This is a genomic window from Paraburkholderia aspalathi (assembly GCF_905220735.1).
Lineage (GTDB): Bacteria > Pseudomonadota > Gammaproteobacteria > Burkholderiales > Burkholderiaceae > Paraburkholderia > Paraburkholderia aspalathi.
Genome location: NZ_CAJNBA010000002.1, coordinates 1,671,952 through 1,728,800 on the forward strand (window position 1 = coordinate 1,671,952; position 56,849 = coordinate 1,728,800).

At 62.1% G+C, this 56,849-nt stretch carries 50 protein-coding genes and 1 riboswitch (1 of these 51 running past the window's edge); of the genes, 27 read left to right on the forward strand and 23 right to left on the reverse strand.

Annotated elements, in window-relative coordinates; translation table 11 throughout:
• Positions 1–233 precede the first annotated feature (233 nt).
• Positions 234–1,436 carry an ammonium transporter gene (locus tag KHO30_RS18225; protein ID WP_200618564.1) on the forward strand — a complete coding sequence of 401 codons (1,203 nt, stop codon included), beginning with the start codon at positions 234–236 and terminating at the stop codon, positions 1,434–1,436.
• Between the two features lie 43 nt (positions 1,437–1,479).
• On the opposite strand, the gene KHO30_RS18230 is transcribed toward KHO30_RS18225, so the two are convergent.
• The gene (locus KHO30_RS18230) at positions 1,480–1,827 is read right to left on the reverse strand and encodes a DUF190 domain-containing protein (RefSeq protein ID WP_093632426.1); all 348 of its coding nucleotides are present in this window, start codon (positions 1,825–1,827) and stop codon (positions 1,480–1,482) included.
• Positions 1,828–1,979: 152 nt separating this feature from the next.
• Positions 1,980–2,056: riboswitch (Fluoride riboswitch) on the forward strand.
• A gap of 80 nt (positions 2,057–2,136) precedes the next feature.
• Between KHO30_RS18230 and crcB the strand changes: the two genes are divergently transcribed.
• Positions 2,137–2,517 carry a fluoride efflux transporter CrcB gene (gene crcB, locus KHO30_RS18235; protein ID WP_093632425.1) on the forward strand — a complete coding sequence of 127 codons (381 nt, stop codon included), beginning with the start codon at positions 2,137–2,139 and terminating at the stop codon, positions 2,515–2,517.
• A gap of 63 nt (positions 2,518–2,580) precedes the next feature.
• On the opposite strand, the gene KHO30_RS18240 is transcribed toward crcB, so the two are convergent.
• On the reverse strand, positions 2,581–3,000 hold the full coding sequence (locus KHO30_RS18240; protein ID WP_054040078.1) for a DUF1801 domain-containing protein: 420 nt from the start codon (positions 2,998–3,000) through the stop codon (positions 2,581–2,583).
• A 262-nt stretch (positions 3,001–3,262) separates the two neighbouring features.
• On the opposite strand from KHO30_RS18240, the gene KHO30_RS18245 reads away from it, so the two are divergent.
• Positions 3,263–4,411 carry an acyltransferase family protein gene (locus tag KHO30_RS18245; protein ID WP_093632423.1) on the forward strand — a complete coding sequence of 383 codons (1,149 nt, stop codon included), beginning with the start codon at positions 3,263–3,265 and terminating at the stop codon, positions 4,409–4,411.
• A gap of 94 nt (positions 4,412–4,505) precedes the next feature.
• On the opposite strand, the gene KHO30_RS18250 is transcribed toward KHO30_RS18245, so the two are convergent.
• From KHO30_RS18250 to KHO30_RS18275, 6 genes are all read right to left on the reverse strand, one after another.
• A complete protein-coding gene (locus KHO30_RS18250) occupies positions 4,506–5,096 on the reverse strand; it encodes a c-type cytochrome (protein ID WP_211701737.1) in 591 nt (196 codons plus the stop codon).
• Positions 5,089–6,357 (reverse strand): sulfite dehydrogenase, encoded by a 1,269-nt coding sequence (soxC, locus tag KHO30_RS18255; RefSeq protein WP_211701738.1) that lies wholly within the window; start codon positions 6,355–6,357, stop codon positions 5,089–5,091. Before soxC ends, KHO30_RS18250 begins: the two co-directional genes overlap by 8 nt.
• A 116-nt stretch (positions 6,358–6,473) precedes the next feature.
• The gene (locus KHO30_RS18260; protein ID WP_211701739.1) at positions 6,474–7,511 is read right to left on the reverse strand and encodes an ABC transporter substrate-binding protein; all 1,038 of its coding nucleotides are present in this window, start codon (positions 7,509–7,511) and stop codon (positions 6,474–6,476) included.
• A gap of 41 nt (positions 7,512–7,552) precedes the next feature.
• Positions 7,553–8,383, reverse strand: a complete 831-nt coding sequence (locus KHO30_RS18265; protein WP_211701740.1) for an ABC transporter ATP-binding protein — start codon at positions 8,381–8,383, stop codon at positions 7,553–7,555.
• Positions 8,377–9,423, reverse strand: a complete 1,047-nt coding sequence (locus KHO30_RS18270; protein ID WP_200654035.1) for an ABC transporter permease — start codon at positions 9,421–9,423, stop codon at positions 8,377–8,379. Before KHO30_RS18270 ends, KHO30_RS18265 begins: the two co-directional genes overlap by 7 nt.
• Positions 9,424–9,483: 60 nt before the next feature.
• Positions 9,484–10,932: a SidA/IucD/PvdA family monooxygenase gene (locus KHO30_RS18275; protein ID WP_211701741.1), complete on the reverse strand. Its 1,449-nt coding sequence runs from the start codon at positions 10,930–10,932 to the stop codon at positions 9,484–9,486.
• A 333-nt stretch (positions 10,933–11,265) separates the two neighbouring features.
• Here KHO30_RS18275 and KHO30_RS18280 point away from each other — a divergent pair, with 333 nt between their 5' ends.
• From KHO30_RS18280 to dapA, 5 genes are all read left to right on the forward strand, one after another.
• The gene (locus KHO30_RS18280; protein WP_200618573.1) at positions 11,266–12,693 is read left to right on the forward strand and encodes an FAD-binding oxidoreductase; all 1,428 of its coding nucleotides are present in this window, start codon (positions 11,266–11,268) and stop codon (positions 12,691–12,693) included.
• Positions 12,694–12,789: 96 nt separating this feature from the next.
• Positions 12,790–13,887 carry an ABC transporter substrate-binding protein gene (locus KHO30_RS18285; protein ID WP_093632415.1) on the forward strand — a complete coding sequence of 366 codons (1,098 nt, stop codon included), beginning with the start codon at positions 12,790–12,792 and terminating at the stop codon, positions 13,885–13,887.
• Between the two features lie 42 nt (positions 13,888–13,929).
• Positions 13,930–15,033 carry an ABC transporter ATP-binding protein gene (locus KHO30_RS18290; protein ID WP_211701742.1) on the forward strand — a complete coding sequence of 368 codons (1,104 nt, stop codon included), beginning with the start codon at positions 13,930–13,932 and terminating at the stop codon, positions 15,031–15,033.
• 147 nt (positions 15,034–15,180) lie between these two features.
• Positions 15,181–16,872: an ABC transporter permease subunit gene (locus KHO30_RS18295; protein WP_244864090.1), complete on the forward strand. Its 1,692-nt coding sequence runs from the start codon at positions 15,181–15,183 to the stop codon at positions 16,870–16,872.
• Between the two features lie 26 nt (positions 16,873–16,898).
• Positions 16,899–17,804 carry a 4-hydroxy-tetrahydrodipicolinate synthase gene (gene dapA, locus KHO30_RS18300; protein ID WP_200618575.1) on the forward strand — a complete coding sequence of 302 codons (906 nt, stop codon included), beginning with the start codon at positions 16,899–16,901 and terminating at the stop codon, positions 17,802–17,804.
• A gap of 38 nt (positions 17,805–17,842) precedes the next feature.
• Here dapA and KHO30_RS18305 read toward each other — a convergent pair whose 3' ends face one another.
• Positions 17,843–18,676: an IclR family transcriptional regulator gene (locus KHO30_RS18305; RefSeq protein WP_093632411.1), complete on the reverse strand. Its 834-nt coding sequence runs from the start codon at positions 18,674–18,676 to the stop codon at positions 17,843–17,845.
• A gap of 112 nt (positions 18,677–18,788) precedes the next feature.
• Here KHO30_RS18305 and KHO30_RS18310 point away from each other — a divergent pair, with 112 nt between their 5' ends.
• Complete coding sequence (locus KHO30_RS18310; RefSeq protein ID WP_200654041.1) at positions 18,789–19,928, forward strand: alpha-hydroxy acid oxidase; 1,140 nt, start codon at positions 18,789–18,791, stop codon at positions 19,926–19,928.
• Between the two features lie 11 nt (positions 19,929–19,939).
• Here KHO30_RS18310 and KHO30_RS18315 read toward each other — a convergent pair whose 3' ends face one another.
• Positions 19,940–21,439 carry an MFS transporter gene (locus KHO30_RS18315; protein WP_211701744.1) on the reverse strand — a complete coding sequence of 500 codons (1,500 nt, stop codon included), beginning with the start codon at positions 21,437–21,439 and terminating at the stop codon, positions 19,940–19,942.
• Positions 21,440–21,716: 277 nt separating this feature from the next.
• Between KHO30_RS18315 and KHO30_RS18320 the strand changes: the two genes are divergently transcribed.
• From KHO30_RS18320 to KHO30_RS18345, 6 genes are all read left to right on the forward strand, one after another.
• Entirely contained in the window at positions 21,717–22,784 is a 1,068-nt protein-coding gene (locus tag KHO30_RS18320; protein ID WP_211701745.1) for an ABC transporter substrate-binding protein, read from the forward strand.
• Positions 22,785–22,800: 16 nt separating this feature from the next.
• Positions 22,801–23,655: an ABC transporter permease gene (locus tag KHO30_RS18325; RefSeq protein ID WP_211701746.1), complete on the forward strand. Its 855-nt coding sequence runs from the start codon at positions 22,801–22,803 to the stop codon at positions 23,653–23,655.
• A 48-nt stretch (positions 23,656–23,703) separates the two neighbouring features.
• Positions 23,704–24,588 (forward strand): ABC transporter permease, encoded by an 885-nt coding sequence (locus KHO30_RS18330; RefSeq protein WP_211701747.1) that lies wholly within the window; start codon positions 23,704–23,706, stop codon positions 24,586–24,588.
• Between the two features lie 82 nt (positions 24,589–24,670).
• On the forward strand, positions 24,671–25,549 hold the full coding sequence (locus tag KHO30_RS18335; RefSeq protein ID WP_211701748.1) for an ABC transporter ATP-binding protein: 879 nt from the start codon (positions 24,671–24,673) through the stop codon (positions 25,547–25,549).
• A 45-nt stretch (positions 25,550–25,594) separates the two neighbouring features.
• A complete protein-coding gene (locus KHO30_RS18340) occupies positions 25,595–26,971 on the forward strand; it encodes an LLM class flavin-dependent oxidoreductase (protein ID WP_211701749.1) in 1,377 nt (458 codons plus the stop codon).
• A gap of 32 nt (positions 26,972–27,003) precedes the next feature.
• A complete protein-coding gene (locus KHO30_RS18345) occupies positions 27,004–27,951 on the forward strand; it encodes a TauD/TfdA dioxygenase family protein (protein ID WP_211701750.1) in 948 nt (315 codons plus the stop codon).
• A 147-nt stretch (positions 27,952–28,098) separates the two neighbouring features.
• Here KHO30_RS18345 and KHO30_RS18350 read toward each other — a convergent pair whose 3' ends face one another.
• Together KHO30_RS18350 and KHO30_RS18355 are read right to left on the reverse strand one after the other, a co-directional pair.
• A complete protein-coding gene (locus KHO30_RS18350) occupies positions 28,099–28,443 on the reverse strand; it encodes a DUF3088 domain-containing protein (RefSeq protein ID WP_211701751.1) in 345 nt (114 codons plus the stop codon).
• 54 nt (positions 28,444–28,497) lie between these two features.
• Positions 28,498–29,715 (reverse strand): acyl-CoA dehydrogenase family protein, encoded by a 1,218-nt coding sequence (locus tag KHO30_RS18355; protein WP_211701752.1) that lies wholly within the window; start codon positions 29,713–29,715, stop codon positions 28,498–28,500.
• Between the two features lie 290 nt (positions 29,716–30,005).
• Between KHO30_RS18355 and KHO30_RS18360 the strand changes: the two genes are divergently transcribed.
• The 6 genes from KHO30_RS18360 to KHO30_RS18385 all read left to right on the forward strand — a co-directional run bounded on the left by KHO30_RS18360 (position 30,006) and on the right by KHO30_RS18385 (position 35,584).
• Positions 30,006–30,296: a co-chaperone GroES gene (locus KHO30_RS18360; protein WP_007177123.1), complete on the forward strand. Its 291-nt coding sequence runs from the start codon at positions 30,006–30,008 to the stop codon at positions 30,294–30,296.
• An 18-nt stretch (positions 30,297–30,314) separates the two neighbouring features.
• The gene (gene groL / locus KHO30_RS18365) at positions 30,315–31,955 is read left to right on the forward strand and encodes a chaperonin GroEL (RefSeq protein WP_093632401.1); all 1,641 of its coding nucleotides are present in this window, start codon (positions 30,315–30,317) and stop codon (positions 31,953–31,955) included.
• Positions 31,956–32,343: 388 nt separating this feature from the next.
• A complete protein-coding gene (locus KHO30_RS18370; protein ID WP_211701753.1) occupies positions 32,344–33,189 on the forward strand; it encodes a transporter substrate-binding domain-containing protein in 846 nt (281 codons plus the stop codon).
• Complete coding sequence (locus KHO30_RS18375; protein ID WP_093632399.1) at positions 33,186–33,947, forward strand: amino acid ABC transporter permease; 762 nt, start codon at positions 33,186–33,188, stop codon at positions 33,945–33,947. Before KHO30_RS18370 ends, KHO30_RS18375 begins: the two co-directional genes overlap by 4 nt.
• A complete protein-coding gene (locus KHO30_RS18380; protein ID WP_211701754.1) occupies positions 33,937–34,743 on the forward strand; it encodes an amino acid ABC transporter permease in 807 nt (268 codons plus the stop codon). Before KHO30_RS18375 ends, KHO30_RS18380 begins: the two co-directional genes overlap by 11 nt.
• Positions 34,730–35,584 (forward strand): amino acid ABC transporter ATP-binding protein, encoded by an 855-nt coding sequence (locus KHO30_RS18385; RefSeq protein WP_211701755.1) that lies wholly within the window; start codon positions 34,730–34,732, stop codon positions 35,582–35,584. Before KHO30_RS18380 ends, KHO30_RS18385 begins: the two co-directional genes overlap by 14 nt.
• A gap of 119 nt (positions 35,585–35,703) precedes the next feature.
• On the opposite strand, the gene KHO30_RS18390 is transcribed toward KHO30_RS18385, so the two are convergent.
• The 9 genes from KHO30_RS18390 to KHO30_RS18430 form a co-directional block, all read right to left on the reverse strand.
• Positions 35,704–37,032 carry an LLM class flavin-dependent oxidoreductase gene (locus KHO30_RS18390; protein WP_093632393.1) on the reverse strand — a complete coding sequence of 443 codons (1,329 nt, stop codon included), beginning with the start codon at positions 37,030–37,032 and terminating at the stop codon, positions 35,704–35,706.
• On the reverse strand, positions 37,029–38,402 hold the full coding sequence (locus KHO30_RS18395; RefSeq protein WP_211701756.1) for an MmgE/PrpD family protein: 1,374 nt from the start codon (positions 38,400–38,402) through the stop codon (positions 37,029–37,031). Before KHO30_RS18395 ends, KHO30_RS18390 begins: the two co-directional genes overlap by 4 nt.
• Positions 38,403–38,653: 251 nt before the next feature.
• Entirely contained in the window at positions 38,654–39,493 is an 840-nt protein-coding gene (locus KHO30_RS18400; protein ID WP_211701757.1) for a CmcJ/NvfI family oxidoreductase, read from the reverse strand.
• A gap of 135 nt (positions 39,494–39,628) precedes the next feature.
• Positions 39,629–40,987 carry an LLM class flavin-dependent oxidoreductase gene (locus KHO30_RS18405; protein WP_211701758.1) on the reverse strand — a complete coding sequence of 453 codons (1,359 nt, stop codon included), beginning with the start codon at positions 40,985–40,987 and terminating at the stop codon, positions 39,629–39,631.
• Between the two features lie 41 nt (positions 40,988–41,028).
• On the reverse strand, positions 41,029–42,099 hold the full coding sequence (locus tag KHO30_RS18410; protein ID WP_200565663.1) for a substrate-binding domain-containing protein: 1,071 nt from the start codon (positions 42,097–42,099) through the stop codon (positions 41,029–41,031).
• A 47-nt stretch (positions 42,100–42,146) separates the two neighbouring features.
• Positions 42,147–43,529 (reverse strand): LLM class flavin-dependent oxidoreductase, encoded by a 1,383-nt coding sequence (locus tag KHO30_RS18415; RefSeq protein WP_211701759.1) that lies wholly within the window; start codon positions 43,527–43,529, stop codon positions 42,147–42,149.
• A 31-nt stretch (positions 43,530–43,560) separates the two neighbouring features.
• Positions 43,561–44,799, reverse strand: coding sequence for an SfnB family sulfur acquisition oxidoreductase (locus tag KHO30_RS18420; protein WP_211701760.1), 1,239 nt, complete (start codon positions 44,797–44,799; stop codon positions 43,561–43,563).
• Between the two features lie 122 nt (positions 44,800–44,921).
• Positions 44,922–45,977 (reverse strand): ABC transporter permease, encoded by a 1,056-nt coding sequence (locus KHO30_RS18425; RefSeq protein ID WP_211701761.1) that lies wholly within the window; start codon positions 45,975–45,977, stop codon positions 44,922–44,924.
• The gene (locus tag KHO30_RS18430) at positions 45,974–47,488 is read right to left on the reverse strand and encodes a sugar ABC transporter ATP-binding protein (RefSeq protein ID WP_244864072.1); all 1,515 of its coding nucleotides are present in this window, start codon (positions 47,486–47,488) and stop codon (positions 45,974–45,976) included. The genes KHO30_RS18425 and KHO30_RS18430 overlap by 4 nt, the downstream gene beginning before the upstream one ends.
• Positions 47,489–47,854: 366 nt before the next feature.
• Between KHO30_RS18430 and KHO30_RS18435 the strand changes: the two genes are divergently transcribed.
• Positions 47,855–49,210: an LLM class flavin-dependent oxidoreductase gene (locus tag KHO30_RS18435; protein WP_211701763.1), complete on the forward strand. Its 1,356-nt coding sequence runs from the start codon at positions 47,855–47,857 to the stop codon at positions 49,208–49,210.
• Positions 49,211–49,320: 110 nt separating this feature from the next.
• On the opposite strand, the gene KHO30_RS18440 is transcribed toward KHO30_RS18435, so the two are convergent.
• Positions 49,321–50,649, reverse strand: a complete 1,329-nt coding sequence (locus KHO30_RS18440) for an LLM class flavin-dependent oxidoreductase (RefSeq protein ID WP_211701764.1) — start codon at positions 50,647–50,649, stop codon at positions 49,321–49,323.
• 241 nt (positions 50,650–50,890) lie between these two features.
• Between KHO30_RS18440 and KHO30_RS18445 the strand changes: the two genes are divergently transcribed.
• The 5 genes from KHO30_RS18445 to KHO30_RS18465 are packed head-to-tail and all read left to right on the forward strand — an operon-like array spanning position 50,891 to position 54,965.
• Complete coding sequence (locus tag KHO30_RS18445; RefSeq protein WP_211701765.1) at positions 50,891–51,670, forward strand: GntR family transcriptional regulator; 780 nt, start codon at positions 50,891–50,893, stop codon at positions 51,668–51,670.
• Positions 51,667–53,400 (forward strand): fumarate reductase/succinate dehydrogenase flavoprotein subunit, encoded by a 1,734-nt coding sequence (locus KHO30_RS18450; RefSeq protein WP_211701766.1) that lies wholly within the window; start codon positions 51,667–51,669, stop codon positions 53,398–53,400. Before KHO30_RS18445 ends, KHO30_RS18450 begins: the two co-directional genes overlap by 4 nt.
• Positions 53,401–53,409: 9 nt before the next feature.
• Positions 53,410–53,655, forward strand: a complete 246-nt coding sequence (locus KHO30_RS18455; protein ID WP_054040025.1) for a 4Fe-4S dicluster domain-containing protein — start codon at positions 53,410–53,412, stop codon at positions 53,653–53,655.
• Between the two features lie 24 nt (positions 53,656–53,679).
• Positions 53,680–54,687, forward strand: a complete 1,008-nt coding sequence (locus tag KHO30_RS18460) for a HEAT repeat domain-containing protein (protein ID WP_211701767.1) — start codon at positions 53,680–53,682, stop codon at positions 54,685–54,687.
• Complete coding sequence (locus tag KHO30_RS18465; RefSeq protein ID WP_211701768.1) at positions 54,687–54,965, forward strand: DUF971 domain-containing protein; 279 nt, start codon at positions 54,687–54,689, stop codon at positions 54,963–54,965. The genes KHO30_RS18460 and KHO30_RS18465 overlap by 1 nt, the downstream gene beginning before the upstream one ends.
• 49 nt (positions 54,966–55,014) lie before the next feature.
• Here the strand turns inward: KHO30_RS18465 and KHO30_RS18470 are convergent, their stop codons facing one another.
• Positions 55,015–56,849 carry the 3' portion of a family 2A encapsulin nanocompartment cargo protein cysteine desulfurase gene (locus tag KHO30_RS18470; protein WP_211701769.1) on the reverse strand. Its footprint extends 211 nt past the window's final position, so 1,835 of the gene's 2,046 nt are visible here — the last part of the coding sequence; its start codon lies off the right edge, out of view — the gene reads right to left on this strand; it ends in the stop codon at positions 55,015–55,017.

The following is a 56,849-nucleotide window of genomic DNA, read 5'->3' on the forward strand; positions in this document are numbered from 1 at the left end:
AATCGAATGTCGTGCCCTGATTTGGATCACGACCACCGATACGAAGCCATAACGCACATATATGGTGCTTTTGTCATTGTCCGAGGTGCAAAAGATGGTGCATCACCAGATCGGGTATGGAAGTCATGAACCCCACCCCGGTGCGGTTTTGCACCTTATCGACGCTTTCGGCACAAATTTGGCCCACTTCTTGCATTCCATGCCCGCTTTTTTGTCATAAGCGGGACACATCGATGGAAAGTCTGAAAGCCGGCACCGATACCCTCTTCCTTTTGCTGGGTGCCGCGATGGTGCTGGCCATGCATGCGGGGTTCGCGTTTCTCGAACTCGGCACGGTCCGCAAAAAGAATCAGGTCAATGCGCTCGTCAAAATTCTGGTGGACTTCTCGGTCTCGACGATCGCGTATTTCTTCATCGGCTACACGATCGCCTACGGCGTGCAGTTCTTCGGCAGCGCCGAGTCGCTGGCCGCGCACAACGGCTATGCGTTGGTGCGCTTCTTCTTCCTGCTGACCTTCGCGGCGGCGATTCCCGCGATCGTGTCGGGCGGTATCGCTGAGCGCTCGAAATTCAATCCGCAACTGTTCGCCACCTTCGTGCTGGTCGGCTTCGTCTATCCGTTCTTCGAAGGGATCGCGTGGAACGGTCGCTTCGGTATTCAGGGTTGGCTCACCCAGGTGTTCGGCGTGCCGTTTCACGACTTCGCCGGTTCGGTAGTGGTGCATGCGTTTGGCGGCTGGGTCGCGTTGCCGGCCGTGCTGCTGCTCGGCGCGCGTCATGGCCGCTATCACCGCGATGGCGGCATCGCCGCGCATCCGCCGTCGAATATTCCGTTCCTCGCGCTGGGCGCATGGGTGCTCGCGGTCGGCTGGTTCGGCTTTAACGTGATGAGCGCGCAGACCGTCGACAAGATCAGCGGCCTCGTGGCAGTCAATTCGCTGATGGCGATGGTCGGCGGCACGCTGAGCGCGTGGCTCGCGGGCCGCAACGACCCCGGCTTCACGTACAACGGCCCGCTCGCCGGGCTGGTCGCGGTGTGCGCCGGCTCCGACGTGATGCATCCGCTCGGCGCGCTGGTGACGGGCGGCATTGCGGGCGTGCTGTTCGTGTACATGTTCACCTGCGTCCAAAACCGCTGGCGTATCGACGACGTGCTCGGCGTGTGGCCATTGCACGGTCTGTGCGGCGCGTGGGGCGGCCTCGCCGCCGGCATCTTCGGCTTGCATGCGCTCGGGGGACTGGGCGGCGTATCGTTCGGCGCGCAACTGATCGGCACGTTGGGCGGCATCGTGGTGGCGACGCTCGGCAGCACGCTCGTGTATGGGGCGATTCGCCTGACGGTGGGCTTGCGGCTCGACCAGGAAGACGAATACAACGGCGCGGACCTGTCGATCCACAAGATTTCGGCGACGCCGGAGCGCGAAAGCGTCGGCTGACGGCTTAACCGCTAGTTAGTCGCTCATTGACCGCAAACCAGGCTTAGCGGCGCGCCGGATGTTTCGCGTCCCCGTGTTCACCGATCAGGCCGAATTCGATCGGGCAACGCGTGTAGAACACCGGGAGGCAGCCCGCTCGCACCGCTTCGAGCAAGGCTTCCGCCTCCCCTTCGGTGACCGCGAAGATCACCAGTTGCGGTTGATCCGCCAGTTCGAAGAAGCGCGCTGCATGCCGCGCGCCAGCGTGGCCGACGCCTTCGGCCGCCGCCACGACGGTCGCGCCATGAATGCCGATGAGCTTCGCGATCGACAGCAGACATTCCACGACCGATTGATGGCCGTGGCGCCGGTTCTTCTCCGTATAGAACGTGAGCTGGTAGCCCTTCGTCATGTCGGCCTCCCGCGCGGTTGCGGCGTTGCAGTGGACCACGGCAGACGCTCGCAGGCCCTCTATTGATTCTAGATCACGCCCCACGCGATGCAGACCGGACACGCGCGCCGCGACGGCGCTCACCTGTCCCCAATGCCCTGCCAATGCTAGACTGGCGCGCTGGAGATGGCATTCTCCCGATGGCGTTCTCCCTCAACCGCCCTCGATGGCTGATGATGCCTGCTTCGCCCGGACGACTGCGGACGCGGCATCACGCCTTCCGCTCAAGCCCGGTTTGTCGACCTTTCGGCTTCGCCAGAGTACTTCTTCATGTATTTGTCCATTCTCGCGGTCGGCATCGGCGGCGCGCTCGGCTCGCTGTTCCGCTGGTTTCTCGGTATCCGTCTGAACGGCCTGTTCACGGGCATGCCGCTCGGCACCTTCGCCGCTAATGTGATTGCCGGCTACGTTATCGGCGTCGCGGTTGCGTGGTTCGCAAGGGTGCCGCAGATCGCGCCGGAATGGCGGCTCTTCGTCATCACAGGCTTGATGGGCGGCCTGTCGACGTTCTCGACGTTCTCAGCGGAAGTCGTGCAGCGCTTGCAGGACGGCCGGCTCGGCTGGGCGGCAGGCGAAATCGTCATTCACGTAGCGGCTTCGCTCATCATGACGATTCTCGGCATCGCGACCGTTTCGTTGCTGTCGCGCTGAGAACCGTAGATATTCCAATCAGCCTGATCGGCCTAAGCGCTTCCCCAAGATAACGCTATTGCTTCACGCCTCTTTAGCTTTATGTGCTTTCGCTCGAGTACTCGCCGGCGCATTTTTCTTCAATTTGGTCTGGTTGTACTCAATAGCGGCGCGCACGAGTTTCTTTAAAGCGGGCCCATTGACCTTATCGCCCTCGAGAAAATCGATCGCGCGTCTCGCGTTACCGTCGAGGCCCGCGTTGAAAAGCTTGTCGGGATCGGCGAGATTCGCCCCGTGGGCAAAGGTCAGCTTCACCTTCCCTTTATGAGCATTGGCGACCGCGATCATTCCGTCGCGGGACCACACCGGGCTTCCCATCCACTTCCATTCCTCGATGATCTCCGGGTCGGCTTCAAGGATGGTTTTGCGGATGCTGGCGAATGTTTTGCCACGCCAGTCCGTGATGCCTGCGATCAGCTGGTCAATGTTTTCCGATGGAGTCATTGGATCCTTGTGCCTCGAATTATTGTTCGGTTTCGACAGAGCCTAGCTTTGAATTGTGCCCGCATCAATCCATTCGGGCTAAAACCTATGTCAATGCCGCAAGGTATTGCTGTAAACCCGCACCTGACGCTGACAAAAACAACCGCCCAACATTGCATTTTACTGAGGCCTGGTGGGACATTTATTTCCCCATTTTTTTCGATTTTTGTTGATCACGACAGACGTAAGATCGCCGCAGCCTGAATAGAAGAAGGGGCAATAAATGGCGATCACCTTGAATCTCTCAGCGTCTGCGAATCTGAACAAGTCGCTAAAGATTGATGCGATTCGATTCCTCGCGGCTGTCTGGGTGCTGATGTATCACTTCAAGCCACCCGCGTTTAAAGAACTTCTGCCTCATCAACTCGCCTTCCTCGGCGGCGCACTATGGTCCGGCTCGACAGCGCTGTTCGCGGGCCCTGCCGCCGTCATCGTCTTCTTTGTCATTTCCGGCTATTGCATCCATAACGCATATCAAAAGGATGTGACGCTTAAGCCAATCAACTATTACGCGTCCAGATTCATCCGCATTGGATTACCGCTAGTCATCCTGCTGTGCCTCGTTCAACCGTTGCCGACGGGGCAGAACTATCTGGAGTCCGTGCTGTGGTCGCTCTATTGCGAGATGGTGTATTACGCCGCTTATCCGCTCCTGCGCGCCCGCTTTCGCTACATCGGCGAAATGATCGTTGGCTGCGCGGTTGCGGCGGGCGTGATGGTGGCTGTGGTTCGCCTGATCGGGCATCCCGTTTGCCACGGCTGCGTCATTGAGACGTATGGCGTTCCGGGTACGGCTTTACTGTATGCGGCCGGATGGATCTTCGGCTGCCTGATCGCGGAGACTCAGCGCAACGCGGAGCAGTTCCACGTTCGTGGCGCGTATTCGCCGCTTACCCTGATGATCAAGCGCGGCCTTGATCGCAGCACCCGCTTTCTCGCGAATCACCTGGTTGCGCTGAGAGTGGTGATTGTCGCTGCCGGGGCCGCCGTTATGATTCTGCTGTCCGAATCGAATCTCAAACCGGCCGTTGTGCCGTTGATTACGCCCGATATCACGCTTCCGCTATTTCAGTTCCTCGCGGCAATCTGGATCGCGGCGGAGACAGCCACGCCTTCCAGAGGCGGCGTCTGGTCCAGACTGGCTACTTTTGGCGCGTGGTCCTATAGCCTCTATCTTTGCCACAAGATGGCGCTCGCCCTGCTGGAAATGACCCGATTCGACGAGACGTCCCGATTCGCCTGGTTCGTGCAGGTGGCGTTGGCGTTCGCCATCAGCTACGCGTTTTACCGGATGATCGAAAAACCTTCGCATCTGATTTCCCAGCGGCTGCGGAAATACACACCGAATGCGCCTGCTGCGCCGGCTGCATGAAGCCGACTGCATGAGCGGTTACATGAGCGAGCCGGCAATAACGGTTAGCGGCGCTTCGGGCCCGCTCCCGGACCGTCCGATCAGCGCAAGCGCCTCATAGCTGCCCTGGACGCGGATCAGCCACAAAACCGCCGCGATTAGGCATCGCCACACGCGGCAGCGAGGCCGCGTCGAGCCGCGTATTCGCCGGCACGATGCCGTTCTGGTTGAGCAGAAATGCGCTGAGCGCGTACACCTCGTCGGCGGAAAGCGATTCAGGCGCGTTGTAGGGCATCGCGCGGCGAATATAGTCGAAGAGCGTCGTCGCATAGGGCCAGTAGCTGCCCACGGTGCGCTTCGGCTTCGCGCTGGTCAGTGTGCCCTGCCCACCCACCAGTTGATCGCCGAGACCGCCCTGCCCCTGCGCGCCGTGGCACGCCGCGCATTTTGCGGCGAATATGTGCGCGCCGGTGGCGACGTCGCCGCCGCCCGCAGGCAGGCCGCGGCCATCCGGCGCCACGTCGATGTTCCAGGCAGCGAGGTCCTGCTCGGTGAGCGGCGTGCCGATATCATGGATCGACCTGGCGCTCTGGTCACCCGGCGCAATCGATGAGCACGATGTCAGTGCCGTGAGCGAAAGCAGCACGGCCAGCGCGGTCCGTGCCGTTCGCGCCCGCACGCCGGTCAAACGGCGGTCATCACGCATTACGCACCTCGCCGTTAGCATCCACTCGCCATTGCTGGATCGCGTTGTAGTGGTACTGCGAATTCAGGCCACGCGCGGCGACGAGTTCGGCTCGTGTCGGTTGCACATAGCCGGTCGAATCGGTGGCGCGCGAAAGAATCGCAGTCGCACCGCCATCCCAGCGCCAGTCCGCCTGAAAACGCGTGAGCGCACGATCCAGGATCGCACCGTCCAGACGCGCGGGACGCCACGTCACGCCGCCGTCGGTCGACACCTCCACCTTGCGGATCGTCCCGCGTCCGGACCAGGCCAGACCCGTGATCGGGTAATAGCCGTGCGTGGTGAGCCGATGTCCCGGCGACGGCCGCGTGATCACCGACTTCGCATCCATCTCGAACGCAAACTGACGCGCGGTGCCGTTCGCGAGCAGGCTGGTGTACTTCGAGGTTTCCTCGCGCGTTTGCAACCGCGCATCGACCACCTTCAGCCTGCGCAGCCACTTGACGTTCGTATTGCCCTCGAAGCCGGGAACGATCAGACGCAACGGATAGCCGTTCTCAGGGCGCAAGCGTTCGCCGTTCTGCGCATAGACCACGAGCGCGCGGTCGAGTATCCGATCGAGCGGCAAGCTGCGCGTCATCGCAGCGGCATCCGCGCCTTCGGCCAGCAACCAGCCGCCGCCGCTTGTATTGCCGGACGCCGTCACACCGCCCACCTCCTCCAGCAAAGTCGACAAACGCACACCGGTCCATTCGCAGCACGACAGCAAACCATGCGTGAGTTGCACCGGCATGCCGCTCGGGCCATTCCATTCGTTGCCGGTATTGCCGGAGCATTCGAGAAAATGAATCCGCGATTCGGACGGCAGGCGCAGCAGGTCGTCCATCGTGAACAGTTTGGGCGTGCGTACGAGGCCATGAATGGCTAGCCGATGCTGATCGGGATCGATGTACGGCACGCCGCCGTGATGACGTTCGTAGACCAGACCGTTGGGCGTGAGCGTACCGTGCAGATCAGCAAGCGGCGTCATTGAAGAAGCCGCACCGGGCAGCGGCCACGCGCGCGCACTCCGCCGCACGACATTCGCCTCATACGGCGACGGCACGCCGTATGGATGCTCGAGTACAGGCCCGCCGGGCACCCGGCTCGACGACGCGACCTCGAGCGGCCGCAGCAGTTCGCTAGCTGCCGCGGCGTGTGAAACGACGAGACCGCCGGCCGCCAGACGACCCAGCAGTCGACGGCGGCCGCGCGATGGCGGAGAGTTGTGCGGGTTCATCATGGCGTCGGCGCATCATAGGCAAGCCGATTAGCGTAACGATGCCTTCCGCCACGGCCAAACGATAAATTCGACTATCGTTCGACACAAACCGCATATCGGACAGATACGGCGTGCCGTCAAGCCAGCACGTTCGAGAACACCCGATCCGCGAGACGATTGGAATCAGTCCCGCTGTTAAGCACGCCCACTGCCTTCAGGTCGTCGGCATAAAGCGAGATCTCCTTCTTGAACGCATCCCCAACCGGATGATGGCGATCGGTATGGCTCTTGAGCATCGCCGCCAGTTGGCCCGCATCGGCGGACGGCGTATAGACCGAGAAAATCGCGGCGGCATCCGCAGGATGATTCGCAGTCCACTCGGTCGCTTCGAGCAGCGCCTGCGTCAACGCCTGCGCGGTGGCGCGATCTTTTCGCACCAGCGTACCGCGCACGCCGAGCACACAGCACGAACGCGTCTGATATTCGCCGCACAGATTGTTCGACACCTCATACAAGTGGTCGGATTCGCGGATCGACCAGATCGTCGGGTCGCCATCCGCAATCGCCTGCACTTCGCCCTTCTTCAGCGCCTCGCCCAACAGGTTCGCCGGATACTGGCGCCAGTTCACGTCGCGCTCCGGATCGACGCCGATCTTCTTCAACACGATGGCGAAGAAATTCTTGGTCGGGCTCGCCATATCGCTCACGCCGATCGTGCGGCCTTTCAACCCAGCCACATCGACGATGCCCGACGCGCGCGTGGCCAGCAAACGCATGCACCCGCCGTGAATCCCGGCAGTGAGTTTCACATCGAAGCCCTGCTCCAGCGGCTTGATCCAACGCAGCGCCATGCCGACACCCGCATCGGACTTGCCCGTCGCGATTGCCTCGAGCAACTGATCGGTCGACCCTGAAAAATTCACGAGCTCCACCTGCAAGCCGTGCCGCTCGAAAAACCCCTGCTTCACCGCGACGGCGACAGGCGCGGTGCAGATCGCGCCCGCGTTCCAGGAAAGCTTGAGGGGTTTGAGCGGAGCCTGCGGCGTTTGAGCGAACGCGAGCGACCCCGGCATCAGCGACGCACCACCGAGCGCCGCCGCGCCCGCGGTCCAGGCCGTCTTGCGCAACCACGCGCGGCGGGCCGGACTCAGCGGCGATTCATCGTAGGGATTCATGGTTGACTGTTCCTCTGGTCGTTATCGATTGTTTTATTCGTTCAAGTGTCGAGCCCGAGCTGGGCGAGCACCTCGCGGCGCAGCGCCACCAGCTTCGGATCGTCGCGATGGCGCGGATACGGCGCGTCGTTGCGCACTTCGGCGACCACGCGCGCCGGCCGCTCGCTGAAAACGATCACGCGGTCGGCGAGCAACAGCGCTTCTTCCACGTCGTGTGTCACCAGCAGCGCGGAAAAGCGCGCGTCCAGCCAAAGCCGCGCCAGTTCATCCTGCATGCGGATACGTGTGAGGGAGTCGAGCTTGCCGAACGGCTCGTCCAGCACCAGCAGCGCCGGATCGTTGACGAGCGCGCGGGCCAGCGCCACGCGCTGCGCCATGCCACCCGACAATTGATGCGGAAACGCTTCGGCGAATTCACTGAGGCCGACTAACTCCAGGGCGGCGTCGATCCGCTGCTGCGCCTGCTTCTCTTGCGGGCCGTTGTGTCGCGCGAAGCGTTTGCGCTGCGCCTGCGGACCGACCCCGACATTGCCGCGCACCGTACGCCACGGGTACAAGGTCGGGTCCTGAAACACCACCACACGCGACGGATCGGGACCGGCGATTGCAGCACCATCGGCCTGCACGCTGCCCTGCGTCGGCGTATCGAGTCCAGCGACCAGCCGCAGCAAGGTGGACTTGCCGCAACCACTCGGGCCGAGCAGCGCGACGAACTCGCCCGGCTCAACCGTGAAACTGACATCCTGAAGCACTGGCAACGCGGCGCCTCGCAGCGCGAATTGATGACTGACGTGGCGCACGTCGATGCGCGCGCCGTCGCGGACCGGCCGAGTAGCGGCCGACTGATTCAACACTTCGGGTACGGCTACCATTTGAGCAATCCCTTTTGCCAGGCCAGCAAGCGGTCACGCACACGAAACAGCAAGGTGATCAGACCGGAGCACATCAGCGCCATCACGAGCAGCGCGGCATACATGTTCGAATACGCCGCCCAGCCCTGGGCCCATTGCAGATACCAGCCAAGCCCCGCTTTCACGCCCATCATCTCCGCGACGATCAGCACCGAAAACGATGCGCCAAGACCCATGAACAGGCCGACGAACACAGACGGCAGCGCCGCCGGAATCGCCACGCGCAGAATCAGAAAAGCGGGCCGTGCGCCGAGCGTGCGCGCGATGTCGTAATAGGCCGAATTGACACCGGCCACTCCCGACCAGGTCAGCACCGCAACCGGGAAGGCGGTCGCCAGCGCGATCAGGAACACACTTGCGCTAAAGCTCGACGGAAAGAAGAAGAACGCCAACGGCAACCATGCGGTAGCCGGCAGCGGCCCGATCAGGCGCAAGACCGGATGGACCCAGTAGCTCACGGCCTGCGACCAGCCGATGCTCACGCCCGTCACGAAGCCAGCCACGGCGCCTAACACGTAGCCATAGGCGAGTAGCCCGAACGAATGCACGACGCTCGAACCAAGCCGCGGGTAGTCTTCGGCATAGACACCGATCAGCGCTTGCGGTGGCGCGAAAAAGGGCCGCGGCAGCCATTCGAGTTGTGCCGTGACGACTTCCCATGCGCTCAGGCCGAGCGCCAGCGCGAGCAACCATGGCATTGCCCCAAGCCATGCGCCGGTGCGTGTGGGCGTCGTCGCTTGAGTGGTCGAATTGCGCCATCCCGCTACCGCCGTTGCAACAGCAAATGCCGCCAGCACCAGCTTCAACGCGATAAATTCTTTCGTGTACGGCCAGTCGTCGGCACTCGGCCACCACTCGGTCAGCGCGGCGCTGCCGAACCACGCTATGGCAGCGAGGCCAGCAATCAAAACACCGCGTGAAAACCCACGCCGTGTTACGGCGCGGCCGACGTCGCCGATAGCCGGCGCTCCTGTCGTGATCGATTCGAATTGCGTAGACATAGCGGCTCCTGCCTCTCGCCTGGTTGAACTATCGTGACCGCGTGCTTGCTACGATCCGCTTCACGCGACGTCAACCCTGTCGCGCTGCCAGACGCTCTGTGCGTAGACTGAATCGTCGAAATCCGCGGCAATGTCGCCGTGAATCCGTGCTTCATGCGCGTCCAGATCGGCGAGAAACAGATCGCGGCTGATTCGCTGCACCACGGCGGGAATATCGCGCTTCATGCTCGGCACGTCGCCGACCGGCAAGCCGAAACTAACGAAGGCCGCCGGGTTGTAGACGTGGATGTGCTTCAGATAAGGCGCTTCGCCCTCGACCTTCTCGAGGTATTCGAGCGCGGCGCCGAGATACGGATGCGCGCCCAGCGCGTCATCGCTATCGGCTGCAGCGGGCACGTATTGATCGCGCCACAGGCGGATATGCCCGGCGATGTGCGCCAACTCCGGCCGCAGCGCCGGATCGATCACATAGCCCGTGCCGGCAATGACGAAATCGAATGCGAACGACTCACCCGCCACGTCGGTCTCGACACGCTGGTCTCTGACGCTTGCATGTGTCCACGGCGCGCCGAGATGCAGATGAAAGTTCGGAAAGCGGGTGACGCGCTCCACGGCGTCGACTGGCGGCGTCGAGCCGGCAACGCGGAAGCGCCGCGCCTGCGACCAGCGAATCGCGTCTGGCAGATGGAAATAATTGTCGTACGCGCCAGGATAAGCGCGTGTGCGGGTCACCGGCACCGAGGCAATCCGCTCACGACGCACGAACAGATGCACTTGCCCTGCACCGGCTTCGAGCGCCGTGCCCGCCGCATCGAATGCGGATGCCGCGCCGCCGATCACCGCCACGGATTTGCCGCGCAGCGCAGCAAAATCGATCGCCTCGGAAGTGTGTGCACGAAGTGTCGACGGAAGGCTTTTCACCACTGCAGGAATGTTCGGCCCACCGTTACCCGCAACGCCATTGCCGAGCACGATCTTGTGTGCCGTCTCCACGATGTTGCGCACTGTGGCGCCATCGCGTACTTCCAGATGCAAACGGAAATGCTCACCTACCGGTTCGATTCGCGTAAGCCGCGTGCCGTAGCGAATCGGAATCTCGAGGAAATGCCGGTACCACGCGAGATATTCTGCCCAACGCGTGCGAGGAATCCGGTCGATCTCCGCATACGAATCGGCGCCGAAGCGCGCTTCATACCATGCCTGGAAGCTCAGCCCCGGCAGACCCGCCTCAGGGCCCACCAATGATTTAGGGGTGCGCAGCTTATTCATGCGGGCGCGATCCAACCAGACGCCCGCTTGACCCTCATCTGCTGCGGCATCGATCACGCTAACCTGACCGATGCCGGCGCGCCGCAGGGCGAAAGCGAACGCCGCGCCGGTCTGTCCACCGCCGACAACCACCACGTTATGGTCGATGCCCTCGCGCGGCGGGACCCAGTTATCAGGTGCTGGACCGATCAGCCGCAGTGTGTCGAGCGCAGGCTGATCGGGGTGATGGGATTGCGTCATGGTGTCGGGTTCGGTCTGGGAGTTGAACAGCAGACGGATGCGTCGAAATCGAATGGCGCGGCCATCGGACGATCAAGTATCGCGGCGCCGCAGGCTTACCCAAACCAACAAATTTCGCTTTGCTTATTTGTTTCGTGACCGTCAGCGCCCTCTTTCGTGGCCGACAGCACCCTCCCGAGCCACGCCAGGAAAAACGAGCACTTTAATCGCATTGCGATTAGTTGCATTTCAATGCGATTTTTTTACTCATATGCTTTTTCTCAGGCAACGCAGGTCCCGTCCCACCTGGGTCGCAGCCGACCGCATCGAAGCCGCCCGATCAAGGAACCAGAAATGAACCCTGTCGCGCCCTTGTTAGCCAGCCTGCAAACCGAACTCGGAGCGGACGCGGTCCTGAGCGCCGAAGCCGACCTCGATGGTTTCACCGAGGATTGGCGCGGCCGCTTCAAGGCGCCGGCGCTCTGTGTTGCGCTGCCGTCGACGGCAGCGCAGGTATCCGCGGTGGTTCGCCTGTGCGCGGCGCACGGCGTGCCGGTCCTGCCGCAAGGCGGCAACACCAGCCTGTGCGGCGGCGCCGTGCCCGCGAGCGAAGGCGTTCGGCCAGTCATCGTCAACCTCTCGCGAATGCGACGGATTCGCTCGATCGACGCGGCCAACGGTTCAATGGAAGTCGAAGCCGGCTGCGTGCTGAAGACCGTGCAGGACGCCGCCGCGGCCGAACAACGGCTCTTTCCGGTAAGTCTCGGCGCCGAAGGCTCATGCCAGATCGGCGGCAATCTGTCGACGAATGCGGGCGGCACCGGCGTTCTGCGCTACGGCAACGCGCGCGACAACGTGCTCGGCCTCGAAGTGGTGCTCGCCGACGGCACGATCTGGAACGGCCTGCGTGCGCTGCGCAAAGACAACACCGGTCTCGATCTGAAGCATCTCTTCATCGGCACGGAAGGCACGCTCGGCATCATCACGGCGGCCACGTTGAAGCTGCATCCGTTGCCGACGCATCACGCGCTCGCGTGGTTCGCGCCCGTCGACCCGGCGGCCGCGCTGCGTATTCTCGGCATGTTCCAGGCCGCCTGCGGTTCGCGGCTCAACGCCTTCGAGATGATCAACCGCCGCCAGCTCGAACTCGTGATCGAACATGTACCCGAGCGCCGCAATCCGCTTGGCGAACTGCATGACTGGCACGTGCTGGTCGAGCTCGCGGACACACGCGGTGGCGAGGAGATGGCGGAACTGCTGCAACACACGCTCGAACAGGCAGCCGATGCCGGCCTCATCGTCGATGCGGTATTCGCCAGCAACGACACGCAGCGCGCCGCCCTCTGGGAAATTCGCCACAGCGTGTCCGAAGCGAACAAGAAAGCCGGCGTGGGCTTGACGACCGATTGCGCAGTGCCGGTATCGGCGGTGCCTGCGTTCATCGAGCAGTCCACACGCGCGGTCCACGCAATCATCCCCGGCCTCGACATTCTGATCGTTGCCCATCTCGGCGACGGCAACGCGCACTTCATCCCGTTCTTCACCTTCGACGCATGGCGCGAATTCGCGGACCCCGTCGCGATGGCCACCGCGATGCGCCATTGCGTCAACGAAGTCGCGCACGAATTGCACGGCACGTTCAGCGCCGAACACGGCGTCGGCCAGACCGGACTCAGCGAAATGGCGCACTACAAATCCGCTATCGAACTCACGTTGATGCGCGCGGTGAAGCAGGCGCTCGATCCGCACCAGTTATTCAACCCCGGCCGCCTGCTGCCCTGAGGCACCGCTCCGTGCCCCATCGCGCCGCTCACGCAGCCTGAATTTTCGCCATACCGGTCTTTCGCTTTCCACGCTTGCCACTTCCCTGGAGTCGTCATGAAAAAGCAGCCCACACGCGATCAGATTCAACAACCCGGCCGCCGCACGGCCATCAAGGCGGCGCTGGCAGGCACGGCAGCGGTCGCGTTCCCGTTCGTCTGGACGCCGTCGCGCGCGGCCAGCAAACGGATCGTGATTCGTGACGACGGTGGCATCTATACGAAGGCCTACGGCGCGGTGTTCTACCGGCCGTTCACGGAGAAGACCGGCATCGAAGTGGTCGGCGTGCAGGCGAACGCCGAACCGACCGCGCTGATCAAGAGCATGGTCGACACCGGCAGCTACACCTGGGACATGGCGAAGATCAGCCAGCCGGCAATTCTTCTGCTGACGGGCGGCGGCAAGGAATACCTCGAGAAACACGGGCTGGAATCCGATCCGGTGATCGCGAAGATCCCGAAGCAATACATGTCGCCGTACGGCGTGGGCACCAACATCTACACGACCGTTCTCGCCTATCGCACTGACGCGTTCAAAGGCCGCAAGGCGCCGAACTCATGGGCCGACATGTGGAACGTGAAGGACTTCCCGGGCCGCCGCGGCCTGCGCAAATATCCGTTCGACACGATGGAACAAGCCTTGATGGCCGACGGCGTAGCGACCGGCCAGGTCTATCCCTGCAACATGGACCGTGGCTTCGCGAGCCTCTCCAAGATTGCGAAACATGTCGACGTCTGGTGGACCACCGGCGCACAGGTCGAACAGATGCTCGGTTCGGGCGAAGTGGACATGATCAGCACGTGGATCTCGCGCGCGCAAGCGGCAATTGCCAGCGGCGCGCCGGTCGGCATCGTCTGGAACCAGAACATCTGGGGCGTCGACAACTGGTCGATCCTGAAGGGCTCGCCGAACGCCGACGCCTGCCGCGAATTCATCAAATTCGCCGCCGATCCGAAACGCCAGGCCGCGCTGGTCGACTATTTCCCGGCGGGTCTGACGCAACCCGAAGCATTCAACTTCATCAAGCCCGAAATCGCCAAAAACTGCCCGACTTATCCGCAGAACATGGCCAACGGCCTGCATATCGATGCGAAGTACTGGCAGGAAAACCAGAGCGTCGCGCTCGAGCGCTTCAATCGCTGGATCCTGACGTAAGCGCGCCGCCACTCCCTGTCACCTTTCACGGAGGCCGATTCCATGTCTGCTTCGAATCTTCAGATCGCGGGACTCAGCAAACGCTACGGCGATTTCGTCGCGCTCGCGCCGACCAGTCTCGACGTCGCCGAGGGCGAGTTCCTGACCTTGCTCGGACCGAGCGGCTCTGGCAAGACCACCCTGCTCAGCCTGATCGCCGGCCTCGCCCTGCCGGATGAAGGACAGATTCGCATCAACGGCGTGGACGTGACGTACGGCGCGCCGTACGAACGCGACATCGGTATGGTGTTTCAGAACTACGCGCTGTTTCCGCACATGACAGTCGCGCAGAACATCGCGTTTCCACTGCAGATGCGCAAGACAGACGCAAAGGCCACGCAAGACAAGGTCATGCAAGCGCTGGAGATGGTGCATCTGCCGCACGTGGCACAACGCTATCCACGCGAGCTATCCGGCGGCCAGCAGCAGCGGATCGCGCTCGCGCGCTGCATGGTCTACCGGCCCTCGATCATTCTGATGGACGAACCGCTCGGCGCACTCGACAAGAAACTGCGCGATCACATGCAGCTCGAGATCAAGCGCATCCATCGCGAACTCGGCACGACGATCGTCTACGTGACGCACGATCAGGAAGAAGCGATGACGATGTCGGACCGCATCTGCCTGATGAACGCGGGTTCGATCGCTCAACTCGGCACGCCGGCCGATCTGTATTTCCGGCCCAACAGCGTGTTCGTCGCGGACTTTCTCGGCGAGTCGAATCTGCTCGACGCGGTCGTCACGGGACGTGCCGGCGATCAGGTGCAGATCAGCGTGCAAGGCGTCGCGAAAGGCGAAGCGATGGCCTACGACCCGGTGATCGCCAACGGCAAGCCGGTCAAGCTGATGCTGCGTCCGCAAAATCTGCGCGTGCACGACAGTGCGAGCGCGGACTCAGACTCCGGCAACGGCGGCAGCCTGTCCGCGAAACTCACCGACATCATGGTGACCGGCAGCATGACCAAGCTCTATCTCGAGCCGCATACCGCCAATGCCGCGCCGCTCGTCGCCGCCTTCCCCACCAACCGTTTCGGCAGCCAGTACGAAGTCGGGCAAACGCTCGGCCTGTCGTGGCTCGCCGCCGACGCCGTTGCGATCGCGGGGTAAGCGATGAATCATTCCGCTTTGAGCGCGCGCCCTTCCCAGCCCGCGGGGCCGGCACAACCCATTCAACCTGCGCCGCGCCGGCCGACCTGGCGCACGTGGCTGCGGCCCGGCGCCAAAGGCGCACCGCTAGTCGTGCTGCTGCTCGTGATGCTGGTCTATCCGGTCGGCCAGTTGTTGATGCTCAGCATTCACAACGACACCGGCTTCACGCTGATCGAATACAAGCGGCTCTTCGCATCGTCCGTGTATGTGGACGTACTGCTGATCACGCTGAAAGTGTCGCTATGGACCACGTTCTTCTCGGTGCTGACCGGCTATCCGATCGCCTATCTGATCTCGTCGGCAACGCGTGCACGCAAGAACCGCCTGCTGTTCTGGGTGCTGCTGTCGTTCTGGACCAGCTTTCTCGTGCGCACGTTTGCATGGGTCGTGCTGCTCGGGCGCAACGGAGTCATCAATCAACTGCTGCTCAAGCTCGGCATCATCGACGAACCGCTGAGCCTGCTCTATCACTTTTCCAGCGTGATCGTCGGCATGGTGCATGCGCTGATGCCGCTCGCGGTGCTGACCATGCTGTCGGTCATGGAGAACATCGACCGCCGTCTGCCGAGCGCCGCGGCGACGCTCGGCGCGCGTCCCGGCACCGTGTTCTGGAAGGTGTATTTCCCGCTGTCGTTGCCGGGTGTCGCGGCTGGCGCCCTGATGGTGTTCGTCACCGCGATCGGCTTCTTCATCACGCCGACGCTGCTGGGCGGCCGTCATCAAACGATGATCACGCAACTGATCATCGATCAGGTCATGCAGGCGCTGAACTGGGGCTTTGCCGGCGCGATTTCGGTGCTGCTGCTTGCGGTGGTGCTGATCGTCTTCCTCGTGTACGACCGCATGGTCGGCCTCTCGACCATGGCGGGCGAAAGCGCAGGCGCGAAAGGCTCACGTGCGGGTGGCTGGAGCCGCAAGCTCGGCGACCTGATTCTGACCGCGCTCGGTAATGCGACGGACGCCTTGCTCGCCGTGCTGCCCCGCTCGCGCAAAGGCCGCAAACGCAGCGTGTCCGGCAGCGGCGAAAGCCTGACGTTGCGCGTGATCGTGTTCCTGCTGCTGGTGTTTCTCAGCGCCCCGGCCTTCCTGATGATTCCGTTGTCGTTCGATTCGGCTTCCGGGCTGGCGTGGCCGCCGCATGGATTTTCGCTGCAATGGTATCGGCAGATCGTCGATTCGCCGCTGTGGATGCAGGCGATCACGCGCTCGATGCTGGTGGGTATCGGCACCGGTTTGCTGTCGATGCTGATCGGCACGCCCGCCGCGTTCCTGCTGGTGCGCGGCGGCATGCGCGGCAAGGCGGCCATGCTGGCGTTCGTGCTCTCGCCGATCGTCGTGCCGCGCATGATCATCGCGGTCGGCATCTTCTACTTCTTCGCGAAGATTGGTCTGGTCGGATCGTCACTCGGCCTGGTGCTGGCCCATACGACGGTCGCCGTGCCCTACGTCGTGATCACGATGATGGCCGTGCTGCGCAACTACGACACCCGTCTCGATCTCGCCGCGCAGAGCATGGGCGCGCGTCCGTGGGCCACCCTTCGCCGCGTCACGTTTCCGATTCTCGGCGCGGGTTTAATGTCGTCGTTCCTGTTCGCCTTCGCGACCTCGTTCGATGAACTGACCATCGCCCTCTTCACCTCGGGCGGTTTGAGCACGACCTTACCCAAGCAGTTCTGGGACGAAATCACGATGCAGATCTCGCCGGTTATCGCGGCCGTTTCGACGTGCCTCTTCATCTTTATCGCCGCGCTCATCTGGGTTGCGGACCGTTTGCGCCGGCGCAGCCTCACCGCCTGAATCCCATTCATTCACCGAGACTCTTTATGCTTTCAGCACAACAATTACGCGGCGTTCTGCCGGCCATTCCGACACCGGTCAACGCCGACGACACGATCGACAGCGGCGCGGCTCGCACGTTGATGCGCTATCTGCTCAAGCAGGGCGTGGACGGCGTCGTGCCGCTCGGCGGTACGGGCGAATACGGCGCGCTGGCACGGGCCGAACGCATCCGCATGGCCGGTATCGCCGCCGAGGAAGCGGCGGGCAGCATCCCTGTCATCGCTGGCGTGCTCGATCCGGGATATCACGACGCCATGCAGGCAGGCAAGGAATTCGCTGCAGCGGGTGCGGACGGCTTGCTGGTGCTTACGCCCTACTACACGAATCCGACCCAGGCAGGCATTCGCGACTACTTCCTGCGTTACGCCGACGAATCGCCACTGCCGATCCTGATCTATGAGATTCCGTATCGCACGCGCATTTCGATCGCGCCCGAAGTGCTGCACGAACTCTCGAAGCACGAGCGGATCATCGGTATGAAGGCGTGCAATACCGACATGTGGCACTTCCTGCGCACTGTCGCCGGCGTCGACGAGTCGTTCTCCGTGCTGAGTGGCGAAGACACTTTGTTTCCGCTGCATGTCGCAGCGGGCGCGCGTGGCGGCATCGTGGTGACGGCGAGCCTGTTGCCGAAAGCGTGGCGCAAGATCTATCAGCTCGCGGCCGACGGGAAAACGCAGGAAGCGCTTGCGCTGCACCGCTCGCTGATTCCGTTGATGAACCTGGCGTTTGCCGAAACCAATCCCGGACCGATGAAGTCGGTGATGGATCTGATCGGCGTGCATGCGCCGACGATGCTCGCGCCGCTGATCCAGGCGGCGCCGGAGTTGTCGGCGAATTTGCGAATCGAGCTGGAAAAGCAGCTCGATACTTTCGAGCGGCCGCTGTGACCGCTTAGTGAGCGCCTAGTTGAGCGCCTAGTGACGGCTCAACGCTGATAGCCCGTGAGCCGCGACTTCGAAATCGAGGTTGCGGCCACCTGCACGTGTTGCGCGAGTTCGGCTTCCACTTTCTCACGCGACCAACGCGAGGTCGGCACCGAGATATTGATCGCGGCGACACCCATGCCGCCGTGATCCGTCACCGGCGCGGCAACGGAAATATCGCCGAGCACGGTTTCGTTCTCGATCACCGCATAACCGCGCCGGGCGACTTTGCGCACCCGCTCGAGCAGTTTGTCGGGATTGGTTTCGGTGTAGTGCGTGAGCGGTTCGAGGCGCGTTTGCGCGAGGATCTCGCGCACGCGGTCGTCGGACAGACGCGAGAGGATCGCGATGCCGGCGGCAGTGAACATGGCCGGCAAACGCGCACCGACCACGATGTCGATATTCACCAAATGCTGGCCCGGAAACCGCGCGACGAACACGATCTCGTGACCGTCGAGCTCCAGCAGATTGGTGGTCTCGCCAAGGCGCCGGCTGATGTCGAGCAGATACGGCGAGGCCTTGTCGATGAGCTCGTTGGCGCGCACGTAGTTGTAGGAGAACTGCAGCACTTTCGTCGTGAGACCGTAGTTGCGCGTGTCGGGAACACGGTACAGATAACCGAGCGCTTCCAGCGTATGCACGAGACGCTGCGTCGCGCTGCGGTCGAGGCCGGACGTCCTCGCGATATCGACGAGCGTCATGTGACGGTTCGGACCGTCGAACGCATGCAAGACCTGAAACGCTTTCGCGGTCGAGCCGACGAACAGCGACGAGCGCGTCGGCTCCGGTTCAGCCGCCTTGATCTTGCGGGCTGTGCCTCTGGCGTGTTCTGACATGGTGGTATCGCAGCCTTAAACAGATCGTCGAGACAGATCGAATAGCAGTTATCTCGATTGTAATGCGATTGAATCGGACAACCGCAGCAAATTTGAAGTCTGTGGAGCATTCATGCTTTCATGCGTAGCTGATTACCGGATCGCCGCCCAGAAACGTCTACCGCGGCTCGCCTTCGACTATCTCGACGGCGGCGCCGAGGACGGCGACGCCTTGCGCCGCAATGTCGAGGCCTACCGCCAGTGGCTCTTCAAACCGCGCGTGCTGACCGACGTGTCGCGCTGCTCGAGCGCCACACAGTTTTTAGGAAGGGAGGCGGCCGCGCCGTTGATCGTCGGACCGACCGGTTTGAACGGTCTGTTCTGGCCGCGTGCCGATGAACTGCTCGCCCACGCCGCGAGCGAAGCCGGCTTGCCCTTCGTTCTGTCGACAGCGTCCACCTCCCTGCTCGAAGACGTGCGCGCCGCCGCGCCGCGCGGCGACCTGTGGATGCAGCTCTATGTGCAGCAGGACCGCAGTATTGCCGAGGACCTGATGCGGCGCGCGAGCGCGGCCGGCTTTTCCACGCTTGTCCTGACGGTCGACGTGCCGGTCCATGGCAAACGCGATCACGACACGCGCAACGGCTTCGCGTTGCCCTTGCGACTATCGCCGCAGCTCATTGCCGATTGCATCCGCCATCCGCACTGGTGCTGGCAGATGGCGCGCCATGGTTCGCCGCAATTGAAGAACATCGCAGAGAGCGTCGGCGAACGGGCCGATCTGGCGCGTCACGCCGCCATGCTCAGCCGGCAGATGGACTTGACGCTCGGCTGGGCAGATCTCGAATGGGTCCGGCGGCACTGGAGCGGCAAGCTGATCGTGAAAGGCATTCAGGGGCGCGACGACGCATTGCTGGCGCTCGCACGCGGAACGGATGGGATCGTGCTATCGAACCACGGCGGACGGCAATTGGACAGCACGTTCGCGCCGCTCGAACTATTGCCGGAAATCGCCGACGCCGTAGGTCACCGTCTCGACGTGTTCGTCGACGGCGGCGTGCGGCGCGGCAGCGATGCGTTGAAAGCGGTCTCGCTGGGCGCGCGCGGCGTCTTGCTCGGGCGTGCGCCGCTTTACGGTCTCGCGTCGCGCGGCGGCGCCGGTGTCAAGGAGGTACTGGCCTTGATGATGCAGGAGATGCATATCGCCATGCGCCTGCTGGGATGTAGCGCGCTCACTCAGCTGCGACCGGGCCTGGTCGAGCGCGCCGCGTGATTGTTGAAACGCTACGCCAGCGCCGCGTTTGCTTTGGCCGGCGGCTCCGCGTAGTCCTCAGCATCGATGTCATAGCCCGATGGCTCCCAGCGAATCGCCAGCAGCACGAGCAACGAAGTCAACGGCGCAATCGCGATCAGCCAGAAAACCTTCGTACCGAACGCAGCGGCCAGAACCGGGAATAGGAACAACGAAACCGTCGACGCGGAACGCACCAAGGTCTGATTGAAACCGACGCCGATTCCGCGCAGCGAGGTCGGGTAGCTCAGCGACGCATAGGTCATCGAGTGGGAGCCAGGTCCGAAACCTTGCCCGAATAGATAGCCGCCGAGCAACAGGATCGCAACCACCACGAGCGCGCCACTGCCCGGTTTGCCGATCAACGCGAGGCCGATCAGCGAGGCGAACTGCAGCGAGTGCCCGAGCACGGTCATCTTCCACGCACCGACGGTCGGTGCGGTGCGCACGCCGATCAGTCCGCCCACGAACGCAAATGCCAGATTCAGCGCGAGCGCTGCGATGATCGTCGTAAGCGGCCCCTGATGAAAGAAGCTGGTGATGATCACCGGCAAGCCGAAAATAATCGCGTTGTAGCCGAACGAAGAAGCACTGCCGATCACCGCGGCAAGAATCGTGCGGCGCCGGTAAGTCGCATTGAACAGTACCCCGTAGTTACGCCAGGACGCCGCACGCGGTGCCTTGATCGGTGTCGCGCTTCGTTCAACCACTGCGTCGACGCCGTAGGAGCGCTTCAGAATGCGCGCCGCCTCTTCGAGATCGCCCTGGTTCGCTGCCCAAACAGGCGATTCGCTGATATAGCGGCTGCGCACGAGAATAATCACAATGGCCGGTACCGCACCGAACGCGAGCGTCAGACGCCATAGCCAGCCAAGCTGATGCTCCGGCAGAATCGCGTACAGCCCGAGAATCAGCAGATAGCAGGTGCTCGTGGCTGCGTACCATGCGGGGCACCACGCGGCGACACTCGCCGCCTTGTTGCCCTTGCCCGCCACCCGCGAGAACTCGGCGAGAAACGCCATCGCCACCGGCAGATCGAGCCCCACGCCGAAGCCCATCAGAAAGCGCGCCCCGCCGAGCACCCACGCATTCGGCGCGAGACCGGCTGCGATCGCCGCGATCACGAAGAACAGCATATCGGCCATAAACACGCGATAACGGCCGATGCGATCGGTCAGATACCCGCCGAACAGTGCGCCGAGAATCGCACCGAACGTGATCGCCGACGAGACGAATCCCACCTGAACCGGCGACAGTGAAAACTGGCGCGCGATGTCCTTGATCCCGTAAGCGAGCGACGTCAGATCGTAAGCATCGAGAAAGACTCCACCCAGCGCGATCGCAATCACGATGCGTGCGTTGCTGCCCTTTGCAGCGCCTGCGTTGACGATGCGCGAAACATCCTGCGCACTACGGATGACAGTGGGAGACGCTGTGTTACCGGCCGGCGCCTGCGGCTCGGCGACGGTCGATGGAAAAGCAACAGTGGACATGATCTCGTGTTCGCATGAATGGCTGAAGCGTCGAATGGTAGCCATGCAATCCATGTCGGCAAAACGACGAATTTAACTATGCAAATCGGGAATCACGCACTTGCACCGCGCTAGTGCCGCACGGACCCTTTCAGGCAACGTGGTTCGAACTACTGCAGATTTTCTTATCAGCAATGATTGGTTGGATTCGAGCGCACACGAATCTAACGTGTATTGCCAGCTCTCTGCCCATCTGAGCATTTGCACTCCATTTCCTTCCATCGATCGGTATCGCCGAATGCGCTATTTTCGTCTGCTGAAATCTTTTGTTGCCGTGGCGGCCCTGTCGCTTGCCACGGGTCATGCCTACGCTGACAAACCCGCTGTGATCCGGATCGGCGTCGCGCAGCAGGGCACGGGCGATCCACCTACCTTTGGCGGATCACCAGCGGCGACGGTGCAATTGCAGCAGTCGCTCGAAAAGGAATTCGCCGCCGACGGCATCAAGGTCGAATGGCTGTTCTTCAAAGGCGCCGGCCCCGCAGTGAATGAAGCAATCGCCGACAAGTCACTCGACTTCGCCTTTCAAGGCGATCTGCCTGCAGTACTCGCTCGCGCCAACGGCCTGAAGACTCGCCTCCTGATCGCCTCGGGCGTGCGTACCGGCATCAAGATCGCCGTGCCCCCGGATTCGGACGTGCGTTCGATCAAAGACCTCAAAGGCCGCCGCGTATCGATCTTTCGCGGCACCAATCTGCAACTGGTCGCCGACAACGCGCTCGCCGCCAATCAGCTCGAAGAGCGCGACCTGCGTGTGATCAATCTCGATTTCGCCAGTTCGCTCGCCGCGCTGACTTCCAAGGGGATCGATGCGTCGGTCAACGATTACCACCTGTACAAGCTGCGCGACCAGGGTCTCGCGAAAATCATCTACGAATCGCAAAACGATGGGCCGCAATTCACGCGTCAATCGCATCTGTTGGTACTCGACGATTTCGATAACGCGCATCCGGATGTCGTGCAACGCGTCGTCAACGTGTTCGTTCAAGGCGCGCAATGGTCGTCGGATGAAGCGAACCGCGATGCGCTCTTCAAGCTATGGGCAAAAAGCGGCGTGCCCTACTCCTCATGGCAGGCCGAGTTCGCGAATCAAAGCCTGAAAGACCGCAATTCGCCGTTGATCGATCCGTTCATCGTCGCGCGTTATAAAGCGGTCGCGGCGGATGCGCTGAAACTCAAACTGATCCGGCAACCCGTCCAGGTCGACGGCTGGTTCGAGACGAAATATCTCGACAACGCGCTGCGCACGCAAAAACTCGACCACTACTGGACGCGCTACGACGCTGCCGGCAAGCCGCTCAGCTAAAACGGGAGCGATCACGATGAGCGAAACCGCATTTCCGGTCGATAGCGAACGGCTCGGCCGCGCTGATGAAGCGCAGCGCGCGCCGCTCTATCGCAATGCGCGCTTGCGCGCCCTCGCCTGGCATCTCGCGCCGTGGGTATTGCCAGTCGTCCTGCTCGCCTTATGGGCGACCGGTTGCGAGCGCGGCTGGATCGCGCCGCAGATTTTGCCGCCACCCGAGCGGGTGTTCGACACCTTTGTCGAACTGGCGAGAAGCGGCGATCTCGCAAGCAATACGCTCATCAGTCTCCAGCGCGTGCTGCTCGGCTTCGCTGCGGGCACCCTGGTCGGCTTTGTGCTCGGCGCGGCGCTCGGTCTGTCACGTATCTTCGAAGCCTATGTGCTACCGAGCTTCAATGCTTTGGTGCAGATTCCAGTGCTCGGCTGGCTGCCGTTTCTGCTGCTGCTCGTCGGTGTCGGCGAGCCGCTCAAATACATCCTGATCGCGCATGCCGCGCTTGTTCCCGTGACGTTGAGCACGCTGCAAGGATTCCGCCAGACACCCGCTTCGCTCGATGAAGTCGCGCGCGTCTTCGAATACAAGCGCTGGCAACGGATCGTCTATCTCGTGCTGCCCGCTGCCGTGCCGACGCTCGCCACCGGCGTGCGGCTCGCGTTCACCAAAGCGTGGCTCGCACTGGTGGTCGTCGAACTGGTGGCGTCGTCCGAAGGGCTCGGCTATCTGATCGTCTACGGGCGGCAACTGTTCCAGCTCGACCTGGTGATGGCTTCGGTCGTCGTGGTCGGCGCCATCGGTTACGCGATGAATCGTTCGCTCGACGCGCTCGAAGCGCGTTTGCGGCGCGGTCAACCGTCGGCGTTTCGCGAGTGATGCTCATGGCGCCGATTGCCGCCACGCACCGTATATGAGGTATCCACGATGAGTCTTGCTCTCTTCAAGCGGCCAGCCGGATTAAAACAGTCGGCCGATGCGTCCTGCGACTGCGGCAGTAACGTGCCCGCCTCCTTCCAGCGCGCGGCGCGACCGCGCCGGTCCCTGCTCTCACGCGTCGACTGGCGCGGCGCCGTCTTGCCCATCGTCGCCATTGCGATCTGGTGGGCGATCTCGGAAGCGCACGTCGTCAAGAGCGGCTTGCTGGTCAGCCCCGCGCAGGTGCTGGCCACCGCCTGGCAGCAAATCGTCAGCGGTGCGCTTTTCAAGGCCCTTTCCGCCTCGCTCGTGCGTGAAGCGAGCGGTTTCGTGATCGGCACGCTAGGTGGCCTGTTGCTCGGCAGCGCGCTCGGCTTCTCGCGGCTTGCCACGCGCATGATTGGCCCGAGCTTCGACACGTTCAAACAGATCTCCCTGTTTGCGTGGATTCCGCTGATTTCCGTGTGGTTCGGTCTCGGCGATGCAGCGAAAGTCGTGTTCCTCTCGCTCGCGGCGTTGCTGCCGGTCGCCGCACACACGTGCGACGGCATCCACGCTGTGCCGCGCGCCTACATCGAAGTCGCGCGCGCATTTCGCTATTCGCGCTGGCAATTGATCCGCGCTGTCATTCTGCCGGCCGCATTGCCGTCGATTTTCACCGGACTCTATCTCGCGCTGATCTATTCGTGGCTCGCCACGCTTGGCGCGGAATACCTGCTGGTGGCAGGCAGCGGGATCGGCAATACGCTGATCGACGGCAGCGAGCAGTTCCGTATGGACCTGGTGCTGTTCGGCGTGATCGTGGTCGGCGTGACCGGTTGGGCGTTGAACGCGCTGGCGCGCGCGGTGGAACGGGCGATCTTTGCACGCCGTTCGCAGGTCGCCGCTCGATAAGCACGCAGCCGACATTCACCGGCTATGCGCTGAATTTGTGCTGGGTTTGCACTAAACAGAGATTACCGATCAAGGTCCGCACATGACTTCTTCCACGCTTTCCGACAGCATCGACATTCTTCACGTCAGCAAGCGCTATACGCAACAAGGCGGCACGTCGCTCGCGGTGCTCGACGACATCAGCCTGCGGGTGCGCCCCGGCGAATTCGTCAGCGTGCTTGGTTCGAGCGGTTGCGGTAAATCGACCTTGCTGCGGCTGATCGCGGGACTGGACAGCGATTACAGCGGCGATATTGTCGTTGCCGGAGACAAGGTGCGCGATACGTCGCTCGAACGCGGCATCGTGTTTCAGGATCACCGTCTGTTTCCGTGGCTCACGGCATCGCAAAACATTCTCGCCGCGTTGCGTAATGCTCCGCTTTCGGCACGAGAAAAACGCGATGCGGTCGCACAGCACATCGCGCTGGTCGGCCTGAACGGCTTCGAGAATGCGTATCCCCATCAGTTGTCGGGCGGCATGGCGCAGCGTGTGGCGATCGCACGCGGCCTCGTGAACCGTCCACGCGTGCTGCTGCTCGACGAGCCATTCGGCGCGCTCGATGCGCTCACGCGCGGCCGCCTGCAGAACGAATTGCAACGCATCTGGGAACACGAACGCATCACGATGATTCTCGTTACACACGACGTCGACGAAGCGCTCTACCTCGGTGACCGCGTCGTTACGATGGCGCCACGGCCGGGCCGCATCAAACGGATCGTCGATGTCGCGCTGCCGCGTCCGCGCGAGCGTAACGATCCCCGCTTCATTCGTTTGCGCGACGAAGTGCTGGCCGACTTCGCCGAGCACGACGCTGAGCACGACGCCGCGCGCCGCGAACCTCACGACGGCGATACGCCACACGGCGGCACGCGCATTCCAGTAGCGAATCCATCGATCACCGAATGGCGACTCGCCTGGTAACACCCGCGGCCCCCCCATACACACAAACCCTTCGCGGAGACAACGATGAGCGGCGAAAATCGCCAGAAGCGACAGATCAAACTGGGCGCCTTCCTGATGGAGACGGGCCACCATATCGCCGCGTGGCGGCACCCGGATGCACTCGCGAGCGGCGGACTCAATTTCGCGCACTACGCGGAACTGGCGCAGATCGCCGAACGCGCCAAATTCGACACGATATTTTTCGCCGACAGCGTCAGCGTGCGCGACACGAATCTACCCTCGCTATCTCGTACCGCACGTGCCGATCACTTCGAACCGTTGACTCTACTGTCCGCGCTTTCTGTCGTGACGAAACACGTAGGCCTGATCGCCACGGTCTCCACCACATTCAACGAGCCGTACAACCTCGCGCGCAAATTCGCGTCGCTCGATCATCTGAGCGGCGGACGCTCGGGTTGGAATCTCGTGACGTCGAGCACCGAATCCGAGGCGCTCAATTTCAATTTCGAACGCCATCCGGAGCATGCGGTCCGCTATGAACGCGCGCGCGAATTCTACGATGTGGTGGCAGGCCTCTGGGATAGCTGGGAAGACGACGCGTTTATCCGCGACAAGGAAAGCGGCGTCTATTTCGATCCGGACAAGCTGCACGTGCTCGGTCATAAAGGCAAGCATTTCAAAGTGCGCGGGCCGTTGAACGTCGCGCGTTCGCCGCAGGGGTGGCCAGTCGTCGTGCAGGCCGGCGCATCGGAAGCGGGACGTGAGCTCGCGGCGCAAACCGCAGAGGTGATCTTCGTCGCGCATCAGACACTCGATGAAGCGCAGTCGTTCTACCGCGACGTCAAAGGCCGCCTCGCGAAATACGGCCGCTCGCCGGATCACCTGAAAATCATGCCGGGCATTTTTCCGATTGTCGGCCGTACGCAGGAAGAAGCGGACGCGAAGTTCGCCGCGCTGCAGGACCTGATTCATCCGACGGTCGGTCTGTCGCTGTTGTCGAACATGTCGGGCGGCGTGGACCTTTCCCAGTATCCCGTCGACGGGCCCCTGCCCGAGCTGCCGGAAACCAATGGTGGCAAGAGCCGTCAACGCCTGCTGTTCGATCTCGCACGGCGCGAAAACCTGACGATCCGCGATCTGTATCTACGCATTGCCGGCGCGCGCGGCCACCAGCAGGTGGTCGGGACGCCGCAGAGCATCGCAGACCAGTTGCAACAGTGGTTCGAAGAAGAAGGCGCCGATGGCTTCAACATCATGTCGCCGTGGTTGCCGGGCGGGTTGACGGAATTCGCCGAACTGGTGGTGCCGGAATTGCAGCGGCGCGGACTTTTCCGCACCGAATACGAGGGCCGCACGCTACGCGAGAATCTCGGGCTGCCGCGACCTGCAAACCGCTATACCACCGAGACAAAACAGGTGCCCGCCGTAGCGGGATATTGACGCAACACGTTCTCTTTCGCGAGGAGCCTCCCATGAGCGCAGCCGCATTGCAGGAAGTACAGTCGATTCAGGTCAATCCGCTTTCCGCGCATATTGGCGCTGAAATCCACGGTGTCGATCTCACACAGAAACTGGATGCACGTCAGATCGCGGACATTCGCGCGGCGCTTCTTAAGTGGCGCGTTGTGTTCTTTCGCGAGCAGTTTCTGACGCATGAGCAGCATATTGCTTTCTCCACGCAGTTTGGTGAGTTGACTTTGGGACATCCGGTGTTCGGCCATGTCGACGGTCATCCGGAAATCTATTCGATCTCGAAGTACCGCAAGGCGACCCGTTTCGAGGGTCAAACGCTGCAGCGGCCCTGGACTGGTTGGCACACGGATGTGACGGCCGCGGTCAATCCGCCCTGGGCGTCGATCCTGCGCGGCGTGACCATTCCGCCGTACGGCGGCGATACGCAATGGACCAATCTGGTGGCCGCGTATCAGAAGCTGTCCGCGCCGTTACGCACGTTTGTCGATGGCCTGCGCGGGCTGCATCGCTTTGCGCCACCAGCCGGCGCGAGTGGAACGGAAGCATTCGTCAAAGCCGTCGAACAACGCATTCTCGTTACCGAGCATCCGCTCGTCAGAGTGCATCCGGAAACGGGCGAGCGGGCACTCTATGTGAGCCCGAGTTTCCTGAAGTCGATTGTCGGCGTGACGCCACGCGAAAGCCAGGTGCTGCTCGAACTGCTCTGGGAACATGTGACGCGGCCCGAATTCACCGTGCGCTTCAAATGGGAGGCCGGCAGCGTCGCGTTCTGGGACAACCGCGCGACGGCTCACCTCGCCCCTACGGATATTTTCGATCTCGACTTCGACCGGCAGTTGTATCGCACGACGTTGGTGGGTGATGTGCCGGTTGGCCCGGACGGTGCTCAGTCTGTCGCGATCGAAGGCTCGCCGGTGAGCGCCGCCGCTGCGGTCGCGTTGAACTGAAGACTCACTGTGACTCACTCAACTCTGGCTGCGCGCTCGTCGGCGTCGACGACGCGCAGCTGAGTTTTTCGATTGTCAGTCGGGCCTCAATTTGTTCGGTGAGCGCGTACTGCTATCGCTACGCGAAGCCGACCTCAAGCCGCTGCGTCAATGCACCTTAGGAAAACCGTGGCGCTGCGCGAGCAGATCGAGGATCCGGCGCGTATCGGTCACGAAGCGCTTTTCGCCCAGCGTCTTGGCATCAGCCGGCGCAGCCTGTTCGTCGCCGAAAATCAACACCGGCAGACTCTGGTGCTCAGCATCGAGCGCCTCCACCACCGCCGCGCGCGGACGCGGAAACGGCAAGCGGCGAATATCCAGGCGTGCGTTGAGCGCAGGATCGCTCGCGAGCAGACCTTCGATAGGCGCGCCATCAGGACAGATGAAGCGCTCGCCGGGGTGGTTCGGATCGGTGAAGCCCGGCTCCAACAGCAATAACAGATCTCGGCTCATGGCATTCAATCAATGGAAGATGGGTGAAAGGATCGTGGCGTTTTTTCCAGCGTTTCAGAAAACCCGCCCTTCAGTCAGATGCGTGGTCACGCCGTTCAACTCGTAATCGCCGATCACGCGTGCTTTATGCAGCAACGGGTTGTGGCTGAAGATGGTGCGCAGATTGCGCCAGTGACGGTCGAAGTTGTGCGCTCGCCCAGTGGCCGATGCTCCGCCGATTTCAAACAGACGCTCGCCCGCATAGAGGGCCAGCTTGCTGACCACCAGTTGCGTTTTGGCGGTAGCCAAGGACCCTTCCAGCACGAGTTCTTCCGCATTGGCTGCGCCGCTACGGATTGCATTTGCCGAACGGTCCAGCGTGCGTGCGTTTTGCGCGACCAGCGCGTCGATGGATAGACTATGCGCCGCGAGATCGCCCACCACCTGTTGCACGAAACCGTCCTCGCGTGCCGAGGGCGCCGGGCTATGCAGCACCGGGCGACCGTATTGCGTCACGTAGCGCCGCGCATCCGCGAGAATGTTGCGCACGATACCCGCCGCGACCGTGACCAGATGCAATTGCCGCACCGCGCTGCCATGGCGGCCCGCAAGACTCGTATAGCCGCGCGTTGCGATTTCATGGGCAAATACCTGCACGTTGTCGAGCACGAGACTGCCGCTCGCCGTCATGCGTTGACCCATCCCGTCCCAATCGTCGAGCACTTGCAGGCCTTCACGTGAGACCGGGATAACGATTGATACCTTCTCGTCGTTTTCATCCTGCACGTTGATACGCGCGTAGTCGGAGAACGCCGTGCCGGTCGAGTAATATTTTTTGCCCGTTACGCGAAAATGCTCACCGTCGCGCACCAGCTTGGTGACGATTTCGCCGGGCCTGGATGTGCCGATCTCCGTTGACGCACCTCCAAAGATCGCCCCTTCCCGTACACGCTCGATCTGCGTGTCGTTGAAGGCGGAGCGCGGCGACAGCACCAACTGCTCGGTCAGATCGAAATGAATCCGCAATGCGTGCGCGACATTCGACTCTTCCGCAGCCAGCGTGGCGATCACATGGAAGAGATCTTCCAGCGAACCGCCGAGGCCGCCCCACTCGACCGGAAAACGGAGCACGCCGAGCCCCGATTCGCGAAACAATGCGAAGCGGTCGAACGGCAACTCGCGCCGCACCTCGCGTTGCGCGGCATCTTCGCCGATCGCTTTAGCGAGCGCCGGCAACGCGCTGAGCGCCGCCTGAAGCCGTGCACGTGCTGTGCTTTCCTGAGAGACCTGCATGCCGTCATTCCTTGTATAAGCGCACGGATCAGGCTTGATCCGGCTGATTGTCCTGTGAGCGTGTATCGGCGTCCCAATGGGACGTGCCGATTCGACGGATCAGTATAGGGACGCGGCCCACCTTGCAAAACCAGCGAATCGAGCTATTGATATGCGCGTTTCTGAAATGCCATTCGCCGATAAGGATCGATGAATCCGTTATTGGAGCGTCGCGCGGCATCTTTCTATACTCGATTCCGGTCAGCACTCACCAGCGACGAGTGCCAAATTTCAATCGCGGAAGTCGAACCATGAGCCTACGTCCCTTGCATGACCGCTTGATCGTCAAGCGCCTCGACCAGGAAACCAAAACTGCTTCAGGCATCGTCATTCCGGAAAGCGCCGCCGAAAAGCCAGACCAGGGCGAAGTGATCGCCATTGGGCCGGGCAAGCGCGATAGCGACGGCAAACGCATCGAGCCCGACCTGAAAGTCGGCGAGCGCGTGCTGTTCGGCAAGTACGCCGGCCAGTCGGTCAAAGTCGACGGCAACGAACTGCTCGTGCTGCGCGAAGAAGATGTCGTCGCAGTCGTCACGCAATAACGAACGGAGCATCAAACCATGGCAGCAAAAGAAATTATTTTTAGTGACGTCGCCCGCTCGAAACTCGTAGAAGGCGTCAACATTCTGGCCAACGCGGTCAAGGTCACGCTCGGTCCGAAGGGCCGCAATGTCGTGCTGGAACGCAGCTTCGGCTCGCCGGTGGTGACGAAAGACGGCGTCTCGGTCGCCAAGGAAATCGAATTGCCGGACCGCGTGCAGAACATCGGCGCGCAACTCGTGAAGGAAGTCGCCTCGCGCACCAGCGACGCCGCCGGCGACGGCACCACCACCGCAACCGTGCTCGCACAAGCCATCGTGCGTGAAGGCCAGAAATATGTCGCGGCAGGTCTCAACCCGTTGGACCTGAAACGCGGCATCGACAAAGCGGTGATCGCCGCGATCGACGAGCTGAAGAAGATCAGCAAGCCGACCACGACCAGCAAGGAAATCGCTCAGGTCGCAACGATCTCGGCCAACGGCGAAGAGTCGATCGGCCAGCGTATCGCCGAAGCGATCGACCGGGTCGGCAAGGAAGGCGTCATTACCGTGGAAGACGGCAAGTCGCTCGACGATGAACTCGACGTGGTGGAAGGTCTGCAATTCGATCGTGGCTACCTGTCGCCGTATTTCATCAACGATCAGGATAAGCAGGTTGCCGTGCTCGATAACCCGTTCGTGCTGCTGCACGACAAGAAGGTGTCGAATATCCGCGATCTGCTGCCGATTCTGGAGCAGGTCGCCAAAGCCGGCCGCCCGCTTCTGATCATCGCGGAAGACGTGGAAGGCGAAGCGCTGGCTACGCTCGTGGTCAACAACATTCGCGGCATTCTGAAGACCGTCGCGGTCAAGGCGCCGGGCTTCGGCGACCGCCGCAAGGCCCTGCTCGAAGACATCGCGATTCTGACCGGCGGTCAGGTGATCGCTGAAGAGACCGGCCTGACGCTCGAGAAAGCGACACTGGCGGAACTCGGTCAAGCCAAACGCATCGAGGTGGGCAAGGAGAACACCACGGTTATCGACGGCGCCGGCGACAGCAAGAACATCGAAGCGCGTGTGAAGCAGATCCGCACACAGATCGAGGAAGCAAGCTCCGACTACGACCGCGAAAAACTGCAGGAACGTGTGGCGAAGCTGGCGGGCGGCGTGGCGGTCATCAAGGTGGGCGGCGCGACCGAGATCGAGGTCAAGGAAAAGAAAGACCGTGTCGACGACGCGCTGCACGCCACGCGCGCTGCGGTCGAAGAAGGTATCGTGCCGGGCGGCGGTGTTGCGCTGATCCGCGTGAAGCAGGCCATCAGCGGACTCAGAGGCGTGAACGCCGATCAGGATGCGGGCATCAAGATCGTGCTGCGCGCGCTGGAAGAACCGCTGCGCCAGATCGTGACGAACGCCGGTGAAGAAGCCAGCGTGGTGGTCGCGAAAGTGGCCGAAGGTACGGGCAACTTCGGCTACAACGCACAGACCGGCCAATACGGCGACCTCGTGGAATCGGGCGTGCTCGATCCGACCAAGGTCACGCGCACGGCGCTGCAAAACGCGGCCTCGGTTGCGGGTCTGCTGTTGACCACCGACGCCACCGTTCATGAAGCACCGAAGGATGCGCCGGCAGCCGGCCAGCCGGGCGGTCCGGGCGCAGGTGGGCCGGGACTGGATTTCTGATTCAGAAGAGCATCAACGCGCTAGCCGCACAAACACGCCGGCATGCTTTCCAAAAGCATGCCGGCGTGCCGCAACAGGCAGCAAACGTATCAGCCGGATATAGCGCGGTACACACAACCGGTGGATCGCCGGTCAAATTAGCCCGTCAAATCCGCCACAACATCCATTTCTCCGCTTCAACAACGCTCACGTCTGCATAAATGCGCGAATCAGATAACGGTATGAAAAATCCTTGGTTCTTTCCGGCGTCACACATGCCGAGAATAGGCAGTCCCGAATCGCATCCTGTATTTCTCCTCCGGCGAGTCATGGTGGCCTCATAGCAACGACGTCACACCGATCGGCCGGAGCGATATCAGGATCCAACCTGACTTCCGCCTACTCTTTCATGTTCAGCCGACCGACCCGCCCCACCCTCCAGCGCGCCTTGCGCGCCGTGACGCTTTTTGCAGCATTGGGCGCCAGTGCCGCCCACGCCGATACGACACTCGATCGGATTCATCAGCGGCACAAGATCGTCATCGGCGTGATCCTGTCGGGGCCGCCGTTCGGCTCGCTGGACCCGGCCACCCAGAAACCGCTCGGCTTTAATATCGATCTCGCGAACGACGTCGCGAAACGACTCGGCGTCGACGTGGAATTGACGCCGGTCCAACCGTCGAACCGCGTGCAGTTCCTGCAGCAAGGCAAGGTCGATGCCCTGATCGCCAACATGGAAGTCACCAAGGAGCGCGCGGAACTCTTCTCCTATCCGCCAACCCCGTTTGAGGAAATCGGCGGCGCGCTGATTACCCGCAAGGACAGCGGCATCAAGACCTGGAACGACGTGCGCGGCAAGCCCGTCTGCGTCTCGCAGGGCAGCAACTATACGAAACCGCTTGCCGAAGAATATGGCGCACAGGTCAAGGCATTCCGCGGCCAGCCGGAGTCGCTGCTCGCGCTGCGCGGTAATAACTGCGTCGCCGCGGTTCACGTTGCCCCTACGCTACGCTTGCTCGTCGCACGCAATCCGGACTGGAAGGACTACACGATTCCCGTATCGAACGAGTTGATTCCGTCGCCGTCGGTGATCTGGGTTCGCAAGGGTGAAACGGATACGCAGAGCGCGCTCGAAAAAATCGTGCAGGACTGGCATCGCAGCGGCTGGCTGATCGACGTCGAGCACAAGAACGGCATGCAGCCCTCGCAGGCCGTGCTCGATCTGCATACGAAGTACAAGGCGCAAGGTGCATGAGCGAGTCGACGCAAGTGCTCTCGCACGCCGCAACTAGCGTGGTCGATGCGATCAGCAGGATCGGGCTGAACTACAGTTTCGTGCTCGCGCCTGATGAACTCGCGTCGTTCCTGCACGGCATGCTGGTCACGCTGGAACTCTCGCTCGTGACGGCGCTCGGCAGTCTGGGCGCCGGTGTGGCGTTGGCGGCGTTACTCACCTCACAGCGTCCGGCGCTCGCGCGCCCCGCTCGCGTGTTCGTCGAGATCACGCGCAATACGCCGACGCTCGTGCAGTTGTTCTGCGCCTTTCTGGTGATCAACATGCTGCTCAGCGAGGCGCTGCGTAATCTGGGCGGCAATCCGCTGACGCCGTTCATCTGGAGCGCGATCGTCATCTCGCTGCACAAAGGCGCGTTTCATGCCGAAGCCCTGCGCGCCGGTATCGAAGCCGTGCCGCGCACCACACTCGAAGCGGCCCAGTCGCTCGGTTTCAGCCGCCGCCAGCGCCTTTGGAGCGTGCAGTTGCCGCTCGCGCTGCGCTATGCACTCCCCGCGCTCGTTAACAACATGGTCGACCTGGTCAAGATGACCACGGTTGCCTCCGCAATCGCCGTCGGCGACATCACGTATGCATCGATCATGATCTGGACGCAGCGCGACAACGTGCTCGAGTTGATGATCCTGATCCTGCTGTTCTTCGGCGCACTGACCTTTGCGATCAATCGCGCGGGACGCTGGCTCGAAGTTCGTCTGAGGATGCCCGGCTATGGCCACTGAATCCATCACCGTGCCCGCGCGGGACGGACGCTACCGTTCCCTCTTTGCGTTTGCCAGCGTAGTCGGCGTCGCCGCGCTGCTGGCGCTCGCCGAACACGAGATCGCGCATGGCCCAAGCTATCCCGCACTCGCCGCCCTCATCACGTGGGCACCGGCGCTCGGCAAATCTTTGTGGGTCAACATCGAAATCAGCCTGCTTGCCGTCGCGCTCGGCACACTCGCCGGTCTTGCGCTCGGCCCCTTGCTGCTGTCGCCGATCCGGGGCGTCCGGCTGATTGTTCGCAGCTATGTGCAGGTGTTTCGAAACGCCCCCCTGCTGGTGCTGATCTATTTTTCGACCTACGTATTCCCTTTCGAAATCGCACTCGGTCAACACATCGTGCCGTTTCCCGACTGGTTCAAGGTCACGCTCGGTCTCGCGCTGCCTGCCAGCGCCAACTTCGCCGAGATCTTCCGCGGCGCAATCCAGTCGATTCCTCATGCACAGTGGGATGCGGCACGTTCGCTTGCGTTCAGCCGAAGCCAGGTGTTCCGTTGGATCATCCTGCCGCAATGCGTGAAGCGGATGCTGCCGCCGTGGATGAACCTGTACGCGAGCATCACGATGGCGACCGCGCTCGCTTCGCTGGTGGGTGTGCACGATTTGCTGGACACCGCGCAGGTGGCGAGCAATACCGTGGCGCGCGCGGATTTCACGGTCCTCGTCTATTTCACCGTGCTCGGCCTGTTCTTCGCTTACTGCTACCCGATCGCGCGCTTCACCCGCCTTCTTGAGAAACGCTATGCTTTCAGCTGATGTCTCGCTCGCTCCCGCAGCCGCTGCGGGTCCGCGCCCTCTGGTCCGCTTGCGCGACGTGCATCTGTCATTCGGCGCGACGCCGGTGCTCAAGGGCATCGACCTCGACGTGTTCCGCGGCCAGGCCGTGTCGATCATCGGACCATCCGGGTCGGGCAAGTCGACGATTTTGCGCTGCATTACGGGACTATTGCGTCCCCAGTACGGCGAGATCGAAGTCGACGGCACCCGCGTCGATCAGCTCGCCTCTGAACGCGACGAGATCGAACTACGCAAGCGCGTCGGCTTCGTGTTCCAGCAATACAACCTGTTTCCGCATCTGAGCGTATTGGACAATCTGCTTGTCGCGCCGGTTCGGATCCTGGGGCGCGACAAAGCCGACGCCACTCGCACCGCTTACGATCTGCTGAAGAAGGTCCGCCTCGAGAACAAGGCGCACGCTTACCCGGGTGAACTGTCAGGCGGTCAGCAACAGCGCGTGGCGATTGCACGCGCGCTCGCAATGCAGCCGGATCTGATCCTCTTCGACGAGGTGACCTCGGCGCTGGATCCGGAGACCGTGGGCGAAGTGCTGACCGTGATCCGCGATCTGGTGAGGGACGGCATGACCTGCGTGCTCGTCACGCACGAGATGCGCTTTGCCGAGGAAGTCAGCGATGCGGTGTATTTCACCGAGGCCGGTGTGATTGTCGAACACGGTCCGGCTAACGCGCTATTCCGTGCGCCGGTCAGTCCGCGTACGCGTGAGTTTCTGGCGCATACGCCGTCTGCGCCGGAGACTGTTCATGCGGTGCCACCCCGCACATCGCTGGCACTGGATCTGCGCCACTTCGCGATCTAGGCGATCTCGAACGATCCGCACCTGCCAGTACGGCGCGAATCGGGATGCAAGCTTGAAAAAAAAGCGGCGTCTGCTGAGCAGACGCCGCTTTTTACTTTCCGCCTTTTACTTCTTGTATCTCACTGCCCCGCATAGCGGCTCACAGGCCGCTGCAAACCGAGGTGATCACGCAGAGTAGTGCCGCTATATTCAGTGCGGAATAACCCACGCCGCTGCAATTCCGGCACGACGAGTTCGACAAAATCGTCGAGGCCACCCGGGAAATACGGCGGCATGATATTGAAACCGTCGGCCGCTTCGCCCGTGAACCACTCTTCGAGCGCATCCGCCACTTGCACAGGCGTGCCCCATACGATGCGGTGTCCACGCGCGCCGGCCACCAGGTAGTACAGCTCGCGCAAAGTCAGATTCTCGCGGCGTGCGAGATCGGTCAGCAGTTTGGCGCGACTCTTCAACTGATCGGATTCGGGCAACTCCGGCAAAGGACCATCGAGCGGATACTTCGACACGTCATGCCCCAACCGGTCGGACAACAGTGACAACGCACCCGATGTATCGGTCCATTCCTGCAACTGCGCGTATTTGTCTTTCGCTTCCTGCTCCGTCCTGCCGATGACAGGAAACACGCCCGGCATCACGTGCAACTGCTGGCCCTCACGGCCGAATTTCGGCAAGCGGCCTTTCAGATCGCGATAGAAGACCTGCGCTTCTTCGATAGTCTGCTGCGCGGTAAACACCACTTCCGCCGTGCGCGCGGCCAGGTCCTGCCCCGGGCCGGACGAGCCGGCCTGGATCACCACAGGATGCCCCTGTGGCGGACGCGACGCATTCAACGGACCTTTGACGGCGAAGAACTGCCCCTTGTGATCCAGCGTATGCACCTTGGCGGGATCGAAGTAGACGCCACTCGCCTTGTCCTTGAGCACCGCGTCGTCATCCCAGCTGTCCCACAGCCCCTTGACGACGTCGACGAATTCACCCGCCATTTCATAGCGCAGCGCGTGATCCGGATGATTGCCACGTGTAAAGTTCGCGGCCGTGCGGTCGTACGAAGTCGTCACGACGTTCCACGCTGCGCGTCCGCTACTCAGATGATCCAGCGACGCAAACGCGCGTGCGACGTGATACGGCTCGCTATATGTGGTCGACGCAGTGGCGGCGAGACCGATGTGGCGCGTGCCCATGGCGAGCGCCGACAGCAGGCACAGCGGCTCGAGCCGCATCGCCATCGACGGATGCGCATCGGGGCCGCTGGTGAGACCGTCGGCGAGAAAGACCATGTCGAATTTCGCACGCTCGGCGGTCTGCGTGATGCGCTGCATCAACGCCAGATTCTCGCTGCCAGCCTGCGCGTCAGGATGCCGCCAGCCGGCGACGTGGTGTCCCGCACCCTGAATGAAGAGCCCGAGACGCATTTGCCTGCGGGTACTGCTGTTATTCGTGCTCATACGTGGATCTGTGCGAAGACATTGAAAAGGGACGCGAGGTCGGCGGTGCTCTGCATCGTGTCGATATGCGCGGGGATGAACGCGAGACGTTCGTCGTGACCGGTCGCGTCCGCGAATTTCGCGGCCAGATCCGTCGCGCTGTAGAGACGGTCTGTCTTATGGCTCAGTACCGTCCCGTTGCGCAATGCGATTTCGACGGTCGAGAAACGCGTGGCCGGATCGGTCGACGCGCGCGCGGCGCTTTCATCGTGGCGGCTTGCCACGCGCCGTGCGAGCGCGATCAGGTCGTCGCGCACTGGCACATCGGCAAATGTGGCCACACTGGGCGAACCATCCGTCAGCGCGGCCGCAACTGCGTAAGCGACACTGAAACGCGCTTCAAGTCCGGTCGAAGGCAAATGTCTGGAAAGCGGTGTGTCGCCGCCGGGCGGAAATATCACCGTCACCTCGGCAATGTCGTCCGGCGTGAGACGGTGTGTGTCGCGCAACGTCAATGCGGCATGCACGGCGTAGTGCGTCGCCGTGCAGCATGCCCACGGCTTGAAGTACAAACCCGGGGCTGCGATTTGCCACGGTGCGCCCCAGCCGTCGAGCACGCGTTCGGGTTGCGCTGCGCCGCCGCTGAACACGGCGAAAAAGCCGACCGGTCCGTCCAGCGCTTCAGGCGAGCCCTGCAGTCCCGCTGCCGCGAGCTCGGCGGCGAATAAACCGGCGCGGGCGGCAAGCCCGGCATGCAAGGGTTTCGCTTCGCTGCCGAACTGCAGTCGTAAGCCGGCGGATTGTGTGGCGGCAAGACCCAGCGCGTTCTCAATGGCGGCGGCATCGAGTTTCAGCAGATAAGACGCAGCGACTGCCGCACCAAGCGCGCCCAACGTCGCGGTGTTGTGAAAGCCCTGCTCGTAGTGCCGGCTGCCGAGAGCAAGGCCGAGGCGCGCCATCGTTTCGACGCCGACGACGTAGGCGTCGAGCAGGTCGAGCGCGCTGCTGCCGCGTGTTTGCGCCAGCGCGAACAGCGCGGGCAGCAAGACCGTCGCAGGATGTCCTCTTACGCTGCTGTGCACATCGTCGTAATCGAGTGCGTGCCCCGCGTAACCGTTTAGCAACGCAGCCTGCTGCGCCGATGCACGGGTGCTGCTGCCGATCACCGAGGCTTCGCCGCGCGAGTCGTTGGCGCTGACTGACAGGAGTTTTTGATAGCCGCTGTCGCTCGCGCCGGCAAAGGCGGCAGCGAGAAAGTCGAGAATGCCGCGTCTTGCGGCGGCAATGGCGTCGGCGTCGCGGGACGGCGACGCCTGAGCGATCGCGGCGGCCAGCCGTCGTGTCACGCCGGTGGCCTGCTGGCCGGCGTCGGATGCATGGAGGCTTGACATGTCGAAGGCGTGAGAGCTGTGAAAACGCACCGGGCAAGCGTTACGCTCACCTCGTTCGACGAAAAACAAAAGCAGCGTCGAGCAAAGAAGTAAGGCAACGACCCAAACGCCGCATGCTAACCAAACGCTGCGTCACAAACAAACAAGAATTCACGCTTTCGATATTGCAGATTCTGCGATGCTGCAGCAGACGCGTCCTGCTATCGGCCGCCCCGTATTTCACGGCATGCCGGCGCGTTCAACGCCGGCGCTCAAAAGAACAACAGCGTGCGCAATTCGATGCTCCGGCGCGGCGGCGCATCGGCCGGCGACGTGGGATCGTCGAATGCCGTATGGGCCGTGAGACGCGCGATTCCGTCGCCCGCCGAATCGTAAATCTTCAGCAGCAGGAATTCATCGGGCGACATCTGCGGAAAGAAGTACCAACGGTGCCGCGGATTGAAGACCAACGCATACGTCTCGCCGACCTTGTCGGGATAAACCAGATCCGATGCGACCAGATCGTTGAGCGTGATGCTGCGCGAATCGCATAGCGCGAGCGGTGACGATTGCACAGTTTCTCCGATCGGACGCCACAGATTGACGATTGCCACACGGCCTTGCAGCAAGCGCTCCGCTTCACCGGTCGGCAGATGATCGCGCACCCGGCGCGGCCCCGACACGAACGTCTGGTCGTTATGGATGTACTTGACGGGCTCCCTCACGCCATCGTTGCGCTCAGGATTGCCGTCACGCAGCGTATGATCGAACACAACCACTCGGCGAGCACCAGTGGCCTGTTTCAGCAATTGCTCAGCTTCGCGATAGTAGACAGATTCGATCTTTGCCGGATCGGAGAAATCGCTCAGCACGCTAGCGTGCCGATGCAGTTCGAAGCCGTTACGATCGAGCGACAACGCGCCAGGCGGTGGCGCGACGCGGGCATTCGAAATGCTCACCCGATGCGGCCGGTACACGCCACTGCGCTTCGGCACACCCGGCGGCGGTTCGTATTGGTACGAGACCGGCTTCTCGCCAGTGAACTCGAGGTAGTTCAAGTCTGCCTCGACCGTCGCGGCAGACACCGTTGCATCGATGACGATATCGCTCATGTTCGCATCCTCATCACGTTGAAACGATTCGCTGAACGGCCGCAGCACGCAACGCGCGGCGGCGGTAGACGCATGCATCTATCGCTTCAGCGTAGGCGACGACTGCGCCGGGAGGAAATAACGAATCATGGAAAGTTATGCGCCGGATTGAAGTACGGAAGAATGGCGGCTTCTCGGCCGCCGCAATCCGAGGTTCTCTCGCAGCGTGCGCCCTTCATAGTCCTCGCGAAACAACCCACGTCGCCGCAACTCCGGCAATACCAGTTCGACGAAATCGGTCAGACCCTCCGGCAGTACCGGCGGCATCACGTTGAAACCGTCGGCGGCGTGATTCACAAAACGCTCTTCGAGTTGATCGACAATCTGCGCCGGCGTGCCGACGAGTTGCCAATGGCCGCGCGCACCCGCAACCCGCAAATACAGCTGGCGGATCGTGAGGTTCTCGCGGCGAGCCAGTTCGATCGTCAACACCTGACGGCTCTTGCTCGCATTCGTTTCGGGTAGCTCAGGGATCGGCCCGTCGAGTGGATAGTCCGAGAGGTCGAACCCGCCGGTCAGTCCGGATACGAGCGCAAGTCCCACCTTCGGATCGACAAGCGACTGCAACTGCTCGAACTTCTCTTTCGCCTCGGTTTCGGTGCGGCCCACGATCGGGAACACGCCCGGCATGATCTTCAGATCGTCCGGATGACGGCCGTACACCGCCATGCGTCCCTTCACGTCAGCGTAAAAGTCCGCCGCGTCCTGCAGCGTTTGCTGCGCCGTGAAAATCACCTCGGCCGTTTTCGCTGCGAGGTCCCGGCCGGCTTCGGACGACCCCGCCTGCACGACGATCGGATGCCCCTGCGGAGAACGTGCAACGTTCAGCGGCCCCTTGACCTGAAAGAAGCGTCCCTTGTGATCCAGCACGTGCCGTTTGGCGGGGTCGAAGAAACGCCCTTCAGCTTTGTTGCGGACGAACGCGTCGTCCTCCCAGCTGTCCCACAGACCTGCTGTGACTTCCGCGAATTCAGCGGCGCGGGCATAACGCTCGGCGTGATCGAAATGTTTGTCACGGTTGAAGTTCTTCGCTTCGTGCTCGCTCGACGAAGTGACCAGATTCCAACCCGCACGTCCTCCGCTAATGTGATCGAGCGAGGCGAACTTGCGGGCAATGTGATACGGCTCGTTGAAGCTCGTCGAGGCTGTGCCGACCAGACCGATACGCTCAGTCACGGCCGCCAGCGCCGACAGCAATGTGATCGGTTCGAACTGCGCCACGTAGCTGTGCGCCGTGCGGCTCAGAAAGTCGACGTTGTCGCCGCGTGTCCCCACGCCGTCGGCGAGAAAGATCAGATCGAATTTCGCGGCCTCGGCCGCTTGTGCGAGCCGGACGTAGTGGCGAAAGTTCACGCCGGCGTCCGCCTGCGCCTCGGGATGTCGCCACGCCGCGATGTGGTGTCCGGCAGGGTAAAGGAAAGCGCCGAGGCGCAGGTGTCCGCTACGTTTGCTCATGGAAATCCAAAGGAAATGATTGACGGTGCGGCCTCTGACGCTCAGTCCGCTGCCGGGATCCACGCAGCCGTCGCAGCATCGCTCGAACGAAATGCCGGGAATTTATCGCCGAGCTCGGCAATCGTCTTGATGTTGTTCTTCACCAGATCGTCGCGCGTGATCAGCGTCGGCTTGACGACAATCCGGTGCTCGGGCGTCTGCCCAGCGAGAAGCAAGGCCGCGGCCCGTACGGACACCGCACCCACCACCGCGGGATTCGTCGCCGCCGTCGCCACCCACGCGCTATTCGGCGCGCGAATCGCCTCGATGTCGGAGGTCGAAATATCGGCGCTGTAAATGCGTAGTTTCGACGACAGGTTCGCCTCGTCAGCAGCGAGCTTCGCACCACGCGCGAATTCGTCGTAGGGCGCGAACACCACACGAATCTCGGGATGCGCACGATAGGCCGCAGCAGCCTGGTTGGCCACCGACTGCGCGATCGGATTGTCCACCGTGCCCCAGCGCGCCTTCTCCTGAACCTTCGGATGAGCAGCCTTGAAGTCACGCCATACCGCATCGCGCCGGTCAAGCGGTGCGAAACCCGCTACATACACATACCCAGCGGCAAAGGTATCTCCGTTATCCTTCACCGCCTGATCGAGCAGCAGCGCTGCCAGATCCCGATCGCTCTGCTCGATCTGGGGTACCTTCGGATTGCCCAGGTCGACGTCGAACGCCACGACCTTGATGCCCTTATCCAAGGCACGCTGCACGACGTCCTTGAGCGATTCGGGCAAACCGTGATTCACGATAATTGCCGATACGCCGAGGCTGATCGCTTGCTGAATCTGTTCACGTTGTTCGGCCGCATCCTGACGGCCTTCGTAGATGCGTAGATCGATGCCGAGTGCTTTGGCCTGCTTTTGCGCACCGGCTTCATAAGCCTGGAAGAAATCACCCGTCGACAGATAGTTGACGAGCGCGATCTTCACACCGCCCTTGTCGAACGGTGCGGGCGCGCCTTTGAGCGGTGCTGCGTGCGCTGCGGCGCCTGCAAGCATCGTGGCCGCCGCCAGGGCGAGTGTGCGAAACGTAAGGCTCACATCCAGCTTGCGACGAAGAAACGATTTCATCAATGATCTCCAACCTGTTAGTCGATGTTTTATGAGTAAGCGGGGTGCTAGCCGGCATGGGCCGGCGTGTGCGTGCGGTAGGCCGCGCCGGGATGCGGTTCAGCCAATCGCGGACCACCGCCATGCAACTTTTCGCGCAGCGTGCCGTTGGTGTAGTCGGTCTTGTAGACGCCTCGTCGCTGCAACTCAGGCACGACCAGGTCGACGAAATCCGCGAAGCTCTCGTGGGTCAACGCATAAGCGAGATTGAATCCGTCGACGTCGGTCTCCTCGACCCACGACTGCAACTCGTCGGCGATCTCCTGCGGGCTTCCCACTGAAAGCGGTCCTAGTCCCCCTATGCCGCCCCACTTCGCAATCTCACGCACGGTCCACACTCGTGTCGGATCCGCGCTCGATAAAGCCTCTACGGCCGATTGCACCGCGTTGCTCTCGATATAGCGCAGCGGTTCGTCGAGGTCGTACTTCGACAGATCGATGCCGGTCCACCCCGACATCAGCGCGAGCGCGCCCTCGTCGCTTGTATAGCGGCGATAGTCGGCGTGCTTCGCGTGTGCATCCGCTGACGTCTTGCCTGTGATCACCGTGTGCAGGTTGAAAATCAGCACGTCGTGCGGATCGCGTCCGAACGACTTCACGCGTGCCCGGATATCGGCGACGAAATTCTTCAGGATCGTGCGTGACGGTGCAGCGATAAAAATGCACTCGGCGTGCTGCGCGGCGAAGTCCTTACCGCGCTTCGAGGCGCCTGCCTGGTAGAGCACGGGCGTGCGCTGAGGCGACGGCTCGCAGAGATGAATGCCCGGTACGTCGAAATACTGCCCACGGTGGTTGATGGGATGAACCTTCGACGGTTCGGTGAAGACCTTCCGCACAGCATCGCGCACCACGGCGTCGTCTTCCCACGACGCTTCCCACAGTTTGTAGCAAACCTCGAGATATTCCTCGGCAAGCGAATAGCGCTCGTCGTGATTGGCCTGCGCCGGCAAGCCGACATTGCGTGCGGCGCTGTCCAGGTATGACGTGACGATATTCCAGCCAACCCGGCCGTTCGTCAGATGGTCGAGCGTGGACATGCGCCGTGCAAACGGATACGGGTGCTCATAAGAGAGCGAGCAGGTCACGCCGAAGCCGAGATGCTCGGTCACGTTCGCCATCGCCGAGACGAGCAACACGGGATCGTTGACCGGGACTTGCGCGGCCTGGCGAATCGCGGCTTCCCCGTTGCCGTTGAAGACATCGTAGATACCCAGCACGTCGGCGATGAAAAGACCGTCGAACTTGCCGCGCTCGAGCAGTTTCGCGAGGTCGGTCCAGTAATCGATTTGCTTGTAACGCCACGACGTGTCGCGTGGATGCGCCCATAAGCCTGGCGACTGATGCCCGACGCAGTTCATGTCGAATGCGTTAAGGCGGATTTCTCTGGCCATGATCGGGTTCGGTTAAGGATTGCGGCTGGCGTCAATTCCAGGGATGACGTGCCGGCTTGGCGCCGTTCAGATAGTAGTTACCGACCAGGTGATATTTCCAGCGCACCGGATCATGCAGCGTATGCACACGCGCGTTGCGCCAGTGCCTGTCGAGATTGTGTTCACCGAGTGTCGACTGGGTGCCTGCGAGTTCGAACAGTTTTTCGCCTGCCAGCAAGGCGATTTCCGTCGTCAATACTTTCGCTTCGCCCACGGCAACCGATGCGCGCGCCACGTCGTCTTCGGTTGTTTCGGCCTTCGTGGCGATTTCGTCGATCACGCGCGCGGCGCGTTCGAGCAAGGCCTCGGCAGCGTGCAACTGGATATGCAAATGACCGATCTCCCGCACGGTCAGCGGATCGTCACTCGCACGCTCGACCCCGCTGTCGATCCACGGCCGCGAGCGCGAGCGCACGAACGTCAGCGTGTCGTCCAGCGCCGCCTTCGCGATGCCTGCATCGATCGCGGCCTGGATGATTTGTGAAATCGGACCGTTGAGCGTTGGAAAATCGGACACGCGATGCGCCGGCAACACATGCGAGGCCGGCACGCGTACGCTCTCCAACACGACTGTGCCGCTTGCCGTAGTGCGTTGACCGAAGCCCGACCAGTCGTCGATCACGGTCAGCCCCGGTGTGCCCTTCGGAATATAGGCGAGCCAGCCTTTGCGTTCGCTATCGAGACCCAGCACGGGGACGAAGTCGGCGAACAGCGCGCCGGTCGAATAGAATTTGGTGCCCTGTACGACGTAATCGCCGCCATCCCGCGTCACGCTCGTCTTCAGATCGAGAACGTTCTTTGTGCCCTTCTCCGAGAAGCCGTTGCCGAAACGCTTGCCGCCCAGCACCTGCGCGAAGAAGTATTTCTTCTGCTCCTCCGAGCCGGTTAGCGCGATCACGTCGACCAGGCCGAAGTGATTCTGCGGTAGCTGCCCGAGCGACGGATCCGCTGCTGCAATGATCTTGATGACTTCAGTCAACGTAACGAACGACACGCCCGCTCCGCCGTAAGCCTTCGGTACCGTGATGGCCCATAGCCCGGATTGCGAGAACCACTCGATCTCCTCGTGGGGCAAGCGGCGTTCGGTATCGCGTGCGGCAGCTCCTTGCGCGAGGCGGCCTGCAAGCTCGTGCGCAACAGCAATGGCCTGCGCGTCATCGGCGATCACACGGACCGCATGTCTACTCTCGTCGCGAATATTCGATGAAGCTGCTTCGCCAAACTCTGCCATAGGAATCTCCGCTTGAATGACTGTTCGCTCAATCTATCAGCGGACATCGCGTGCGCAAACTGAACGATTCGGCAATCGATATTCCTTCGGATGGCAAACGACATTTCGGCGACTCAGTGGCCTCAGCCGCGTGAGTCCGCTGGCCGTCCAACACTGAACGTAAACGCCAGCGCAAGGACCAGCAACACACCTTTGATGAAATCCTGCATGTAGTAAGGTGCATTCAGCATGGTCAGACCGTTGAGTAGCACGCCGACAAACACCGCGCCTACTACGGTGCCGAACACATTAGGCCGCTTCGCGCCCCACACTGCATAACCCATCAGCGCAGCCGCCACGGCGTCGAGCAGCAGGGAATGTCCGGCACTGACGTCGCCTCGCCCGACACGCGCGGCGATCAACACGCCGCCCAAAGACGCAATCGCCCCCGAGGCGACATAGGCCGCGATCCGGTAGCGGGCCGTAGGCGCACCCGCCAGCCGCGCGGCCGTCTCATTGCCGCCGATCGCGTAGACCACGCGTCCCCAGCGCGTCGTCTCCATGACGATGCAGGCGAGCACCGTCAACGCAATGAGAATCAGGACCGGCAACGGCACGACATCGAAAAGACGCAGACGTCCCAACGCCAGAAACGCGCCGGAGAACATTCCGCTTGCCTCCGTGCCATCGGGCAACACGGTTCCGGTTGCAAGCGAGCGGCCGCCCGTCGGAATCAGTTGCAGACCGGCAAGCAGGAACAGAGTGCCGAGCGTCGCCAATTGGTCCGGCACCCGCAGCCGCGTGATCAACAAGCCGTTGAACAGGCCAGCCGCGACGCCGAGTGCCACGCATGCGGCCACGGCCGCCAGCGCGCTGCCATGCCAGACGATCAGCACATAGCTCGCTGCCATCTGAGCCGAAGCAGCCACGCTGCCCACCGAGAGATCGAAGCCTCCCGCCGCCAACGTGATCGTCACGCCAATGCCAAGCAACGCCACGATCGATACCGCTTGGAGAATGCTGAACAGATTGTCGATGTTCAGAAAGGCGGGTTCCCTGATGGCGAACACGGCAATCAGAACTGCCAGCACGAGCAGGATGCCGGTGCGCTCCAGGTGATCGCGCAAACTACGCCACGCTGACTGCGTCCGTTGGTCGGATGCCACGTCGCCGGGAATTGAAGGGGTAAGGTGTTTCATGAATGAAGTTCAGAGCTCGCGTCATGGAATGGTTGAACAGTTGGGCGCTCAAGCGTCGCACGATCGAACCGCACGACGCGATCGGCAATCTCCAAGGCCTCTTCGAGGTCGCTGACGAACACGATCGTCGCGCGTTCATGGGCATGCCGCCGCAAGGTATCAACGATATCGGCGCGCGCGCCGGCGTCGACGCCCTGAAATGGTTCGTCGAGCAACAACAGCCGCGCGCGTTCTACATGCCAGCGCGCAAGGACGACTTTCTGCTGATTGCCGCCGGATAAACGCGTCAGGCGATCGTCGGGGCCGGTGCAGCGAATGCCGAAGGTTCTGATCGCGTCGGTCGCGGCATCGCGCTCTGCGGCTTCGCGTACCACGCCGCGCCTGAACCAGCTCGACAGAAACGGAAAACTGAGCGTCCCCGCAATCGATGCGAACGGCACGCTGTCGGGAAACAACGAGGTGCGCCAACGATCCTCGCCGGCGAGAAAGACGCCCGCGCGAATCGAATCGGCTGGAGAACGAGGACGCCATGGTTTGCCGTCGAGCACCATCTGACCACTGCTCGCACGTGCCGCACCGAAAATTGTTCTTGCGAAACGCGATTTGCCGCCACCCACCGGCCCTGCTATCGCCACGATCTCGCCGCGCTGCACGTCGAGGTCGAATGAGCGGCTTGTCGGCGTCAGTTGAAAATCGCGCACGCTGAAACAGGGTTCGAGCGAGGCTGCGTCTTTCTCATCCTGAGTTCGAGCTTGTGGCAGAGGCCGTCCAATCATCGTCTCGACGGCAGCGTCGAAATCGATTGGCGGGTGCAGATCGGCGACGAGATGTCCGTCGCGCACGATCGCTACCCGGTCCGCCATGCGCCGCAGATCACCCAGCCGATGTGAGACCAACAGGATAGCGACGCCCTCCTCGCGTAATGGCTCGAGGCGCTGGAACAGCCGCTCCGCTTCTACAGCAGACAGACTGGCGGTGGGCTCATCGAGAATCAGTAGCTTGGGGCGCGAAGCCAGCGCGCGCGCCAGCGTCACGAGCTGCTGACTCGCGAGCGAGAGCGACCCGAGCGGCGCCGACAGATCGACATCCAGTCCGACCCGCTCGGCAAGCGGCCTCGCAGCCTCACGGCGTGCCGCCGGCGGCACGCGCCAGGGCGATGCCGGATCGCACAAGCGGTCGAGCAGCAGGTTGTCCGCAATCGACAGTGCCGGTACAACCGCGTCTGCAATCGACTGATGCACCGTGGCAATGCCGAGTTGTTTAGCGGCTTGGGGCGAAGCCGGTCGATACGGCTTGCCCAGCAGCGTCAAGGTCCCGCCATCGGGCGCATACACGCCGCTTAAGATCTTGACGAGCGTCGACTTGCCCGCGCCGTTGGCGCCCATCAACGCGACGACTTCGCCGGGATGGATCGAGAAATCGAGGTTGGATAGCGCGACGGTTGCACCAAAACGCTTCGTGAGCGTGGAGGCAGTCAGGATCGGCTCGCTTGAACGCGGAAGCTTTTCCATACGATCGGGATGCGGTGAACGGGTCAAGTTAATGGCGGCCTTCATATACCCGAATTGAGCGAGGCGAACGTTTCATTGTTCTCTGGTGGGCTCGACAAATGCGGCAAACGGGACGCATTGCGTACCGTCACCCAGAAACGATTGTCTGCCTAGGCGGGACTCGCGGAAAACCAATTTGTTCTGATATGCAAAGCGTCGCGCATGGCGAACCGCCGCCCGAAAGCGACTTAGCCTGCGCTTAGTCTTCGCCGGCATATCGATGCCAGAATTCATTCGTGGTCTCGAACGATCCGCTATTCGACAATGGGCAAATCGGTCAGAGCGTTCGTCCGTTCGTTGCTGGCTGCTTCCGCATTCGAAAAGACCATGAGAACCGACACGCCGCGCCAGCTTCATCTGAACGTCAATATCCTCCACTCCGGTTTTGTCCCTTCCGCATGGCGTACGCTCGAAGCTGATCCGCGCGCCTTCGTCGATATCGCCCACTACGTTCGTGTGGCGCAGATTGCCGAGGCGGCGAAATTCGATGCCGTGTTTCTCGCGGATAACGCCTCGATTGCCGATCAGATTGACTTCCGCCCGATCACCGCGTTGGAGCCGACCGTGTTGCTCGCCGGCATTGCTGCGGCCACGACGCATATCGGCGTAATCGGCACGGCATCGACGAGCTATAACGAGCCGTACAACATCGCGCGCCGCTTTGCGACGCTCGATCAGCTCAGTGCAGGCCGAGCCGGCTGGAACATCGTGACGACCGCCGACCTCGGCTCAGCGCGCAATTTCGGCCGCGAGGCGGTGCCGGATCATGCGCAACGCTACGAGCGCGCAGCCGAATTCACGGAGGTGGTGAAGGCGCTGTGGGATAGCTGGGAAGACGACGCCTTTATCGGCGACAAGGCGAGCGGCCGCTTCATCGACACCACGAAGGTGCATCGCATCGATCATCGCGGCAAATACTTCAGTGTCGATGGTCCGTTCAACTTGCCGCGTAGTGCACAGGGGCACCCCGTGCTGATTCAGGCAGGCGGATCAGCTAACGGACGCGAACTCGCGGCCCGGCACGCGGAAGCCGTGTTCTCAGCATCGCAATCATTCGACGAAGCCGCCGCCTACGCGCGCGAACTGAAGTCTCGCGCCGCGGCGTGGGGACGTGGCAACAACGCAATTCGCGTGCTACCCGGACTCACCACCATAATCGGCGCAACCGAAGCCGAGGCCCTGCGCCGCCGCGATGAACTGGTCGATCTGATTCCATGGACCTATAGCCTCACCCGACTGGCGGGCATCTTGGGCATTAGCGTCGACCGGTTGAAACTCGACGAGCGCCTGCCGGACGATCTCTCATTGCCCGGCAACGGCAATGGCAATCACACGTTCTTCAACGCCACGCTCGCACAGGCGCGGACCCACGGATACACGGCGCGGCAATTGATCCGCGCGCTTGCGGGCGGCGGCGGACATCGTGTCGTCGTCGGCACGCCGGAACAGATCGCCGACGATATCGAACACTGGTTCAAAGGCGGCGCTGCTGACGGTTTCAATCTGATGCCGGATGTTCTGCCGGGTGGCTTGCAGGACTTCGCCGACGGTGTGGTTCCGCTTTTGCAACAACGTGGTCTTTTCCGTACCGAGTACGAGGGCAGCACGCTGCGTGAACACTTCCGATTGCGACGGCCTGTCAGTCGCCACTTGCATCCACGGGAAGCGGCCGCTACCGCGTAAGCGCTCTTTTTCAACACGCTGCATACTCGGACCGGCGAACACGCGACTGAGATTCCGGGCGTTACCTCGGCGCGTAAACGCGCCGTGAAGTAAGCCAATTTGTAGTCCGGTCATTTCACCCGAGCGAAAAAGCGGTTCTCAGGCCGAGGCAATCCCAGATTCTCGCGCAGCGTTGCGCCTTCGTATTCGCGCCGGAACAAACCGCGCTTCTGCAACTCGGGAATGACCTTGTCCACGAAGTCGTCAAGACCGCCCGGCAGATACGGGAACATCACGTTGAACCCGTCTGAGCCCTCTTCCACCAGCCATTGCTCCATCTGATCGGCAATCATTTTCGCCGTACCCACCATCTCGAGCCCCGAGTATCCGCCGATGCGTTGAGCGAGTTGCCGAATCGTCAGCCCGTCGCGCTGCGCCCATTCGACCACCCGCTGCCGCGCTGTCCGGCTCGCATTGGTTTCGGGAATCTCGGGCAACGGGCCGTCCGGATCGAATCCGGACACGTCATGCCCCAATGCAATCGACAACGACGCGATGCCGCTCTCGTAGTGCACGAACGTATCGAGCCGCGCACGTGTTTCCAGCGCCTCTTCCAGGGTATCGCCGACAACCACGAAGGCGGCCGGCAGGATCTTCATGTGATCGCGTTCACGCCCGAGTTTTTCCATCCGGCCCTTCACGTCGGCATAGAAACGCTTGCCGTCAGCCAGCAGGGTTTGCGCGGTGAACACCACCTCGGCGGTTTCCGCAGCAATCTGGCGTCCTGCTTCCGACGATCCGGCCTGCACGATGACGGGCCATCCCTGAACGGGGCGCGCAATATTCAACGGGCCGCGCACCGAGAAGTTCTCGCTCTTGTAGTTCAGCACATGCAGTTTCTCCGGATCGAAGAAGGTGCCGGTTTCGGTATCGCGGATAAAGGCATCGTCTGCCCAACTGTCCCAGAGGCCGGTGACCACGTCGAAGAACTCGCGGGCGCGCCGATACCGCTCGTCGTGTTCGACATGCTCGTCGAGACCGAAATTGAGCGCGGCGTCGGGGTTCGACGTCGTCACGAGATTCCATCCCGCGCGGCCGCCGCTGATATGGTCGAGCGAGGCAAACCGTCTTGCGACGTGATACGGCGCGTCGAATGTAGTGGACGCCGTGGCGATAAGCCCCAGCCGTTCCGTGACCGCCGCCAGCGCGGGCAGCAGCGTCAACGGTTCGAACGACGTAACCGTATGGCTATGCTTGAGCGCGTCCAGCGGCATGTTGAGCACCGCGAGGTGATCCGCCATGAAGAAGGCGTCGAAACGGCCGCGCTCGAGCGTCTGCGCGAAGCGTTTCAGGTGCGCAAAATTGAAGTTGGCGTCGGGATAAGCGCCGGGATAGCGCCATGCGCCGGTGTGTATTGTCGTCGGACGCATGAAGGCGCCGAGGCGAAGCTGACGTGACATGTAGCAAGCTCCATCGCAAACAGGTCGGGCCAGTTTAATCGTCCTTCGCCGACGCTGCTTGCGCCCGCCCACCACTCGGTAACCGCCCGCCGAACACGCTGCACCGGGGCTCCGGCGCTATCGGACACACCAAAAGCTGTTCCGCAGAAATGCAAAGCACAAAATCTTCGTTCGCCCCTCCGGGCTCCCTCACTAGACTGTGATTCAACTTGTCATAACAAGTACAGACAACCCACAGATCATGCAGAAACCCAACCCGGCCAACGTGCTGCCTCTTTCCGTCCCGCCGCTCTATGAGCAGATAAAGACTGCTCTGCGCTCGCGCATTCTCGACGGCACGTATGCGGCCGATTCGCAGATGCCGTCTGAAAACGACCTCTGCGCGATGTTCAACGTCAGCCGTATTACCGTGCGGCAAGCGCTCGGCGATCTGCAAAAAGAAGGCCTCGTTTTCAAACTGCACGGCAAGGGCACCTTTGTCTCCAAGCCGAAAGCCTTCCAGAACGTCAGCGCGCTGCAAGGCTTCGCCGAAGCGATGTCGTCGATGAGCTATGAGATCGTCAACCAGCTCAAACATATCCGCTTCATTCCTGCCACCACGCACATTGCAAGCCGGCTTCAACTGCCCGAGGGCGCGAAGGTCGCGGAAATCCAGCGCGTGCGGATGCTCAATCGCGAGCCGGTGTCGCTCGAAATCACGTGGGTGCCGGAAGCGTTAGGCAAACGCCTCTCAAACGCGGATCTCGTCACGCGCGACATCTTCCTGATTCTCGAGAACGACTGCGCCGTGCCGCTCGGCCACGCCGACGTCTCCATCGACGCGATTCTCGCCGACGATGAAATCGTCGAAGCATTGAACGTCGAAGAAGGCAGCCCGGTGCTGCGCATCGAACGTCTGACGCATAGCGCGGACGGCACACCGATCGATTACGAATACCTCTATTTCCGCGGCGACGCGTTTCAGTACCGCTTTCGCATCGACCGCCAGAAAGAGAAGAAGACCACAAGGAAGACGAAATGAATACGCACGTGATCGAGTACGACCTGGTCGTCGTGGGAGGTGGCACCGCCGGTCCGATGGCTGCCGTCAAAGCAAAAGAACAGAATCCGAATCTGAAGGTACTGCTACTGGAAAAGGCCAACGTGAAACGCAGCGGCGCGATTTCGATGGGCATGGACGGGTTGAATAACGCCATCATCCCGGGCCACGCCACGCCCGAGCAGTACACCAAGGAAATCACCATCGCCAACGACGGCATCGTCGATCAGGCCGCCGTCTACGCCTACGCCCAGCACAGTTTCAAGACCATCGAAGAACTCGATCGCTGGGGCGTGAAGTTCGAAAAAGATGGCACAGGTGACTATGCGGTCAAGAAAGTGCATCACATGGGCTCCTACGTTCTGCCGATGCCGGAAGGCCATGACATCAAGAAAGTGCTCTACCGGCAACTCAAACGCGCGCGCATTGCGATCACCAATCGCATCGTTGTCACGCGCGTTCTGACCGATGCACAAGGGCGCGCTTGCGGCGTGTTGGGCTTCGATTGCCGTACGGCGGATTTCTACGTGGTGCGCGCGAAGGCCGTCATTCTCAGCTGCGGGGCGGCAGGACGGCTCGGTTTGCCGTCCTCGGGCTATCTGATGGGCACCTACGAGAACCCCACCAACGCCGGCGACGGCTACGCGATGGCTTATCACGCTGGTGCAGCGCTAGCGAACCTCGAGTGCTTCCAGATCAACCCTCTGATCAAGGACTACAACGGCCCCGCCTGCGCCTATGTGACGGGCCCCCTCGGCGGCTTCACCGCCAACGGCAAGGGCGAACGTTTTATCGAATGCGATTACTGGAGCGGCCAGATGATGTGGGAGTTCTATCAGGAACTCCAAAGCGGTAACGGGCCGGTATTTCTGAAGCTCGACCATCTTGCCGAAGAAACCATTCAAACCATCGAGCAGATTCTGCACACGAATGAGCGCCCGAGCCGGGGACGCTTTCACGCGGGACGTGGCACCGATTACCGGCAGCAGATGATCGAGATGCACATCTCGGAGATCGGCTTTTGCAGCGGCCATAGCGCATCCGGCGTCTACGTGAACGAGCGCGCGGAGACCACGGTGGCCGGTCTCTACGCCGCCGGCGACATGGCCGCGGTACCGCACAACTACATGCTCGGCGCGTTCACCTACGGCTGGTTCGCGGGGCAGAACGCGGCGCAATACGTCGAGGGTCGTGAGCATGCAGCGCTCGATAACGAGCAGATCGAAACCGAACGGGAGCGAATCTATGCGCCGCTCGAACGGGAGACAGGGCTTGCGCCGGCGCAAGTCGAATACAAGCTGCGCCGCATGGTGAATGATTATCTCCAGCCGCCGAAGGTCACGCGCAAGATGGAAATCGGCCTGCAACGTTTCGCGGAAATCGCCACCGACATCGACCAGATCAAAGCCGACAATCCGCACGAGCTGATGCGCGCCGCGGAAGTACGGGCGATTCGCGATTGCGCCGAAATGGCGGCACACGCGTCGCTGTATCGCACGGAAAGCCGCTGGGGGCTGTACCACCATCGCGTCGATTATCCGCAGCGTGACGACGCGGAGTGGTTCTGCCACACGCATCTGAAGAAAGACGCAGCGGGTCGCATGGTCAGCGAAAAACGTGCCGTCGAACCGTACGTGGTGCCGCTCGACGACCACGAGAGTCACGCCTATCAGAACCTGCGCATCGGCGAGCCCGCGCTGGCCGACGCTTGAGGAGCCACCATGTCTACGACACCGCACAACATTTTCCAGCGCAGCGCCGCGCCGGTCACGATCGACGAAGACAAATGCATCGCCGACAAGGGCTGCACAGTCTGCGTGGATGTGTGCCCGCTCGACCTGCTCGCGATCGACCTGAGCAAAGGCAAGGCGTACATGAAGTTCGACGAATGCTGGTACTGCATGCCGTGCGAGAAGGATTGCCCGACCGACGCGGTCAGGGTCGACATTCCTTATCTGCTGCGCTAATTCACTCCAGACACCACTCAACTCATGAACGATATTTCGCTTCCGCTGACGTTCGACCCCGACTCCCTCGATCCGGAAGCCGCCGCACTCCTGCCGCGCCTCGCGTCCGCGGACGCCGTCGTACGCCGCATCGCCCTCCTGGCGCTCGCCGACCTTGAAGACGAAGCTGTGCTCGGACCGATTGTCGCCGCGTTACGCACCGACACATCATCGGACGTTCGCGCTCAGGCCGCCGAGGTGCTCGGTGCATGGGAGCGCACCGACGCGGTTGAGGCACTATGCGAAGCGCTGGCGGATCGTGCGGAAGATGTCCGCGACGCAGCCGCGCAGAGTCTGTCCAATCTGAAGGACCCTGAATCGGGACCGCTGCTTGCGCCGTGGACCACGCATGACGATCCGTTCGTGCGTCAGGCCGCGCTTCGCGGTCTGCGCGAATTGCGCTATGCGGGTGCGTTAGAACCCGCGCTGGCCGCGTTGAGCGCGAGTGAGGATGGTGTACGGCTCGAGGCCGTGAGCGTGCTCGGCTGGTTGAAGAGCGAACGCGCGCTGGGCCCTCTTACCGCCGTCGCCGCGCAGGATCCGAGCGCCGCGGTGCGACGCGCGGCAATCGGTGCGTTGGGTATCAGCGCAGCAGCGACGGATGAAACCATCGCCGCGTTGCTGAGCGCGTTGCGCGATGCCGCGTGGCAGGTCCGTGAAGAAGCAGCGGCCACGCTCGGCAAACTGCGCGCGTCGAGCGCACAGGGTGCATTGATCGCGGCGCTCGATGACGACTACTGGCAAGTCCGTCTCCAGGCAGTCCGCGCGTTAGGCAAACTCGGCGATGCAAACGCAAATGCAACCGCGAGCGCAGCAGTGGCCGCACTGCTCACGCATGCAATCAGCAATCTGCGCAAGGAAGCGGCCTTGTCGCTCGGCGAACTGGGCGACACAGCGTCGTTGCCGGCCTTGCACACAGCCGCAACCGATCCGGACCCGGAAGTACGCAAGGCCGCGCGTATAGCGTCGGCACAGATTGAAAAGGCACACTGATGAACGCGCCCGAACACGTGACGATTCATGCCGCGACGGAGCGACTGTCTCTAACGTGGCGTGATGGCAAAACGAAGTGGATCGACAACGTCACGCTGCGAGAACGATGCCCTTGCTCAACATGCCGTCGCTTGACGCATTCGGGCAAGACGACGCGAATCGAGCCGCACTTGGCGATTGTCGACATGCAGCCGATGGGCTACGGCGTGCAGATCGCGTTCAGCGACGGACACGCGCAAGGAATTTATCCGTGGGATTATCTGGCAGGGATTGCCTGAATGCAGGCGAAGGAAAGCGGCGGCCGCAATAAACGGCCGCCGTTTTTCATTAGCGTCGCGAAGACAGCCGACGCACAACCGACACCAGCGCATCGACTTCATCGCAGGTGTTGTAGAACGCAAGCGACGGCCTCACCGTGGCTTCCACGCCAAAGCGCCGCAAGATCGGCTGCGCACAATGATGCCCCGAGCGCACAGCGATGCCCTCTTCGTTCAGCGCCTGCCCGACTTCCTCGGTCTCGTAGCCCTGCAACACAAACGACAACACGCTGGCCTTGTCGCGCGCCGTGCCAATCAGGCGCACGCCCGGCACGGGCTGCAGCACGCTCGTCGCATACGCCAGCAGATCGTGTTCATAGCGCGCGATATTCTCGATGCCTACGCGCTGAACGTAGTCGATCGCAGCGCCCAGACCCACTGCATCAGCGATATTGCCCGTGCCCGCTTCGAAACGATTCGGCGGAGGCTGGAATACGGTGCGCTCGAAGGTAACGTCCGCGATCATATTGCCGCCACCCTGCCAAGGCGGCATATCTTCCAGAATCGCGCGCTTGCCGTAGACCACGCCGATGCCGGTCGGACCGAACACCTTGTGACCGGAGAACACGAAGAAATCCGCGTCGAGCGCCTGCACATCTACCCGCATGTGCGACACAGACTGAGCACCGTCGACCAGCGCCTTCGCACCTGCACGATGCGCCAGCTCGACGATCTCCTTGACCGGCACCACGGTGCCCAACGCGTTCGACACCTGCGTCACCGACACAATCTTCGTCCGGTCATTGAGGAGGCGCCGATATTCGTCGAGCAGAACCTGGCCACTGTCGTCGACCGGAATCACGCGCAGCTTGGCACCGGTTTGCGCGGCAAGCTGCTGCCACGGCACGATGTTGGCGTGATGCTCCAGGTGCGAGACGATGATCTCGTCACCCTCGCCAACGTTCTGCACACCCCACGTCTTCGCGATCAGGTTGATCGCTTCGGTGGTGCCGCGCACGAAGATGATTTCCTCCGGCGACGCCGCGCCGATGAAACGCTGCACCTTGCTGCGTGCGGCTTCGTACGCATCCGTGGCGCGGCCGGCCAGCGCATGGGCGGCCCGATGGATGTTCGAGTTTTCATGCGTGTAGAAATACGCAAGCCGATCGATCACCGCCTGGGGTTTGTGCGTGGTCGCGGCATTGTCGAACCACACCAACTGACGGCCGTTCACACGTTCCTGCAGAATCGGAAAGTCCCGGCGAATCGCATTCACATCGAACGGCGGATGCGCTGACGGCCCGGCATGCGGCACGCCATCCGTCTTAGCGGAAGAGTGCCCGGGAAACTGCGATCCCTCATTCAGATTCAGGAAATAGTGCGAACCGGTGGTGTGCTGCGCCGGTGCGACGCCCGACGCCGCTTGCGATGCGGCCGGCCTGTCGTACGGGAAGCGCTGCTCGGCGAGCGGCTGATCGACACCAGGGAGTCCGAGCGATTGCGCGCTGACTTCGTTCCAACCCGGCACGACGATATCCGGCGAAGCCACCGTCGACGTCCGGGCTTGCGCCGTTTCGCCCAGGAAATAATAAGGCGACGCAGGCGCTGCACCACCCGCGGACGGACGCTGCGCACCGTGTGCTTCAGGCACGCCCAGCGCCGCTCCGCCAAAGCGCGGATCGAGTGCGGGCGCAACGGTCACCGCGCTATCCGGCAAGCCGTTCTGCGCAACGGCATGGGGAGCCAACGCAGGCGCGCGATTCCCCAACGACAGAACATGCGTAGGTGCTGAAGGCAACAGGTTGCCTCCCGGCACATGCCCCTGCGGCAACGCTGCACCAGGCACGCCAGTGCCCGCGCCGCCGGGACCCGCGAGCGGCGAACCGGCCGGAGCCGGATTGCTGA

Excerpts from the sequence above, each read along its gene's own strand:
- KHO30_RS18445 (WP_211701765.1), top strand. The coding sequence starts at position 50,891 with ATGCAGAAACCCAACCCGGCCAACGTGCTGCCTCTTTCCGTCCCGCCG.
- KHO30_RS18260 (WP_211701739.1), bottom strand. The coding sequence starts at position 7,511 with ATGAATCCCTACGATGAATCGCCGCTGAGTCCGGCCCGCCGCGCGTGG.
- KHO30_RS18380 (WP_211701754.1), top strand. The coding sequence starts at position 33,937 with ATGGCCACTGAATCCATCACCGTGCCCGCGCGGGACGGACGCTACCGT.
- KHO30_RS18350 (WP_211701751.1), bottom strand. The coding sequence starts at position 28,443 with ATGAGCCGAGATCTGTTATTGCTGTTGGAGCCGGGCTTCACCGATCCG.
- KHO30_RS18425 (WP_211701761.1), bottom strand. The coding sequence starts at position 45,977 with ATGAAACACCTTACCCCTTCAATTCCCGGCGACGTGGCATCCGACCAA.
- KHO30_RS18400 (WP_211701757.1), bottom strand. The coding sequence starts at position 39,493 with ATGAGCGATATCGTCATCGATGCAACGGTGTCTGCCGCGACGGTCGAG.
- KHO30_RS18405 (WP_211701758.1), bottom strand. The coding sequence starts at position 40,987 with ATGAGCAAACGTAGCGGACACCTGCGCCTCGGCGCTTTCCTTTACCCT.
- KHO30_RS18460 (WP_211701767.1), top strand. The coding sequence starts at position 53,680 with ATGAACGATATTTCGCTTCCGCTGACGTTCGACCCCGACTCCCTCGAT.
- KHO30_RS18440 (WP_211701764.1), bottom strand. The coding sequence starts at position 50,649 with ATGTCACGTCAGCTTCGCCTCGGCGCCTTCATGCGTCCGACGACAATA.
- KHO30_RS18335 (WP_211701748.1), top strand. The coding sequence starts at position 24,671 with ATGACTTCTTCCACGCTTTCCGACAGCATCGACATTCTTCACGTCAGC.
- KHO30_RS18305 (WP_093632411.1), bottom strand. The coding sequence starts at position 18,676 with ATGTCAGAACACGCCAGAGGCACAGCCCGCAAGATCAAGGCGGCTGAA.
- groL (WP_093632401.1), top strand. The coding sequence starts at position 30,315 with ATGGCAGCAAAAGAAATTATTTTTAGTGACGTCGCCCGCTCGAAACTC.
- soxC (WP_211701738.1), bottom strand. The coding sequence starts at position 6,357 with ATGATGAACCCGCACAACTCTCCGCCATCGCGCGGCCGCCGTCGACTG.
- KHO30_RS18330 (WP_211701747.1), top strand. The coding sequence starts at position 23,704 with ATGAGTCTTGCTCTCTTCAAGCGGCCAGCCGGATTAAAACAGTCGGCC.
- KHO30_RS18370 (WP_211701753.1), top strand. The coding sequence starts at position 32,344 with ATGTTCAGCCGACCGACCCGCCCCACCCTCCAGCGCGCCTTGCGCGCC.
- KHO30_RS18290 (WP_211701742.1), top strand. The coding sequence starts at position 13,930 with ATGTCTGCTTCGAATCTTCAGATCGCGGGACTCAGCAAACGCTACGGC.
- KHO30_RS18450 (WP_211701766.1), top strand. The coding sequence starts at position 51,667 with ATGAATACGCACGTGATCGAGTACGACCTGGTCGTCGTGGGAGGTGGC.
- KHO30_RS18315 (WP_211701744.1), bottom strand. The coding sequence starts at position 21,439 with ATGTCCACTGTTGCTTTTCCATCGACCGTCGCCGAGCCGCAGGCGCCG.
- KHO30_RS18280 (WP_200618573.1), top strand. The coding sequence starts at position 11,266 with ATGAACCCTGTCGCGCCCTTGTTAGCCAGCCTGCAAACCGAACTCGGA.
- KHO30_RS18295 (WP_244864090.1), top strand. The coding sequence starts at position 15,181 with ATGCTGGTCTATCCGGTCGGCCAGTTGTTGATGCTCAGCATTCACAAC.
- KHO30_RS18245 (WP_093632423.1), top strand. The coding sequence starts at position 3,263 with ATGGCGATCACCTTGAATCTCTCAGCGTCTGCGAATCTGAACAAGTCG.
- KHO30_RS18355 (WP_211701752.1), bottom strand. The coding sequence starts at position 29,715 with ATGCAGGTCTCTCAGGAAAGCACAGCACGTGCACGGCTTCAGGCGGCG.
- KHO30_RS18310 (WP_200654041.1), top strand. The coding sequence starts at position 18,789 with ATGCTTTCATGCGTAGCTGATTACCGGATCGCCGCCCAGAAACGTCTA.
- KHO30_RS18340 (WP_211701749.1), top strand. The coding sequence starts at position 25,595 with ATGAGCGGCGAAAATCGCCAGAAGCGACAGATCAAACTGGGCGCCTTC.
- KHO30_RS18285 (WP_093632415.1), top strand. The coding sequence starts at position 12,790 with ATGAAAAAGCAGCCCACACGCGATCAGATTCAACAACCCGGCCGCCGC.
- KHO30_RS18375 (WP_093632399.1), top strand. The coding sequence starts at position 33,186 with ATGAGCGAGTCGACGCAAGTGCTCTCGCACGCCGCAACTAGCGTGGTC.
- KHO30_RS18225 (WP_200618564.1), top strand. The coding sequence starts at position 234 with ATGGAAAGTCTGAAAGCCGGCACCGATACCCTCTTCCTTTTGCTGGGT.
- KHO30_RS18240 (WP_054040078.1), bottom strand. The coding sequence starts at position 3,000 with ATGACTCCATCGGAAAACATTGACCAGCTGATCGCAGGCATCACGGAC.
- KHO30_RS18325 (WP_211701746.1), top strand. The coding sequence starts at position 22,801 with ATGAGCGAAACCGCATTTCCGGTCGATAGCGAACGGCTCGGCCGCGCT.
- KHO30_RS18390 (WP_093632393.1), bottom strand. The coding sequence starts at position 37,032 with ATGAGCACGAATAACAGCAGTACCCGCAGGCAAATGCGTCTCGGGCTC.
- KHO30_RS18410 (WP_200565663.1), bottom strand. The coding sequence starts at position 42,099 with ATGAAATCGTTTCTTCGTCGCAAGCTGGATGTGAGCCTTACGTTTCGC.
- KHO30_RS18320 (WP_211701745.1), top strand. The coding sequence starts at position 21,717 with ATGCGCTATTTTCGTCTGCTGAAATCTTTTGTTGCCGTGGCGGCCCTG.
- dapA (WP_200618575.1), top strand. The coding sequence starts at position 16,899 with ATGCTTTCAGCACAACAATTACGCGGCGTTCTGCCGGCCATTCCGACA.
- KHO30_RS18270 (WP_200654035.1), bottom strand. The coding sequence starts at position 9,423 with ATGTCTACGCAATTCGAATCGATCACGACAGGAGCGCCGGCTATCGGC.
- KHO30_RS18275 (WP_211701741.1), bottom strand. The coding sequence starts at position 10,932 with ATGACGCAATCCCATCACCCCGATCAGCCTGCGCTCGACACACTGCGG.
- KHO30_RS18265 (WP_211701740.1), bottom strand. The coding sequence starts at position 8,383 with ATGGTAGCCGTACCCGAAGTGTTGAATCAGTCGGCCGCTACTCGGCCG.
- KHO30_RS18360 (WP_007177123.1), top strand. The coding sequence starts at position 30,006 with ATGAGCCTACGTCCCTTGCATGACCGCTTGATCGTCAAGCGCCTCGAC.
- KHO30_RS18455 (WP_054040025.1), top strand. The coding sequence starts at position 53,410 with ATGTCTACGACACCGCACAACATTTTCCAGCGCAGCGCCGCGCCGGTC.
- KHO30_RS18465 (WP_211701768.1), top strand. The coding sequence starts at position 54,687 with ATGAACGCGCCCGAACACGTGACGATTCATGCCGCGACGGAGCGACTG.
- KHO30_RS18385 (WP_211701755.1), top strand. The coding sequence starts at position 34,730 with ATGCTTTCAGCTGATGTCTCGCTCGCTCCCGCAGCCGCTGCGGGTCCG.
- KHO30_RS18250 (WP_211701737.1), bottom strand. The coding sequence starts at position 5,096 with ATGCGTGATGACCGCCGTTTGACCGGCGTGCGGGCGCGAACGGCACGG.
- KHO30_RS18230 (WP_093632426.1), bottom strand. The coding sequence starts at position 1,827 with ATGACGAAGGGCTACCAGCTCACGTTCTATACGGAGAAGAACCGGCGC.
- KHO30_RS18345 (WP_211701750.1), top strand. The coding sequence starts at position 27,004 with ATGAGCGCAGCCGCATTGCAGGAAGTACAGTCGATTCAGGTCAATCCG.
- crcB (WP_093632425.1), top strand. The coding sequence starts at position 2,137 with ATGTATTTGTCCATTCTCGCGGTCGGCATCGGCGGCGCGCTCGGCTCG.
- KHO30_RS18430 (WP_244864072.1), bottom strand. The coding sequence starts at position 47,488 with ATGGAAAAGCTTCCGCGTTCAAGCGAGCCGATCCTGACTGCCTCCACG.
- KHO30_RS18435 (WP_211701763.1), top strand. The coding sequence starts at position 47,855 with ATGAGAACCGACACGCCGCGCCAGCTTCATCTGAACGTCAATATCCTC.
- KHO30_RS18420 (WP_211701760.1), bottom strand. The coding sequence starts at position 44,799 with ATGGCAGAGTTTGGCGAAGCAGCTTCATCGAATATTCGCGACGAGAGT.
- KHO30_RS18415 (WP_211701759.1), bottom strand. The coding sequence starts at position 43,529 with ATGGCCAGAGAAATCCGCCTTAACGCATTCGACATGAACTGCGTCGGG.
- KHO30_RS18395 (WP_211701756.1), bottom strand. The coding sequence starts at position 38,402 with ATGTCAAGCCTCCATGCATCCGACGCCGGCCAGCAGGCCACCGGCGTG.